The 57671-nt window shown below is 63.7% G+C and carries 49 protein-coding genes (1 of these 49 running past the window's edge); 28 read left to right on the top strand and 21 right to left on the bottom strand.

The window, feature by feature from the left end; translation table 11 throughout:
- From I4X03_RS16300 to lpxC, 13 genes are all read left to right on the top strand, one after another.
- Positions 1-307 carry the final stretch of a UDP-N-acetylmuramoyl-tripeptide--D-alanyl-D-alanine ligase gene (locus I4X03_RS16300; protein WP_223469295.1) on the top strand. The gene continues 1088 nt to the left of window position 1, outside the view, so only the last 307 of its 1395 coding nucleotides appear in the window; the start codon falls outside the window, past its left edge; its stop codon occupies positions 305-307.
- A gap of 1 nt (position 308) precedes the next feature.
- Positions 309-1478: a phospho-N-acetylmuramoyl-pentapeptide-transferase gene (mraY, locus tag I4X03_RS16295; protein ID WP_223469294.1), complete on the top strand. Its 1170-nt coding sequence runs from the start codon at positions 309-311 to the stop codon at positions 1476-1478.
- Positions 1478-2974, top strand: coding sequence for a UDP-N-acetylmuramoyl-L-alanine--D-glutamate ligase (gene murD, locus I4X03_RS16290; RefSeq protein WP_223469293.1), 1497 nt, complete (start codon positions 1478-1480; stop codon positions 2972-2974). The genes mraY and murD overlap by 1 nt, the downstream gene beginning before the upstream one ends.
- A complete protein-coding gene (gene ftsW, locus I4X03_RS16285; protein ID WP_223469292.1) occupies positions 2974-4182 on the top strand; it encodes a putative lipid II flippase FtsW in 1209 nt (402 codons plus the stop codon). The genes murD and ftsW overlap by 1 nt, the downstream gene beginning before the upstream one ends.
- Positions 4179-5264, top strand: coding sequence for an undecaprenyldiphospho-muramoylpentapeptide beta-N-acetylglucosaminyltransferase (murG, locus tag I4X03_RS16280; protein WP_223469291.1), 1086 nt, complete (start codon positions 4179-4181; stop codon positions 5262-5264). Before ftsW ends, murG begins: the two co-directional genes overlap by 4 nt.
- The gene (murC, locus tag I4X03_RS16275) at positions 5261-6658 is read left to right on the top strand and encodes a UDP-N-acetylmuramate--L-alanine ligase (RefSeq protein ID WP_223469290.1); all 1398 of its coding nucleotides are present in this window, start codon (positions 5261-5263) and stop codon (positions 6656-6658) included. The genes murG and murC overlap by 4 nt, the downstream gene beginning before the upstream one ends.
- Entirely contained in the window at positions 6655-7614 is a 960-nt protein-coding gene (locus I4X03_RS16270) for a D-alanine--D-alanine ligase (protein WP_223469289.1), read from the top strand. The genes murC and I4X03_RS16270 overlap by 4 nt, the downstream gene beginning before the upstream one ends.
- Positions 7615-7620: 6 nt before the next feature.
- On the top strand, positions 7621-8445 hold the full coding sequence (locus tag I4X03_RS16265) for a cell division protein FtsQ/DivIB (protein ID WP_223469288.1): 825 nt from the start codon (positions 7621-7623) through the stop codon (positions 8443-8445).
- Between the two features lie 9 nt (positions 8446-8454).
- Positions 8455-9687 carry a cell division protein FtsA gene (gene ftsA / locus I4X03_RS16260; protein WP_223469287.1) on the top strand — a complete coding sequence of 411 codons (1233 nt, stop codon included), beginning with the start codon at positions 8455-8457 and terminating at the stop codon, positions 9685-9687.
- A gap of 137 nt (positions 9688-9824) precedes the next feature.
- Positions 9825-11030 (top strand): cell division protein FtsZ, encoded by a 1206-nt coding sequence (gene ftsZ / locus I4X03_RS16255; RefSeq protein ID WP_223469286.1) that lies wholly within the window; start codon positions 9825-9827, stop codon positions 11028-11030.
- 164 nt (positions 11031-11194) lie between these two features.
- The gene (locus tag I4X03_RS16250) at positions 11195-11701 is read left to right on the top strand and encodes a peroxiredoxin (protein ID WP_223469285.1); all 507 of its coding nucleotides are present in this window, start codon (positions 11195-11197) and stop codon (positions 11699-11701) included.
- 186 nt (positions 11702-11887) lie between these two features.
- Positions 11888-12730, top strand: a complete 843-nt coding sequence (locus I4X03_RS16245) for a DMT family transporter (protein ID WP_223469476.1) — start codon at positions 11888-11890, stop codon at positions 12728-12730.
- Positions 12731-12770: 40 nt separating this feature from the next.
- Positions 12771-13706 (top strand): UDP-3-O-acyl-N-acetylglucosamine deacetylase, encoded by a 936-nt coding sequence (gene lpxC / locus I4X03_RS16240; protein WP_223469284.1) that lies wholly within the window; start codon positions 12771-12773, stop codon positions 13704-13706.
- A gap of 2 nt (positions 13707-13708) precedes the next feature.
- On the opposite strand, the gene I4X03_RS16235 is transcribed toward lpxC, so the two are convergent.
- On the bottom strand, positions 13709-14170 hold the full coding sequence (locus tag I4X03_RS16235) for a DciA family protein (protein WP_223469283.1): 462 nt from the start codon (positions 14168-14170) through the stop codon (positions 13709-13711).
- 214 nt (positions 14171-14384) lie between these two features.
- Here I4X03_RS16235 and secA point away from each other — a divergent pair, with 214 nt between their 5' ends.
- Both secA and I4X03_RS16225 read left to right on the top strand, forming a co-directional pair.
- On the top strand, positions 14385-17144 hold the full coding sequence (gene secA, locus I4X03_RS16230; RefSeq protein WP_223469282.1) for a preprotein translocase subunit SecA: 2760 nt from the start codon (positions 14385-14387) through the stop codon (positions 17142-17144).
- Between the two features lie 216 nt (positions 17145-17360).
- Complete coding sequence (locus I4X03_RS16225; protein ID WP_223469281.1) at positions 17361-17609, top strand: hypothetical protein; 249 nt, start codon at positions 17361-17363, stop codon at positions 17607-17609.
- On the opposite strand, the gene I4X03_RS16220 is transcribed toward I4X03_RS16225, so the two are convergent.
- Entirely contained in the window at positions 17596-19194 is a 1599-nt protein-coding gene (locus I4X03_RS16220; protein WP_223469280.1) for a methyl-accepting chemotaxis protein, read from the bottom strand. The two genes, I4X03_RS16225 and I4X03_RS16220, sit on opposite strands and share 14 nt — an antisense overlap.
- A 214-nt stretch (positions 19195-19408) precedes the next feature.
- On the opposite strand from I4X03_RS16220, the gene argJ reads away from it, so the two are divergent.
- Genes argJ through I4X03_RS16205 form a run of 3 tightly spaced genes read left to right on the top strand, consistent with a single transcriptional unit; the run spans position 19409 to position 21932 of the window.
- The gene (argJ, locus tag I4X03_RS16215) at positions 19409-20647 is read left to right on the top strand and encodes a bifunctional glutamate N-acetyltransferase/amino-acid acetyltransferase ArgJ (protein ID WP_223469279.1); all 1239 of its coding nucleotides are present in this window, start codon (positions 19409-19411) and stop codon (positions 20645-20647) included.
- A 6-nt stretch (positions 20648-20653) separates the two neighbouring features.
- Entirely contained in the window at positions 20654-21532 is an 879-nt protein-coding gene (locus I4X03_RS16210) for an ATP-binding protein (RefSeq protein ID WP_223469278.1), read from the top strand.
- Entirely contained in the window at positions 21525-21932 is a 408-nt protein-coding gene (locus I4X03_RS16205; protein ID WP_267874066.1) for an NUDIX domain-containing protein, read from the top strand. The genes I4X03_RS16210 and I4X03_RS16205 overlap by 8 nt, the downstream gene beginning before the upstream one ends.
- Before the next feature lie 75 nt (positions 21933-22007).
- On the opposite strand, the gene I4X03_RS16200 is transcribed toward I4X03_RS16205, so the two are convergent.
- The 11 genes from I4X03_RS16200 to I4X03_RS16150 form a co-directional block, all read right to left on the bottom strand.
- A complete protein-coding gene (locus I4X03_RS16200) occupies positions 22008-22190 on the bottom strand; it encodes a DNA gyrase inhibitor YacG (RefSeq protein WP_223469277.1) in 183 nt (60 codons plus the stop codon).
- Positions 22191-22205: 15 nt separating this feature from the next.
- A complete protein-coding gene (gene zapD / locus I4X03_RS16195; protein ID WP_223469276.1) occupies positions 22206-22961 on the bottom strand; it encodes a cell division protein ZapD in 756 nt (251 codons plus the stop codon).
- 64 nt (positions 22962-23025) lie between these two features.
- The gene (gene coaE, locus I4X03_RS16190; RefSeq protein WP_223469275.1) at positions 23026-23685 is read right to left on the bottom strand and encodes a dephospho-CoA kinase; all 660 of its coding nucleotides are present in this window, start codon (positions 23683-23685) and stop codon (positions 23026-23028) included.
- A gap of 2 nt (positions 23686-23687) precedes the next feature.
- Entirely contained in the window at positions 23688-24557 is an 870-nt protein-coding gene (locus tag I4X03_RS16185) for a prepilin peptidase (RefSeq protein WP_223469274.1), read from the bottom strand.
- A 154-nt stretch (positions 24558-24711) separates the two neighbouring features.
- Complete coding sequence (locus I4X03_RS16180; protein WP_223469273.1) at positions 24712-25419, bottom strand: hypothetical protein; 708 nt, start codon at positions 25417-25419, stop codon at positions 24712-24714.
- Positions 25419-25859 (bottom strand): putative periplasmic lipoprotein, encoded by a 441-nt coding sequence (locus I4X03_RS16175; RefSeq protein ID WP_223469272.1) that lies wholly within the window; start codon positions 25857-25859, stop codon positions 25419-25421. Before I4X03_RS16175 ends, I4X03_RS16180 begins: the two co-directional genes overlap by 1 nt.
- A gap of 15 nt (positions 25860-25874) precedes the next feature.
- Entirely contained in the window at positions 25875-27029 is a 1155-nt protein-coding gene (locus I4X03_RS16170) for a hypothetical protein (protein ID WP_223469271.1), read from the bottom strand.
- Positions 27010-27645, bottom strand: a complete 636-nt coding sequence (locus I4X03_RS16165; RefSeq protein WP_223469270.1) for an LpoB-related protein — start codon at positions 27643-27645, stop codon at positions 27010-27012. The genes I4X03_RS16170 and I4X03_RS16165 overlap by 20 nt, the downstream gene beginning before the upstream one ends.
- Positions 27646-27657: 12 nt before the next feature.
- Positions 27658-28182: a hypothetical protein gene (locus tag I4X03_RS16160; protein ID WP_223469269.1), complete on the bottom strand. Its 525-nt coding sequence runs from the start codon at positions 28180-28182 to the stop codon at positions 27658-27660.
- Positions 28183-28346: 164 nt separating this feature from the next.
- Positions 28347-30335, bottom strand: a complete 1989-nt coding sequence (locus tag I4X03_RS16155; RefSeq protein ID WP_223469268.1) for an acyltransferase family protein — start codon at positions 30333-30335, stop codon at positions 28347-28349.
- A gap of 77 nt (positions 30336-30412) precedes the next feature.
- Positions 30413-31648, bottom strand: coding sequence for an AMP-binding protein (locus I4X03_RS16150; protein WP_223469267.1), 1236 nt, complete (start codon positions 31646-31648; stop codon positions 30413-30415).
- A gap of 175 nt (positions 31649-31823) precedes the next feature.
- On the opposite strand from I4X03_RS16150, the gene I4X03_RS16145 reads away from it, so the two are divergent.
- The 3 genes from I4X03_RS16145 to I4X03_RS16135 are packed head-to-tail and all read left to right on the top strand — an operon-like array spanning position 31824 to position 35311.
- The gene (locus I4X03_RS16145) at positions 31824-32213 is read left to right on the top strand and encodes a phosphonate transporter (RefSeq protein ID WP_223469266.1); all 390 of its coding nucleotides are present in this window, start codon (positions 31824-31826) and stop codon (positions 32211-32213) included.
- Positions 32213-33553, top strand: coding sequence for a sensor domain-containing diguanylate cyclase (locus tag I4X03_RS16140; protein WP_223469265.1), 1341 nt, complete (start codon positions 32213-32215; stop codon positions 33551-33553). Before I4X03_RS16145 ends, I4X03_RS16140 begins: the two co-directional genes overlap by 1 nt.
- Before the next feature lie 15 nt (positions 33554-33568).
- On the top strand, positions 33569-35311 hold the full coding sequence (locus I4X03_RS16135; protein ID WP_223469264.1) for a putative bifunctional diguanylate cyclase/phosphodiesterase: 1743 nt from the start codon (positions 33569-33571) through the stop codon (positions 35309-35311).
- 159 nt (positions 35312-35470) lie between these two features.
- Here I4X03_RS16135 and I4X03_RS16130 read toward each other — a convergent pair whose 3' ends face one another.
- From I4X03_RS16130 to uraH, 8 genes are all read right to left on the bottom strand, one after another.
- Entirely contained in the window at positions 35471-36697 is a 1227-nt protein-coding gene (locus I4X03_RS16130) for a type II secretion system F family protein (RefSeq protein ID WP_223469263.1), read from the bottom strand.
- A gap of 11 nt (positions 36698-36708) precedes the next feature.
- Entirely contained in the window at positions 36709-38433 is a 1725-nt protein-coding gene (gene pilB, locus I4X03_RS16125; RefSeq protein ID WP_223469262.1) for a type IV-A pilus assembly ATPase PilB, read from the bottom strand.
- Between the two features lie 172 nt (positions 38434-38605).
- Entirely contained in the window at positions 38606-39892 is a 1287-nt protein-coding gene (locus tag I4X03_RS16120; RefSeq protein WP_223469261.1) for an HlyC/CorC family transporter, read from the bottom strand.
- A gap of 179 nt (positions 39893-40071) precedes the next feature.
- Positions 40072-41637: a methyl-accepting chemotaxis protein gene (locus I4X03_RS23210; RefSeq protein ID WP_307735371.1), complete on the bottom strand. Its 1566-nt coding sequence runs from the start codon at positions 41635-41637 to the stop codon at positions 40072-40074.
- A 111-nt stretch (positions 41638-41748) separates the two neighbouring features.
- Positions 41749-42168, bottom strand: a complete 420-nt coding sequence (locus tag I4X03_RS16110) for a type 2 periplasmic-binding domain-containing protein (protein ID WP_223469260.1) — start codon at positions 42166-42168, stop codon at positions 41749-41751.
- Between the two features lie 10 nt (positions 42169-42178).
- A complete protein-coding gene (locus I4X03_RS16105; protein WP_502572553.1) occupies positions 42179-43414 on the bottom strand; it encodes a porin in 1236 nt (411 codons plus the stop codon).
- 218 nt (positions 43415-43632) lie between these two features.
- Positions 43633-44193, bottom strand: a complete 561-nt coding sequence (locus I4X03_RS16100; RefSeq protein ID WP_223469258.1) for a ClpP family protease — start codon at positions 44191-44193, stop codon at positions 43633-43635.
- A 58-nt stretch (positions 44194-44251) separates the two neighbouring features.
- The gene (gene uraH / locus I4X03_RS16095) at positions 44252-44605 is read right to left on the bottom strand and encodes a hydroxyisourate hydrolase (protein WP_223469257.1); all 354 of its coding nucleotides are present in this window, start codon (positions 44603-44605) and stop codon (positions 44252-44254) included.
- Positions 44606-44703: 98 nt separating this feature from the next.
- Between uraH and puuE the strand changes: the two genes are divergently transcribed.
- The 7 genes from puuE (at position 44704) to I4X03_RS16060 (ending at position 57622) form a co-directional block, all read left to right on the top strand.
- Entirely contained in the window at positions 44704-45657 is a 954-nt protein-coding gene (gene puuE / locus I4X03_RS16090; protein WP_223469256.1) for an allantoinase PuuE, read from the top strand.
- Between the two features lie 117 nt (positions 45658-45774).
- Positions 45775-47241, top strand: a complete 1467-nt coding sequence (gene xdhA, locus I4X03_RS16085; RefSeq protein WP_223469255.1) for a xanthine dehydrogenase small subunit — start codon at positions 45775-45777, stop codon at positions 47239-47241.
- A gap of 10 nt (positions 47242-47251) precedes the next feature.
- Complete coding sequence (gene xdhB / locus I4X03_RS16080; protein WP_223469254.1) at positions 47252-49579, top strand: xanthine dehydrogenase molybdopterin binding subunit; 2328 nt, start codon at positions 47252-47254, stop codon at positions 49577-49579.
- The gene (xdhC, locus tag I4X03_RS16075; RefSeq protein WP_223469474.1) at positions 49579-50535 is read left to right on the top strand and encodes a xanthine dehydrogenase accessory protein XdhC; all 957 of its coding nucleotides are present in this window, start codon (positions 49579-49581) and stop codon (positions 50533-50535) included. The genes xdhB and xdhC overlap by 1 nt, the downstream gene beginning before the upstream one ends.
- Positions 50535-51854 carry a guanine deaminase gene (gene guaD, locus I4X03_RS16070; RefSeq protein WP_223469253.1) on the top strand — a complete coding sequence of 440 codons (1320 nt, stop codon included), beginning with the start codon at positions 50535-50537 and terminating at the stop codon, positions 51852-51854. Before xdhC ends, guaD begins: the two co-directional genes overlap by 1 nt.
- A 194-nt stretch (positions 51855-52048) precedes the next feature.
- Positions 52049-53542 carry an amidohydrolase family protein gene (locus tag I4X03_RS16065; RefSeq protein WP_223469252.1) on the top strand — a complete coding sequence of 498 codons (1494 nt, stop codon included), beginning with the start codon at positions 52049-52051 and terminating at the stop codon, positions 53540-53542.
- 654 nt (positions 53543-54196) lie between these two features.
- Complete coding sequence (locus I4X03_RS16060; protein ID WP_223469251.1) at positions 54197-57622, top strand: TonB-dependent receptor; 3426 nt, start codon at positions 54197-54199, stop codon at positions 57620-57622.
- Positions 57623-57671 lie beyond the last annotated feature (49 nt).

Below are 57671 nucleotides of genomic sequence, written 5' to 3'. Positions count from 1 at the left end.
CATCCTGGTGCTCGGCGACATGGGCGAAGTCGGCACGCAGGGACGCGAGTTCCACGAAGAGATCGCAGCATACGCTGCCAGCCGCGGCGTCAAGACCGTGCTGGCGACCGGCGAGCTGGCGCGCCACATGGCGGGCGCTGGCGCACAACATTTTGAGCAGTTTGACGAGTTATTGGCGGCACTGGAACACAAGCTGGGCACCAAATCTGACGCAACTGTGTTGGTGAAGGGCTCGCGTTTCATGAAGATGGAGCGCGTGGTTCAACACCTTCTTGGACAACACACCACTGGCAAGGAAGCCCACTAATATGCTGCTCTGGCTCGCACAATTCTTCCAGGACGAAATCGGTCCGCTGCGCGTTTTCAACTTCATCACCTTCCGTGCGGTGTTCGCCACCATTACGGCGGTATTGATCGGCCTGATCGCAGGTCCGTTCGTCATCCGCATGCTGGTGCGGATGAAGGTCGGCCAGGCAGTGCGCACCAACGGTCCGCAGACCCACCTGAAAAAACACGGCACCCCCACCATGGGCGGTGTGCTGATCCTGATCGCGATCGGCGTGTCGACCCTGCTGTGGGCCGATTTGTCGAACCGCCTGATCTGGCCTGTGCTGGTCGTCACGCTCGGTTATGGCGCGATCGGCTGGGTCGACGACTACCGCAAAGTGGTGCACCAGGACCCGGAAGGCATGCGCTCGGGCGAAAAGTATTTCTGGATGTCCTTGATCGGCATCGCGGCCGCGCTGTACCTGGCGTTCTCGGTGTCCGCCGCGACGCCGGCCAAGGTGTGGGAGCTGTTCTTCGCGTGGGTGCAGTCGGGCTTCTCGATGGACCTGCCGCCGAAGGCCGACCTGATCGTCCCGTTCTTCAAGACCATCAGCTACCCGGTCGGCGTCTGGGGCTTCATCGCGCTGACCTACTGCGTCATCGTCGGCTCGAGCAACGCGGTCAACATCACCGACGGCCTCGATGGCCTGGCCATCATGCCAACCGTGATGGTCGGCTCGGCGCTCGGCCTGTTCGCTTACCTGACCGGCAGCGCGAACTACTCCCGCTACCTGTTCATCCCGCACATTCCCGGCGCCGGCGAACTGCTGATCTTCTGCGGCGCGATGGCTGGCGCGGGCCTGGCCTTCCTGTGGTTTAACGCGCACCCCGCGCAAATGTTCATGGGCGACGTCGGCGCGCTGGCACTGGGCGGCGCGCTGGGCACCATCGCGGTCATCGTGCGCCAGGAAATCGTCCTGTTCATCATGGGCGGCATCTTCGTCGCCGAGACCATCTCCGTGATGATCCAGGTGAGCTGGTTCAAGTACACCAAGAAGCGCTACGGGGTGGGGCGGCGGGTATTCCTGATGGCGCCGCTGCACCACCACTTCGAGCAAAAAGGCTGGAAAGAGACCCAGGTCGTCGTCCGCTTCTGGATTATCACGATGATGCTGGTCCTGATCGGCCTGTCCACACTGAAGCTTCGCTAATGATCTACGAAGGCAAAAAGGCACTGGTGCTGGGGCTCGGGGAATCCGGGCTCGCAATGGCGCAATGGCTGGCACGCTGCGGGGCAACCGTGCGCGTGGCGGACACGCGCGCCGAGCCACAGCGCTTGCCTGCCTTGCGCGAATCCGTGCCCGGCGCCGAGTTCGTCGGCGGTCCGCTGGCCGCCAGCCTGGTCGACGGCGTCGACTTCGTTGCGGTGAGCCCCGGCCTGATGCCGCAGCGCGAGCTGGCCGACATTACGCCAGCCGCTCAGGAAAAGAATATCCCGGTATGGGGCGAGATCGAACTGTTCGCGCAGGCACTCGCGCACCTGAAGCAGGAGCGCGGCTATGCGCCGAAGGTCATCGCCATCACCGGCACCAACGGCAAAACCACCGTCACCAGCCTGACCGGCCAGCTGTGCGAGCGCGCAGGCTTGACGACGCGCGTTGCCGGCAACATCAGCCCGGCGGCGCTCGACGTGCTGCGTGAAGTGCTCGACGCCGGCGAACTGCCACAGGCATGGATCCTTGAGCTGTCCAGCTTCCAGCTGCACGCGACCTTCAGCCTCGACGCCGACGCTGCGACCGTGTTGAACGTCACCCAGGATCACCTGGACTGGCACGGCGACATGGCCTCGTACGCCAACGACAAGGCGCGCATCTTTGGCGCACACACTGTGCGCGTGTTGAACCGCGACGACGCCGCGGTGATGCGCATGGCCGACGCGACCGCCGATGTGGTCACCTTCGGCACCAGCGAGCCGGCACAAGCCGGATCGTTCGGCCTGCAGAACGAACGCGGCGTGCTGTGGCTCGCCTTCGGTGCGCCTGGCGAAGAAAGCGAAAAGAAGCGCCGCAAGAACGAGCCGGTGGAAGAGGTGCCTTGCATCCTCAACCGCCTGATGCCGGCCGACGCGCTGCGCATCCGTGGCATCCACAACGCATCGAACGCGCTGGCCGCGCTGGCCTTGTGCCGCGCCATCGGCCTGCCGTTCGCGCCGCTGCTGCACGGCCTGCGCGAATTCCAGGGCCAGCCGCACCGCGTCGAACTGGTGACGACCATCGACGGCGTCGAATTTTATGACGACAGCAAGGGCACCAATGTCGGCGCGACCGTCGCCGCGCTCAATGGCCTGGGCAAGGCGTTCGGCGGCGATAACCAGAAAATTGTGCTGATCGCCGGCGGCGACGGCAAAGGCCAGGAATTCGATCCATTGGCCGAACCAGTGTCGCGCCATGTGCGCGCGGTGGTGCTGATCGGCCGCGACGCGCCGCTGCTGCGCAGCGCGATCGAGCCTGCCGGCGTCGACATGATCGACTGCGCAACCCTGCCGGAAGCTGTGCAGCGCGCCGCAAAGCTGGCGCAAGGCGGCGATTGCGTGCTGCTGTCGCCCGCATGCGCCAGCATGGACATGTTCACCAACTACGCGCACCGCGCGCAGGTGTTCGTCGACGCGGTGCGCGAGCTGGCGCTGGAAAAAGGACAGGACATCTGATGGCCATCCAGCTTCCATTCAAGTTTTCCGGATCGTCGTCGGACGCGCTGTCGGGTGGACGCAATCCGTCGAAAATGATGGAATATGACCAGCCGCTGGTCTGGGTGACCCTGCTGCTGATGCTGTTCGGGATGGTGATGGTGTACTCCGCCTCCATCGCGCTGCCCGACTCGCCGAAGTTCGCGAACTACAAGAACAACTACTTCGTGCAGCGCCAGGCGATCTTCATCGTGGTCTCGGTGATTGCCGCGCTGTTTGTGTTCCGCATCCGCATCGCGACCTGGCAGCGCTACGCGCCGCTCATGTTCGTCGGTACGCTGGTGCTGCTGACGATCGTGCTCATTCCAGGCATTGGCGTCTCGGTCAACGGTGCGCAGCGCTGGCTGAACCTGAAAATCTTCAACCTGCAGCCGTCCGAAGTGATGAAGATCGCCGCCGTGCTGTACGCGGCCGACTACACGGTGCGCAAGCAGGAATACATGCACAAGCTGACCAAGGGCTTCATGCCGATGGCCGCCGCGATCACCCTGATCGGTGGCCTGCTGCTGCTCGAGCCCGACCTTGGCGCCTTCGGCGTCATCGTCTGTATCGCCATGGGCATCCTGTTCCTGGGCGGGATCAACATCGTCTGGTTCGGCGGCATCGTGATGCTGCTGGTGGCGACGTTTGGCGCGATCATCGCGCTGTCGCCGTTCCGCCGCGCGCGCATGTTCGCCTACCTCGACCCGTGGCAGGAAGACAATGCGCTCGACAAGGCATACCAGCTCACGCATTCCTTGATTGCTTTCGGACGCGGCGAATTCTTTGGCGTGGGCCTGGGCGGCAGCGTCGAGAAACTGCACTACCTGCCGGAAGCCCACACCGACTTCATCATGGCCGTGATCGGCGAAGAACTCGGCCTGGCCGGCGTGCTGATCGTGATCGCGATGTTCTATTGGCTGGTCAAGCGCGCGTTCGACATCGGCCGCCAGGCGATCGCCATCGACCAGGTGTTCGCGGGCCTGACCGCCAAGGGCATCGGCATCTGGATCGGCGTGCAAACCTTCATCAACATGGGCGTCAACCTCGGCCTGCTGCCAACCAAGGGCTTGACCCTGCCGTTGATGAGCTACGGCGGTTCGGGCGTGCTGTTCAATTGCGTTGGCCTGGCGATCCTGCTGCGCATCGATTACGAAAACCGGGTGATGATGCGCGGAGGCCGCACATGAAGCGCCTGATGATCATGGCGGCCGGCACCGGCGGGCATATCTTCCCTGGCATCGCGATCGCGCAGACCATGCGCCAGCGCGGCTGGGAAGTGAGCTGGCTTGGCACCTCGCACGGCATGGAGACCGACCTGGTGCCGAAGAACGGCATCGAGATGGATACCATCGATTTCGCCGGCATGCGCGGCAAGGGCCTCGGCCACACCGTGCGCGGCGCCTTCAAGATGGCGGCCAGCTTCGCCACCTGCATGCGCATCATCCGTTTGCGCAAGCCGGACGTGGTGCTGGGCATGGGCGGCTATGTGTGCGTGCCCGGCGGGATGATGGCGCGCTGCGCCGGCGTGCCGCTGGCACTGGTCAACGCCGATGCGGCGCTGCTGTTGTCGAACAAGACGCTGGCGCCGATCGCGCAGCGCGTGATGTTCGGCTTCCCGGCCGATTTCGGCCGCGCCGCCAGCAAGGCCATCGTCACCGGTAACCCGGTACGCAAGGAGATTCTCGATATGCCGGCGCCGGAGTCGCGTTTCGCGGCCCGCACCGGCGTGCTGCGCATTTTGGTGGTCGGCGGCAGCCTGGGCGCCAAGGTCCTCAACGACAGCGTGCCGGCCGCGCTGGCGATGTTCGCGCCGGACCAGCGTCCGCTGGTGACCCACCAGTCGGGCAAGAAAAACATCGAGGCGCTGCGCGCGTCGTACGCCGCCGCCGGCGTGCAAGCGAACGTGGTGGACTTCATCGACGACATGGCCGCCGCCTACGCTGAAGCCGACATCGTGATCTGCCGCGCCGGCGCGATCACCGTGTCGGAACTGACAGCGGCGGGCGTGGCCAGCGTGCTGGTGCCGTTCATGGCGTCGACCACCGGCCACCAGCGCGACAACGCGGTGTGGATGGCAAAGCAGCATGCGGCGATTCACCTGCCGCAAACCGAATTGAGTGCAAAGAGTATGGCGGCCTTGCTGCAATCGCTGACCCGCAACGACTGCCTGGACATGGCGGCGGCGGCGAAGCTGGTCGGCAAGCGCGACGCGAATGAAGCGATCGCCAACGTGTTGGAACAACTGGCTGGAACGGACAAAAGAGCATGAAACACAAGATCAAGAATATTCATTTCGTCGGTATCGGCGGCAGCGGCATGAGCGGCATCGCCGAAGTGCTGCTCAACCTCGGCTACACCGTGTCGGGCTCGGACCTGGGCTCCAACGCAGCGACCCAGCGCCTTGAGGAACTTGGCGCGACCGTCATGCTGGGCCACTCGGAAGCCAACGTGGCGCAAGCCGATGCGGTGGTCACCTCGACCGCGGTACAGGCGGACAACCCGGAAGTGGTCGCAGCGCGCGCCGCGATGATCCCGATCGTCCCGCGCGCGATCATGCTCGGTGAACTGATGCGCCTCAAGCGCGGCATCGCGATTGCCGGCACCCACGGCAAGACCACCACCACCAGCCTGGTCGCATCGGTGCTGGCGCAGGGCGGCCTTGACCCGACCTTCGTCATTGGCGGGCGCCTGACCAGCGCCGGCGCCAACGCCAAACTGGGCACCGGCGAATATATCGTGGCCGAAGCCGACGAATCGGACGCCTCGTTCCTGAACCTGACGCCGATGCTGGAAGTGATCACCAACATCGATGCCGATCACATGGACACCTACGAGCACGATTTCGAAAAGCTCAAGGCCGCCTTCGTGCACTTTACGCACCGCCTGCCGTTCTATGGCCGCGCGATGCTGTGTATCGACGACGTGCACGTGCGCTCGATCCTGCCGGAAGTGACCAAGCCGATCACCACCTACGGCTTCTCGGAAGATGCCCAGGTTCGCGCCGTGAATGCGCGCGCCGAAGGCCTGCAGATGCACTTCACCGTCATCCAGGATGGCTATCCGGACACCGACTTCGTGCTGAACCAGCCTGGCATGCACAATGTGCAGAACGCCTGCTCGGCGATTGCGATTGCGCGCGAACTCGGTATCGAGGACGAGGCGACCCAGCAGGGACTTGCCGAATTCCGCGGCGTTGGCCGCCGCTTCACCCGCTACGGCGACGTGGCCATTCCTGGCGGCGGCACCTTCGCGCTGGTCGACGACTTCGGCCACCATCCGGTGGAAACCGAAGTCACACTGAAAGCCGCGCGCGCCGCCTACCCGGGCCGCCGCCTGGTGCTGGCGTTCCAGCCGCACCGCTACAGCCGCACGCGCGACCTGTTCGAAGACTTCGTCAAGGTGCTGTCCGCGCCCGACGTGCTGGTGCTGTCCGAGGTGTACGCGGCAGGCGAGCAGCCGATCGTGGCCGCCGATGGCCGCGCGCTGGCGCATGCGCTGCGCGTGGGCGGCAAGGTTGAACCGATCTTCGTTGAAGCGATGGCCGACATGCCGGACACCCTGATGGGCCTGGTGCGCGACGGCGATGTGGTCATCACGATGGGCGCCGGCTCGATCAGCGGCATTCCAAACAAACTGACAACCTACGGAGAAGCCTCGAAGTGAGCGCAACTACCACTACTGAATTCGGCAAGGTCGGCGTGCTGTTCGGCGGACGCTCCGCCGAGCGCGAAGTGTCGCTGATGTCCGGCACCGGCGTGCTGGAAGCCTTGAAAGCCAAGGGCGTGGACGCCCACGCGTTCGACCCGGGCGAGCGCAGCATCGCCGAACTGGCCGCCGAAAAGTTCGACCGCGTATTCATCGCGCTGCACGGCCGCTTCGGCGAAGACGGCAGCCTGCAGGGCGCGCTGGAACAGCTGAACATTCCATACACCGGCAGCGGCGTGATGGCCTGCGCGATCGGCATGGACAAGGTCTATACCAAGATGATCTGGCTGATGAACAAGCTGCCGACGCCGCAATACGCGACGCTGGATGCGAAGTCGGACCTGTCGTCGGTGGTGGCCGAACTGGGCCTGCCGGTGATGATCAAGCCGCCGCTCGAAGGCTCGACCATCGGCATCACCAAGGTGATGGCGGAGTCCGAGCTGCAGGCCGCGGTCGACCTGGCCGCAAGCTTGGGCGACGTGGTGCTGGCCGAGCAGTTCGTGACCGGCCGCGAGTTCACTGTCGCGGTGCTGGGCAAGGGCCGCAGCGCCCGTGCGCTGCCGATCGTCGAGATCGTCGCGCCGGGCGGCAACTACGACTACCAGAACAAGTACTTCACCGACGACACCAAGTATTTCTGCCCGGCCGTGATCGACGAAGCGACCAGCGCCGAAATGCAGCGCCTTGCGGTGCTGGCGTATAACGCGCTTGGCTGCGAAGGCTGGGGGCGCATCGACTTCATGCTGCGCGTATCGGACAACAAGCCGTTCCTGATCGAGGCAAATACTTCGCCAGGCATGACCTCGCACTCGCTGGTGCCGATGGCGGCGCGCGCGCTGGGCATCAGCTACGAAGACCTGTGCGTGGAAATCCTGCGCTCGGCACGCCTGAAGATGGCGAAAGGGCAGGGCTAAGCGCGAATGTGGCAAGACGTAAGGGCCTTGAACGCAACGGCGAACACTTTAATTGCGCTGGTTGTCATCGCATTGCTGGGTTCAGGCGTTTGGTGGATCTCGCAGCGTCCGATGTTCGACCTGCGAACGGTGTATGTGCAGCACATGTACGGGATGGACCTGAAGCATGTGAACAGGCTGACGCTCACGCAGGGCATGCTGGGCAAGGTGAAGGGAAATTTCTTCACCACCGACCTGGAAGAAGTCCGCGGCGCGTTTGAACAGGTGCCCTGGGTACGGCGCGCAACGGTCAGGCGCGAGTGGCCGGACCAGCTGGTGGTGGAAGTGGAAGAACATGAAGCGCTTGGCACCTGGGGCGCGGATGGCAAGCTGCTGTCGGTGAAGGGAGATATCTTCACCGCCAACCTGGCGGAGGCGGACGAAGACCATGAGCTGCCGGCGTTCGATGGCCCGAAGGGCAGCGAGAAGGAAGTGCTGGCACGGTTCCTCAACTTGCGCGACTGGTTCGCGCCGGTGAGTTTGATACCGGCGGAGTTGAACCTGTCGTCGCGCTATGCCTGGACGGTGGTGTTCAGCAACGGCATGCAGGTGGCGCTGGGCAGGGAGCAGGATGCGGCGACGCTCAAGACGCGGGTCGACCGGCTGGTGGGGATTTATCCGCAGTTGTCGAACCTGCTGAAAGAGGGGATCGCGACGGTGGACATGCGGTACCAGAACGGGCTGGCGTTATCGGCTCACGGCTTGTCGGTGCCGAACGACATAACCAAGCCAGTCAAGGCTGTAACAAAAAAAACGACTTCAACGAGCAGCACAAACCGGAATAAACAGTAGGCCAGCAAAATGACAAAAGACGCGAAAAATCTGATCGTCGGACTCGACATCGGCACCTCCAAGGTGGTGGCGGTGGTGGCCGAGGTGATGGCCGACGGACGGCATGAGGTCATCGGACTCGGACAGCACGAGTCGAAAGGCCTGAAGAAAGGCGTCGTCGTCAACATCGAGGCCACCGTCGAGTCGATCCAGCGCGCGCTCGAAGAGGCCGAGCTGATGGCCGACTGCAAGATCCGCAATGTGTATGCCGGTATCGCGGGCAGCCATATCCGCTCGTTCAATTCGAGCGGCATGGTCGCGATCAAGGACAAGGAAGTTACCGCCACCGACGTGGCGCGCGTGATCGAGACCGCCAAGGCCGTCACCATCGCGACCGACCAGCAGCTGCTGCACACGGTGCCGCAGGAATTCATCGTCGACAAGCAGGAAGATGTGCGCGAGCCGATCGGCATGAGCGGCGTGCGCCTGGAAGTGCGCGTGCACATCGTCACCGGCGCGGTATCGGCGGTGCAGAACATCGTCAAGTGCGTGCGCCGCTGCGGGCTGGAAGTGTCGGACCTGATCCTGCAGCCGATGGCTTCGGCCGACGCGGTGCTGACGGCCGACGAAAAAGAACTGGGCGTGGTCCTGATCGACATTGGCGGCGGCACCACCGACATCGCGGTGTTCTCGGACGGCGCGATCCGCCACACCGCGGTCATCCCGATCGCCGGCGACCAGATCACCAACGACATCGCGATGGCGCTGCGCACCCCGACCTCGGAAGCCGAAGAGATCAAGATCCGCTACGGCGTGGCCAAGCAGGTGCTGGCCGATCCGGGCGAGACGCTCGAAGTGCCGGGCCTCGGCGACCGCGGGCCGCGCGCCCTGTCGCGCCAGGCGCTGGCGGCCGTGATCGAGCCGCGCGTCGAAGAACTGTTCGCGATGGTGCACCAGGCGGTGCGCGATTCCGGCTACGAAGGCGTGCTGTCGTCGGGCATCGTGCTGACCGGCGGCACCTCGATCATGCCGGGCATGGCCGAAATGGCCGAAGACATTTTCCTCAAGCCGGCGCGCCTTGGCGTGCCGGACTACCGCGGCCAGCTGGCTGACGTCGTGCGCAGTCCGCGTTATGCGACTGTGCTCGGCCTGCTGCTGGAAGCGAAGAAACAGTATTTGCGGGGCCACATTGTGACGCGTCAGGATGGCTCGGTAAAGGCGGTGTGGCAGCGTATGAAGGAATGGTTCTTGGGTAATTTTTAAGTTGCAGGGCAGGGCGGGCAGCAGGATACGGGATTCTTTTTCAGATTTTTAATAAATAACCGCAGTTTTCAATCTCCAGGTTTCATATTAATAAGAGCCCTGGCGCTTGGAAACGGCAAATTCATCAGGAGTACATCATGGAGTTCGATATGGTTGATAACGCAGCACTCGGAACCGTCATCAAAGTCGTCGGCGTCGGCGGCGCAGGTGGCAATGCGGTTCAGCACATGATCAACAAGGGCGTTTCGGGCGTCGAGTTCATCGCTGCAAATACCGATGCCCAGGCGCTGGCGGCATCGTCGGCCCACAACATCATCCAGATCGGCGAGACCGGCCTGGGCGCCGGCATGAAGCCGTCGGTCGGCCGCCAGCTGGCCGAAGAATCGCGCAACCGCATCGAAGACTCGCTGCGCGGCGCGCACATGGTGTTCATCGCCGCGGGCATGGGCGGCGGCACCGGCACCGGCGCCGCGCCGATCGTGGCGGAAATCGCCAAGTCGATGGGCGCGCTGACCGTGGCCGTGGTATCGAAGCCATTCTCGTACGAAGGCCAGAAGTGCATGGACATCGCTGAAGAAGGCCTCGAAGCCCTGTCGCAGCACGTCGATTCGCTGATCATCATCCTCAACGAAAAGCTGGAAGACATCTACGAAGATGAATCGATGCTCGACTGGATGAAGCACGCCGACGACGTGCTGAACAACGCGGTGGCCGGTATCGCCGAGATCATCAACGTCCCTGGCCATATCAACGTCGACTTCAACGACGTCAAGACCATCATGGGCGAGCAGGGCAAGGCCATGATGGGCACCGCGACCGCCTCCGGCGTGGACCGTGCGCGCATCGCGGCCGAGCAGGCAGTGGCGTCGCCGCTGCTCGACGGTATCGACCTGTCCGGCGCGCGCGGCGTGCTGGTCAACGTCACCGCCAGCCGCGGCCTGAAGGGCAAGGAAATCAAGGAAGTCATGGCGGCGGTGCGCGCGTTCGCGGCGCCGGACGCATCGATCGCGCAAGGTATCGCGTACGACGACGACATGGGCGACGACATCCGCGTCACCGTGGTGGCCACGGGTCTGGGCAAAGCCAAGAAGGCGATGCAGCTGGTCCAGACTCCGATGCTGCGCACCGGTACCCACAACCAGCCGATGATGGCGTCGGGCGGCATGGGCGCGGCGTCGGCCGGCGTGACGATGGGTTCGGCTTCGGCAGGCGGCGCGATGGACGGCATGAAGCAGCCAGCCGTATGGCGCCGCGAGCAGGCCTCCGAGCAGGTCCAGGCGATGCAGCGCAATGGCGTCGAGACCTACGACATTCCAGCGTTCCTGCGCAAGCAAGCTGACTAAATGACGCCATTCCCGCTTGCGCGGGAACGACGTCGAACGGCGGACCGGCAACTTGCCCGTCCGCCGTTTGTTTTTTGGGCGCCATCGAGCAGAAAAATGGCGGATCAGGCATACTATTCAATCAACGACATTACCGTTCCCCAACACACTAGAAGGAGTCATACATGACCATCAACATCGGCGACCGCCTCCCGGAAGGCACCCTGGCTGAATTCGTAGAGACCGAGACCGAAGGTTGCGCGCTCGGCCCGAACACGTTCCAGGTTGCTGACTTGGTTAAAGGCAAGAAGATCGCGATCTTCGGCCTGCCTGGCGCCTACACCCCGACCTGCTCGGCACAGCACGTTCCTGGCTATGTCCAGCACGCAGCCGAGTTCAAGGCCGCCGGCGTCGACGAAATCTGGTGCATCTCGGTCAATGACGCGTTCGTCATGGGCGCGTGGGGCCGTGACCAGAAGGCCACCGGCATCGTCCGCATGATGGCTGACGGCAACGCGGCATTCTCGAAGGCGCTCGGCCTGGATGCCGACTTCTCGAAATTCGGCATGGGCACGCGCTCGCAGCGCTACTCGATGCTGGTCGAAGACGGCGTCGTCAAGCAGCTGAACGTCGAGCAGGGCGGCGGCTTCGAAGTCTCGAATGCCGAAACGATGCTGAAGCAACTGGCTTAAGCTTTAAGCCACTTCGTTGTCCGCTCTGGTAGGGCGGAAGAGCGAAGCGTCATCCGCCATGCATGCGCCAACGCGGCTCATGGCGGATAACGCTCCGCTCTTCCGCCCTACTTTCATTTGAATGCGTGTTTTATGAATCAAACAAGAACAACAGCCGTCAACGGCAACCTGCGCAGCATCTACGCGATGCTGATCGCCGTCGCCATGTTTTCGCTGATGGACACGGCCATGAAGCTGCTGGCCCAGATCTATCCGCCGGTGCAGGTGGCATCGCTGCGCGCGCTGTCGTCGATGCCGCTGCTGCTTGCCTACATGGCATGGCGCGGCGCCTTCCGCAACCTCACCCAGGTGCGCTGGCCGCTGCACGTGCTGCGCGGCGTGCTTGGCATCGCAATGCTTGGCCTGTTCGCCTTCGGCCTCAAAAACCTGTCGCTGGCCGAGGCCTACACGATCTTCTTCATCGCCCCGGCGCTGATCACCGCGCTGTCGGTGGTGTTCCTGAAGGAGACCGTCGACGCGACGCGCTGGATCGCGATCGCGGTCGGCCTGGCCGGCGTGCTGGTGGTGCTGCGTCCGACCGGCGAGGGCATGATGACCCTGGGCGGCCTGGCCATCCTCGGTTCGGCCGTGGCGTATGCGATTTCGGCCATCGCCGCGCGCATCCTGGCGCGCACCGACCGCTCCGAACACGTGATGTTCTGGCTGATCATGCTGATGGGCTTTGGCGCGACCATCGTCGCCGCGCCGAACTGGGTCAACCTGCGCATGGCCGACGCCTGGCTGCTGGTGGGCCTGGCGATCAGCGGCTTCCTCGGCCAGATCGCCATCACCGAAGCGTTCAGCTCGGGCGAGGCGTCGAGCGTGGCGCCGTTTGAATACTCGGCGCTGGCCTGGGGCGTGGCGATCGACTGGCTGCTGTGGCAGACCCTGCCCGACGAGTACACGCTGCTGGGCGCGGCGATCATCATCGGCAGCGGCATTTACCTGATCCGCCACGAACGTGTTCATGCGGAAAGTGAACATCCCTAGGCGTTCAGCAGGGGGATTTCAACCCGGATATAATCTGGGCATGCTTAAACAAAGAACCGTCAAACAAGAGGTCCGCACCACCGGTGTCGGCCTGCACTCCGGCACCAAGGTCGTGCTGACCTTTCGCCCGGCGGCGATCGGTACCGGCATCGTGTTCCGCCGCGTCGACCTCGACCCGATCGTCGAGTTTCCGTCGACCCCATCAATCGTCGGCGACACCCGCATGGCGTCGGTGCTGATCAAGGACGACGCGCGCGTGTCGACCGTCGAACACGTGATGTCGGCGTGCGCCGGCCTTGGCATTGACAATCTGTACATCGACGTGTCGGCCGAAGAAATTCCCATCATGGACGGTTCGGCATCGTCGTTCGTCTACCTGCTGCAGCAGGCCGGCGTGGAAGAGCAGGGCGCGGCCAAGAAGTTCGTCCGTGTGCTCAAGGACGTGGAAGTACGCCAGGGCAGCGGCAACAACGAAAAGTGGGCGCGCCTGTCGCCGCACGACGGGTTCAAGCTCGACTTCTTCATCGAATTCAATCACCCGGCGGTGGATGGCACGATGCAGCGCGCCAAGGTCGATTTTGGCGACGTCTCGTATGTGCATGATGTGGCGCGCGCGCGCACCTTCGGTTTCATGCAGGACGTCGAAAGCCTGCGCGGCATGGGCCTGGCGCGCGGCGGTTCGCTGGAAAACGCGATCGTAATGGATGAATACCGGATCCTCAATTCGGACGGCCTGCGCTACGAAGACGAGTTCGTGCGCCACAAGATCCTCGACGCGATCGGCGACTTGTACCTGGTAGGACATCCGCTGGTGGCCAGCTACCACGCCCACAAGTCGGGCCATGCGCTTAACAACATGCTGCTGCTGGAACTGCTGAAGGACCCAAGCGCCTACGAGATCGTCTCGTTCGATTCGATCGACCAGGCGCCACCGTCGTACCAGCGCCAGATGACCAGCGAGTGGTCGCTGACCTAAGCCTAGCGCCGCTTGGCCGCCATCGACTTGATGGCGGCGATCAGTTTTTCGTTCTGCGGCGTCGCTTCCAGGGCGTCGCCCAGCTCCTCGAAGGCCGTCACCGCGTTATCCGGCATCGACAGCTTGCGGATTTCGACCACCGGTCCGGCCGCGCGGGTCACCTGCACTTTCAGCTTGATCGCATCGACCTGCCAGCCGCGCTTCTGAAGATCGCCCTGCAGTTTCGGCAACTGCTGCTTGAGGCGCGCCGCCAATGCCGAGGTCGGCACTGCCAGCAGCAGCTGGCCCTGCTCGAACGCCATCACGTCGCAGCTGGAAAACAGCGGCGGCAGCGCATCGGCGCAGTCTTTCTGCAAGCGGGCCATGCGCATCGCCGCCGGCATCAGGCTGGCCAGACGGTCGTTCTTGCGCAAGAAGTCGGTGGCGCCGAACGTCTTGAAGGTCTTGGTACCATAAATATGCATAGCGCGAAACATATCACAGCTGCCGCCGCTGCGCGTATGGCCGCGAAATGCGAAGTGTTTATACTCGGCACACCTTGTTATCCAGACCATAAACCCCATTTGCGTCGGGTTCGCATGATAAAATCACCGTCTTTTTGCCACACTCGGCCTCAGGGTGATGTAATTTTGCTATCATCCGGGTTTCTTTTTCGGCGTCTTTTTCAAGAATTCAAGCATGTCATTACTGACTCAGATTTTCGGTAGCCGTAACCAGCGGCTGCTTAAGCAATACCAAAAAACGGTTCGCGAGATCAATGCACTCGAGCCGCAGATCGAAAAGCTGTCGGACGCTGAGCTCCAGGCGAAAACCCCTGAATTCAAGGCGCGCGTCGCCGCGGGTACGTCGCTGGATGACATCCTGCCGGAAGCGTTCGCTGTGTGCCGCGAAGCCGCGCGCCGCGTCCTCAAGATGCGCCACTTCGACGTTCAGATGATCGGCGGCATGGTCTTGCACCATGGCAAAATCGCGGAGATGGGCACGGGCGAGGGCAAGACCCTGATGGCGACCCTGCCGGCTTACCTCAATGCGCTGTCCGGCAAGGGCGTGCACGTGATTACCGTCAACGATTACCTGGCGCAGCGCGACGCCGAGTGGATGGGACGCCTGTACGGCTGGCTGGGCCTGACGACCGGTATCAACCTGTCGCAGATGGACCACGACACCAAGCAGAAGGCCTACGCCTCGGACATCACCTACGGCACCAACAACGAGTTTGGTTTCGACTACTTGCGCGACAACATGGTCTACGAGGCCAGCGAGCGCGTGCAGCGCGGCCTGAACTTCTCGATCGTCGATGAAGTCGACTCGATCCTGATCGATGAGGCGCGCACCCCGCTGATCATTTCCGGCCAGGCCGAGAACCACACCGAGCTGTATCACAAGCTCAACGAACTGCCGGCCATGCTGACCCTGCAGATCGGCGAAGAAACGCCGGACGGCAAGGGCGAGATCAAGGTCCCGGGCGACTACACCAAGGACGAGAAGGCGCACACCGTGCTGCTGACCGAACGCGGTCACGAGCACGCCGAAGAAATCCTGACCAAGATGGGCCTGCTGCCGGAAGGCGCCTCGCTGTACGACGCCGCCAACATCACCCTGATCCACCACCTGTACGCGGCGCTGCGCGCCCACGCGCTGTACCACAAGGACCAGCAGTACGTGGTGCAGAACAATGAAGTGGTGATCGTCGACGAATTCACCGGCCGCCTGATGACGGGCCGCCGCTGGTCGGACGGCCTGCACCAGGCAGTCGAAGCGAAGGAGGGTGTGCGCATCCAGAACGAGAACCAGACGCTGGCCTCGATCACCTTCCAGAACTACTTCCGCATGTACGCCAAGCTGGCCGGCATGACCGGTACCGCCGACACCGAAGCGTACGAATTCCAGGAAATCTACGGCCTCGAAACCGTGGTCATCCCGCCGAACCGTCCTTCGCAGCGCAAGGACCGCCAGGACCAGGTCTACAAATCGTCCGACGAGAAGTACCAGGCGATGCTGGTCGACATCCGCGACTGCTGCGAGCGCGGCCAGCCGGTACTGGTTGGTACCACCTCGATCGAAAACTCGGAACTGCTGTCGGGTATCCTGACCAAGGCCGGCATCGAGCACAACGTCCTGAACGCGAAGCAGCACGCCCGCGAAGCGGAGATCATTGCGCAGGCGGGCCGTCCGAAGATGGTCACCATCGCCACCAACATGGCCGGCCGCGGTACTGACATCGTTTTGGGCGGCAACGTCGAAAAGCAGATCCAGATCATCGAAGCGAACGCCGACCTGCCTGACGCCGACAAAGCCGCGCAATCGGCCAAGCTGCGCGACGAATGGCAATCGCTGCATGACCTGGTGGTCAAGGAAGGAGGCCTGCACATCATCGGCACCGAGCGCCATGAGTCGCGCCGCGTCGACAACCAGCTGCGTGGCCGTTCCGGCCGCCAGGGCGACCCAGGCTCGTCGCGCTTCTACCTGTCGCTCGACGACGCGCTGCTGCGCATCTTCGCCGGCGACCGCGTACGCGCGATCATGGACCGCCTGAAGATGCCGGAAGGCGAACCAATCGAAGCGGGCATCGTGTCGCGCTCGATCGAATCGGCGCAGCGCAAGGTTGAAGCGCGCAACTTCGACATCCGCAAGCAGCTGCTCGAATACGACGACGTCGCCAACGACCAGCGCAAGGTGATCTACACCCAGCGTAACGAACTGCTGGAAGCGACCGACATCTCGGAACTGATCGCATCGCTGCGCGCAGGCGTGTTCACCGAACTGGTGCACGCCCATGTGCCGGCCGAATCGGTCGAAGAGCAGTGGGACGTCGCGGGCCTGCAATCGACCCTGGCCAATGAATGGAACCTGGATATTCCGCTGTCCGACATGCTGGCGGCCGACACCAACCTGAACGACGAAGACATCCTTGAGCGCGTGCTGGCTGCGGCTGAAGAATCGTACGCGGCGAAGGTCGCCATCGTCGGCAAGGAATCGTTCGGCGGCTTCGAGCGCAACGTCATGCTGCAGAGCGTGGACACCCACTGGCGCGAACACCTCGCGGCGCTGGACCACCTGCGCCAGGGTATCCACCTGCGCGGCTATGCGCAGAAGAACCCGAAGCAGGAATACAAGCGCGAAGCGTTCGAGCTGTTTGGCGCGATGCTCGACCTGATCAAGAACGAAGTCGTTCGCACGATCATGACGGTACGCATCCAGTCGCGCGAAGAGATCGATGCGGCCGAAGCGGCGATGGCCCAGTCGCATGTCGAGAACCTCAACTTCCAGCACGCGGACTTCAATCCGGACGCCGGCCCGGAAGAACTGCTGGCCCCGGCCGCGGCGCCAGCGGTGACCGAGGAAGAAGGCTACATGGGCATCAAGGTCGGCCGCAACGACCCATGCCCTTGCGGCAGCGGCAAGAAGTTCAAGCAGTGCCACGGCAAGCTCGCTTAAAGCGAAGCGCCGAATAAAAAGGGAGGAAGAGCGAAAGCTTTTCCTCCCTTTTTTTATCCGCGCGTGTTGCCGGACTTGGGGCGGCGTCTGGACGCGGGACTGGCGTGGCAACCGTGCATGGATTGCTTGCTGGCTGACACGAGGTTGACAAGGCGCAACCCAGTTCCGCCCGCATACTGCAATCTAAGGGCATCGTTCGCTGATTCGGAGGATGCCATGAACTCAGTTCGCACCGCGGGAGTTGTCGTCGCAGGTTTGCTGGTTGCCCTGTGGTGGGGCGTGCAGCCGCCGCGCCACCAGGTCGACGTGGGCGGCAGCCTCAAGGCGCAGGAGCAGGCGCAGTGTCCAGCCAATACCAAACTCGACAACAAGCTGTGCGCCTGCCCTGAAGGCACCAGCTGGACCGATGGCCAGTGCATGCAGGTCTGGTCGAGCGCATCGCGCAGCGAGGTCAGTTCGCTCTGATCGCCAGCGGGGCGGCGCGGCGAGGCATGCCGTCAGTTGCGCCGCTGGCGAGCTTGAACAAGCCAACGGTGGCAGCCAGCGCGGCTGCCTGTCCGCGCATTTCCTGCGCGGCGGCGGCGGCCTGTTCGACCAGCGCGCTGTTTTGCTGGGTCATGGCATCCATTTCGCCAATCGCGCCGCTGACCTGCTCGATGCCGGCGCTTTGCTCGCGGCTGGCACTGCTGATCTCTGCCATGATGCCGGTGACCTTGCCCACGCTGTCGACGACCTTGTTCATTGTGCTGCCTGCTTCCTCGACCAGCCGCGATCCCAGTTCCACCTGGTCGACCGAATCGTCGATCAGTCCCTTGATTTCCTTGGCGGCGGCCGCGGAGCGCTGCGCGAGGTTGCGCACTTCTGCCGCGACCACGGCGAAGCCGCGGCCCTGTTCACCGGCGCGCGCCGCTTCGACAGCGGCATTCAGGGCCAGGATATTGGTCTGGAACGCAATGCCGTCGATGACCGCGATGATATCGACGATCTTGCGCGACGACGCGTTGATCGAACCCATGGTCTCGACCACGCGTTCGACCACCTTGCCCCCTTCGGCCGACACTTCCGACGCCGACTGCGCCAGCGTGTTGGCCGCGTGCGCGTTGTCGGCGTTCTGTCGCACCGTTGCCGTGAGCTGGTCCATCAGCGTTGCCACTTCCGCCAGCGCCGACGCCTGGTGTTCGGTGCGCGCGGAAAGGTCCTGGTTGCCGGAGGCGATTTCTTCCGATGCGGTGGCAATCGCGTCCGTGCCCTTGCGTACACGGCCAACGATCCCGGCCAGGTTGTCGCGCATGGTGCTGATGGCGTAGACCAGGCTTGCCTGGTCGCCAGCGCGGGTCGCAACGCTGACGGACAGTTCACCGTTCGCGATACGGCCCGCCAGTTCCGCCGCATAGGCAGGCTCGCCGCCGAGCTGGCGCAGCAGTCCGCGGGTGATCATGATCGCGATGGCGACGCAGGCCAGCAACGTCAACAAGGTGAGGCCGGAGACCATCATCAGCGACTGGTCGAACACGCCGTGCGCAGTGTTATTGGCAATCGTCACTTCGGCTTGCAGCGACTTGAGCAGCGCGTCGATGTCGGTGACGATCTGGCGGCGCAGCGGGCTGCAGTCGTTGACCAGGAATTCCCCATACTCGGTCATCTGTCCGGCAGCGCGGAAGGCCCGCGGCCGCTCGAGTTCGCGCGCCATCACCAGCAGGCCCTGGCGGACCTTGTCAAATTGCGCATTGCCCGCGAGGCGCGGCCGCAGCTCTTCAATCTTTGCCAGGTAGATGGCTTTCTGCTGGTCGAGGATGGCCAGTTCGGCAGCTGCTTGCTGGGGGTCGGCGAAGATAAACGCGTTGCGCGCCGCCAGGCCAGTCTGCGCGAGCGCCTCTCGCGTGGCAAACAACGGATCGAGCTTTTGCTGCTGGACGACTTCCTGGTTGCTCACGGCGGTGGAAATTGCGGACAGCCGGAACAGGGACATGGCCGCCAGGATCAGCATCAGGAGTACAAGCGCGCCGAATCCCAAGCTTAGCTTGGTGCCGATTTTCATCTGTTGAAACATTGCGAAGGTCACTCCATTGCTGAAAAAAGCGCCAATTCTATCCAAAAAAGTGATCGAAAGTAGTAAATGTTGCGTAAATGGAACGGATGTTATTGTTTAATTTCACATTGAACTCATGTCAGTTGGTCTGAATAGCGGGCAACGTGGTCGAATTCTCATTCTTGCGAGTGAGGCGTACAATAGCGGCTTCATTTCCACTGCTAGAGAACCCGCCATGGCCGTCAATTCCCCACTCCCCGTCGCCGAGAACCTGAAGCCTGTCCAGGGCATCGAAATCGGTTTCGCCGAAGCCGGCATCAAGAAGCCGGGCCGCAAGGACGTGCTGGTAATGAAGCTGGCGCCGACGGCCACCGTGTCGGGCGTGTTCACCAAAAACCGCTTCTGCGCCGCGCCGGTCCAGATCAGCAAGGCAAACCTGGCCACCGCCGGAGCGGGCGGCGACAAGATCGTTGCGCTGCTGGTCAATACCGGCAACGCCAACGCGGGCACCGGGGAATCCGGCCTGGCCAACGCACAAACCACTTGCGCCGCGCTGGCCAAGCTGCTCGACTGCCAGCCGCAGCAGATCCTGCCGTTTTCGACCGGCGTGATCCTCGAGCCGCTGCCAGTGGCGAAGGTCGTCGCCGGCCTGCCTGACGCGGTGGCGAACCTGCAGCCCGATAACTGGTACAACGCGGCCGAAGCCATCATGACCACCGACACGCAGCCGAAGGCCGCGTCGCGCACCGTTACGATTGGCGGGCACACCGTCACCATGACCGGCATCAGCAAGGGCGCCGGCATGATCAAGCCGAACATGGCCACCATGCTGGGCTACCTGGCGTTCGACGCCAAGGTCGCGCAGCCTGTGCTCGACCAGCTGGTACGCCATGCCGCCGACCACTCGTTCAACTGCATCACCATCGACGGCGACACATCGACCAACGATTCGTTCATGCTGATCGCCACCGGCGCCGGCAGCCTGGTCATCGATGCGGCCGGCACGCCGGAATACGAAGCGCTGAAGGAAGCCGTTACCGACATCTCGCGTAACCTCGCCCAGCAGATCATCCGCGATGGCGAAGGCGCCACCAAGTTCATCACCATCACCGTGGAAGAGGGCGGCAGCGTTGAAGAATGCCGCAAGATCGCCTACTCGATCGCCCACTCGCCGCTGGTCAAGACCGCGTTCTTCGCGTCGGACCCTAACCTGGGCCGCATTCTCGCGGCGATCGGCTACGCCGGCGTGGACGACCTCGACGTGACCAAGCTCGACATGTACCTCGACGACGTCTGGGTCGCCAAGAACGGCGGCCGTAATCCTGACTACCAGGAAGCGGACGGCCAGCGCGTGATGAAGCAGAGCGAGATCACGGTGCGCGTCAAGCTGGCGCGCGGCGATGCCGCCGCCACGGTCTGGACCTGCGACCTGTCGCACGACTACGTCACCATCAACGCCGACTACCGCTCGTAAGCCCACATGACGCCGCTCGAACAGTTCCTGCTGCGCGCCGAGGCGCTGCTGCAGCGGGTGGAAGCGGTGCTGCCGCCGTCGTACCCGCGCGAGCCGGACTGGAAGCGCAGCTTTGCCTTCCGCTGGCGCAAGCGCACCAGCGGCGGCGCCAGCTACCTGCAGCCGGTGACGCACGTGTCGTCGATCGGTTTCGATGACCTGCACAACATCGCCAATCAGAAGCGGCAGATCGAGCAGAATACGCGCCAGTTCGTGCAGGGCCGGCCGGCCAATAACGTGCTGCTGACCGGCGCGCGCGGCACCGGCAAGTCATCGCTGATCAAGGCCTGCCTGAACCAGTTCGCGGGCGATGGCTTGCGCCTGATCGAAGTGGACAAGGAAGACCTGGCCGAGCTGGCCGACATCGTCGAGCTGGTGGCCGGGCGTCCCGAGCGCTTCGTGATCTTCTGCGACGACCTGTCGTTCGAAGAAGGCGAGAGCGGCTACAAGGCGCTCAAGGTGGCGCTCGACGGCGGCATCTCCGCGCAGTCGGACAATGTGCTGATTTACGCGACCTCCAACCGCCGCCACCTGATGCCCGAGAAGATGTCCGATAACGCCAGCTACAAGCATGTTGGCGACGGCGACCTGCATCCGGGCGAGACGGTCGAAGAGAAGATCTCGCTGTCGGAGCGCTTCGGACTGTGGTTGTCGTTCTATCCGTTCAAGCAGGATGATTATCTGGACATCGTGGCGCACTGGCTGGGCAGCTTCGGCTGTGATGCGCAGCAGGTCGAGGCGGCGCGCACCGAGGCGCTGCAATGGGCCTTGCAGCGCGGTTCGCGCTCGGGCCGCGTGGCGTGGCAGTTCGCCAAGGATTACGCAGGGAAGCACCCGAATGAGTGAGGCACAGGCACGCCCGATCGACGTGGCCGTTGGAATCTTGATGAAGCCGAATGGCGATGTGCTGCTCGGGCAGCGGCCCGATGGCAAGCCGTATGCGGGCTACTGGGAGTTCCCGGGCGGGAAAGTCGATCCGGGCGAATCGATCCTGCAGGCGCTCAAGCGCGAGTTTGTCGAAGAGCTGGGCATCGAGGTGGTCAGCGCGCAGGAGTGGTGCGGCATCGAGCATGTGTACGAACACGCGCATGTGCGGCTGCATTTCTTCATCAGCCGCGAATGGCGCGGCGAGCCGCAGAGCCTTGAGGGGCAGGCATTCGCATGGCAGGGGACGGTGGGCGTGGAGCCCTTGTTGCCGGCGACGATACCGTTGCTGGCGTGGCTGGATAAGGTCCGTTACCAATAACGTCATTCCCGCGCAGGCGGGAATCCATACCGGGCACGCTCAGCATAGGTTCCCGCTTTCGCGGGAACGATATCATCACCCGTTGTCCTTGTCAGGCAACGGCTCGTCGTCAATCGACGGTCCCGGAATCACGAACTTCTCTTCGGCCCAGGCGCCGAGATCGATCTGTTTGCAGCGCTCTGAACAGAACGGGCGGTACTTGTTGGCTTCGGTCCATTCGACCTTCTTGCCGCAGGTGGGGCAGGCTACTACTGGCATGATTAACTCACAGCGTTAAAAGTTGCAAAGCGTGAGCTCGAACGGCACATCGTCTTCCAGCGGCTTCGGTTTCATATCGCCGCCCTGCGTTGTGAAGCGAACCCACAACATGTATTTGTTGGCGGATATCTCGGGGATCGCGCCGATCGATTCGTCCAGGGTCAGGCGCAGCATCTGATACACCTTCCCCTGCAGCATTTGCTGGTAGCTTCCCGTGAGGGCGATCATTTTGACCGGGCCGCCGGAATCGCGCAACAGGCGCAGCACCAGCGAGAGCGCGTCGAACAACGGCGCCAGCGGTGCGAACCAGTTGGCGATGTCGTCGTAGCGCTGCTGCGCGGGCCGCTGCTGCCAGGCGTAGTACGACGGCAGGTCGAACTCGCAGGCGCCGCCCGGAATGATGGTGCGGCCGCGAATGCTCATCAGCCATTCGTTGTCGCGGATGTTCTGCCCGGTCTTGCCTTGCGCGCCAACCAGCGCGCTGGCGACGGTTTCCAGCTCGTTGAGCACCGCGTCGAGCATCTCGGGGACGACCTTCGGGTTGGATCGGAAACTGAGCAGGCTTTGCTTCTGGCGCTCCAGTTCCTGGAGCAGGTCGGATTTAAGATCGGCGCGGCCGGCAACTTCGAGCATGTCGAAGATGGTGGCCAATGCAACGTGGTGTTGCATCGCGTGTTCCTGGTTCACAAAGAACTTAAACTTCTCGTACAAGTCTTCCAGCCGCAACAATGTGCGAATTCGCTCATTGAAAGGATATTCGTAGACGATCAAAGTGACATCCCTGTAAATGTAGGCTGAACGACAATCACGTGATTCTGAACCAAGCGAGACAAAATTACAAATGCTCCAACGGCAATCGGGACATTCTTTCGGAAAAACCCAGATATTTCGCGTGTAAAGACGCGATTTGCGGCGTCAAAAGGTCTAGTCCATCGTCATTGACGACCACATCGTCCGCTGCCGCCAGTCTTTGCGCACGCGTCACCTGGGTCGCCATGATGGCGCGCACCTGCGCTTCGGGCATGCCGTTACGCGCCATCACGCGTGCGACCTGGACGTCTTCAGGGCAGTCGATGGCCAGTATGCGGTCGACCCGCTCGCGCCACGTGCCCGATTCGATCAGCAGCGGCACCACGAAGATCAGGTAGCTGCCGGTGGCGATCGCCGCGGCCGCATATGCGGCGTCGCGGATGCGCGGATGCAGGATCGCTTCGAGCCGGTGGCGCGCGGTGCTGTCGGAGAAGACCAGCGCGCGCATCGCGGCGCGGTCAAGCGCGCCGTCTGCGGTGGCGAAGGCGGCGCCGAACTCGCCGACAATGGCCGCCATGGCGGCGCCATGCGGCGCGGTCAGGGAGTGGGCAATCTCGTCGGTGTCGATCACCGATGCGCCCAGTGCGGCGAACATGTTCGCCACCGTGGTCTTGCCGCAGCCGATGCCGCCCGTCAGGCCGACGCTGAAACGGCGCTGGGGAGTGGTGGCGGCGCCGCTTGCCATGCTTAAGCCAGCAGGCCCTGGGTGAACCCGGAAATCTGGGTTCCGAACAGCAGGGCGATCAGCCCGGCCGCAGCCAGGTAGGGACCGAAAGGAATCGGCTTGTCGCGGCCATGTTTGGTGAAGACGATCAGGCTGATGCCGACCACCGCGCCGACCACCGAGGACAGCAGGATGATCGTCGGCAGCATGCCCCAGCCGAGCCAGGCGCCGAGCGCGGCTAGCAGCTTGAAGTCGCCGTAGCCCATGCCTTCCTTGCCGGTCACCAGCTTGAACAGCCAGTAGATGCTCCACAAGATCATGTAGCCGGCCGCCGCGCCGATCACCGCCTCATGCAGCGGTACGAACATGCCGTGCAGGTTGACCAGCAGGCCAAGCCACAGCAGCGGATAGGTCAGGTCGTCAGGCAGCAGCTGGGTGTCGAAGTCGATGAAGGTCATCGCGATCAGCAGCCAGGTAAACACCAGGGTGGCCAGGCCGGCTTCGCCGCTGCCGAAGGTCCACACCATCAGCGCCGACAGCACGCCGGTGAGCAGTTCAATGGCTGGATAGCGTGGCGAGATCGGCGCCTTGCAGGCGCGGCATTTGCCGCGCAGGGCCAGCCAGCTGATCACCGGGATGTTTTCCATCGCCGTGATCTGGTGCCCGCAGTGCGGGCAGGCCGAGCGCGGCACCATCAGGTTGAAGCGGTCGGTATGCGGCAGTTCCTTGCCGCTTTCGCTCGCCACGTAGTTGTCGGACTCGCGCTGCATCATTTTCGGAATGCGGTAGATGACAACGTTCAGGAAACTGCCGATCAGCAGGCCGAACAGGGCGGCGGCGAGCGTGGCGCCGATCGAGCCAGCAGGGGCGAACAGAAGTGTTTCCGGTAGCATGGTGCTCCACAGTCGAGTCAACGGGCAGTGCCCTACATCGTTCTATTGTAGGGGTTTCTGGTCGCGTTGGCACCCCTAATGCTTACCTGTGGGCAAATAATTGTGTGCGGGGAGGGGAGAATAGCCACCGGCGAGGCCGGCGGCATCGCATTGCTTAAACTACTTTGAACTGCATCAGGCGTTGCACCAGTGCGCGGCTGATCCGGTCGATCTCGGACGAGTTGTCGAGGGTGCCGATCTTCTGCCTGACCGTGGCCGGAACGTCGCCGTTACGGATGTCCTTCAGATTGGCGACCGCCTCGCACTCGCCGTTCAGGCACACCAGTTCGACTTCCAGTACGAAGCGCGCGGCGCGGCTGAGCGAGTCGTATTCGATGTCGGTGCGCGTGTCGCGGTTCGATGCGGCCAGCTTGCGGTGCAGCACCGTGCTATCGACCAGGTGCACATTTTGCTTTTTCAGCTCGGCGCCGAGCGACTGCTCGAACAGCCTGGCCAGCTGCGACCGTGCGCGCGACTGGCGCTGGGTATTCTGCTGGACGCCGACGCTGATCGTGCGGGCGTCGACTTCCTTGCCGGCGACGATGGTGTCTTCGATCAGCAGGCGGCTGCGGCCTTCCCAGCCGGGCGGCAGCTGGTCAAGTTCACGGTTGAAATAGACCGCCATCGCAGGGCGTTTCTGGCTGGTGTACCACGTGCGGAAGTCGCCGCTGCCGGCGTCTTGCGCCAGCATGGGCGTTTCGGCCGGGTCCATCGCGCTCGGGCCGGTCAGCGGCGCGAGCTTCATTGGTTCCGGCAGCGCCAGGTTCTGGGCCTGCGCCACGCCGGCGCAAGCCAGCAAGGTGGCGAGAATGAGTGATTTCATCAGCGCGCCTCCCTGACCTCGACCAGGTAGTGGGCCACGGCCTGCGCCGCCATCGACGACTCTTCATAGCTCGCGACGCCGTTCGGGTCCATGTGGATGCGGGTCCACGACGACGGCTTTTCGGTCGGCGCGAAGCCATTGTCGAAGTAGCTGGTACGCGCTTCCAGCACTTGCGGGAAGTCGGTGCGGTTGCGCAGCATCGCGATCACTTTGAGGGTGCCGGTGGGATTGCGGCGCGCGCCCTGCTGTTCGACGGCGATCTTGCCGCTTTTACTATTTTGCAGCACCTTGTCGAGAATGACGACCTGGTCGTACTGGATGCGCGCGTTCGGCGCCATTTGGTCGTTGACGCGCAAGCCCATCTGGGCGCCTTCCTGATACGGGGCCTGGCATCCGGCCAGCAGCACGACGGCTGCCACACATGCGGCGACGAGTTTCATAGTGATCCTTTGATGTTAAGTTCTGCTCTTGATCCAGATAAGAACGTTGCCGTTCCGGTCGATCCATTTGTTAATTGCCAGCTTGTCCGACTGCACTGCGTTGCCGCTGTCGTCGAACAGCTTGACGCTGATGTTGGCTGGAAGCCCTGTGTGCGTGAACGCGGTGGCGTGAAGCGTTTCAGGCAGGTTGTTCCAGTAGCGGACGTCGGCGCGCGGCTTGACGTTGGCCGAAATGATCGACGAAATCGCGCCGATGGCGGCCAGGCCACCCATCACGTTGCCGCCGCCCTTGCCGCCGACCGCCGACATCATCAGGCTGCTTTCGGAAGCGAGCGAGGTCAGCGCCATGCCGATTTCGCCGGAGGTCTCCTTGAAGCTGGCCTTGCCCGCGATCAAGCGGTCGATCGGCCGGCCGCCACGCGTCGACGCCTGGAAGAACACATCCTCGATCAGCACCGGCCTGACAGCCTTGCCGTCGATATCGATGCTGACGCTGCGCTCGGGTGTGCGCTTGGGGCCGCGGTAGACGATCTCCTGGTTGTCGATGCCGTCGCCTACCTTGCGTGGACTGCCACCCAGTTCAGCGATGACCAGCACGTTGGCGCCGGCCGGCGGTACCGGCAAACCGGCACGCAGGCGGACCGCTTCCTGGTAAGCCTCGCCAGCCTGGCTTTTTGCGCCGAGCAGCTGGTTGGTCCAGCCTTCGAGCAGCATCAGGCTGGTGAAGTCGGAGCGGTTCTGCTGCTCCTCGGCGAAGGCGTCCTGCATCAAGCCGGAACGGAACGACGCGCGCGCGTTTTCGTAGTCGGCCTCGATCAGGTAAGCCAGGCCGCGGTAATAGAACGCCATCGCGCGTTCGTACGGCTCGCCCTTGAACTCCTTGGCGCCTTCTTCGTACCACAGCGAGCGCGCGTTGGCGGCGGCCTGGGTGTTGGCGAACATCCCTTCGATGACGTCTAGTGCATCGTCGAAATGGCGGCGCGCTTCGGGCAGGCGGTTCTCAGAAAGTGCTGCCAGGCCGGCCTGCAAGGTCACCAGCGTCGCATCCTTCTGCGGCGCCGCCTTCATGCGCGCCAGCTCGGCCGCGTAATCGGCGTGCGCCAGCTGCGGTGCGCACAGCGCCGCAGCCAGCAGAGCGCCGGCCAGCGGTTTAGCGGTAAAGGATGTCATCCCGCGCTTCTTTCTTGAACTCGTAGATGCCCGACCAGACGATCGTGCCGTACTCGAGGTCCACCAGCTCGAACGTGATCTGGTGGTAGCGCGATACGTTGCCGCTGCTAGTCGATGCGGCGTCCATCGAGGTAATGCTGCCGCCGAGACGGAAGTCGCCACCGGCTTGCGCCTTGGTGCTGCGGATGGTGCCCTTGTCGGCTTGTCCGCTGCGCTTGGCTTCGCGTTCGTTCTCGACCATGTTGCCGAAGTGGCGGGCGACAAACACCAGGCGGCCGTTGGACGCACGGTTCAATTCGACACGCAGGCGGTTGGTGATCGCGTTCTTGTTCATCCGCGACGAGCTGTCGTTGGTGAAATACTCGGAATCGACGATCACGCGCGGCGCCGTGGCGCGGCCCGAAATCTGCGGGTTCGACAGGATGTCGCGCACCATCTTGTCGGTCATTGAGACCACGTCCTGCGACTCGACGCCGACGCCGGCCACGGTGGCCGATGTCGATGCAACATCCTGGTACATGACGCGGCGGCCGGGGCTGTTATCGACAGCCGGCGTGGCGCAGCCGGTCAGGAAGGCGGCGCCCAGCACGACAGCTGGAATAAGTTTGCTGATCATCGTCGGTCCCGATTATTTGGCGGCGATGGTCGGCGCGGCGTAGATCGCCGGATAGTACGCAGTCTTCAGCTCCGGGTAGATTTCCTGGGTCAGTTTGAGCGCTTCCGCAAAATCCTTGTGCGCCGAGTTCTTGGCGTACATGTAGACGGCCAGGTCTTGCACGGTGTTGAACGACAGGTCCGAGTTGGCGCGGATGAATTCTTCGCCGCCAACCATCTGCAGTGCCACCGCGCGGCCGGCCTTTTCGCCGACGGCCTGGCCGATGATGCCGCCGAAGAATGGGATTTGTTCAGCCATTTTCTGGCCAGCCTGGGCGCCCAGGAAACCACCAACGGCCGAACCGGCGCTCGCACTACGGCCTTTTTCCACCCAAACCGCGACGGTGCCGTCTTCGGTGTACGGCGACATGTATTTGCCGCCGTTGCCCAGGATTGGCTTTGGCGCGAGGATCGCGGTTGGCGCCGCCATCTGCGGTGCTTGATAAGTGGCGCATCCGGTGACGGCCAGGGCGAGTGCGAGTACAAGTGCGGTTTTCATTTTCAGGGTTTCCCTATAATTGTTGATATGGCAAATTATAGACAAACCAATTTCAAGCCCGCAACATAAATTGGGTTTCTGGCAATGCGTGTGTAGGATTTTGCCTACAATTAGGTTCAGTATTCGTTATGACAAACCGAGCGAAGTCAGTTGCAAATCGGCGCCTAGCGCGGCCCGTCCATGCGCGATTGGCGCAGCGCATCCCAGGCGGCGAACTTGCCGCCGATGTAGAGATCGCCTTCGTAGCTCAGGTGGTTATTGTCGCGGTACAGCAGGTTGCCATCCTTCATCGCCCAGCACAGCGTGACGTCGCACAGCAGGTCCCTGGTACGGAACAGGGCAGTGCCGGGGAACTCTTGCAGCAGGCCGGCGACCAGTGCCTCGTTCTGGGGTGAGCGCTTCTCGACTTCGCTGCGCGGCAGTGCGCATGGCGCGCGCGTCGCCGACGAGACGATCCCGGCCCGCTTGATGCACGCGCGCGGATCAAAACTCAGCAACGGCACGTCTTCCATCATGATCACCGCCTTGCCCGCTTCGGTAAACCGGCGGATCGTGTCGCGCGCCGCGTTGTACATGACGCGCCCGTCGGGCGAGCTGGTGTCGAACTGGATGTGGGTCGAGATGACCAGGGTCTTGATGCTCGGGATGCCCAGCGCCAGTTCCAGCATCGGCTGGGTGGCCTGCTGGTACGGGTCGTCGCCAGGCTTCACGCCCCAGTAAGGGTGGCGGGTGCCGAACATCACCAGGTTCTCGCCGCGGCTCGCGTAGTACTTGGTCAGGCCGGCCACCACATGGTAGGCGTGGCTGTCGCCCACCAGCGCCACGGTCGGCTCGCGGGTGACATCGCCGATCAGGCAGTATTCGTACAGCGAATCGAAACCATAGCGCTTCTTGCAGGCGGCCGCGTTCTGCACGTCCTCCACCAGCACCAGCGATTTCTGGTGCCGTGCATTTTCAAGCACCGCTGCGCGTTGCGGCATGCCGCCCTGCCTGGCGATCCATGCGCCGCCCGCCCCCAGCGCCACCATCAGGCCGGCCAGCACCGCGACCTTATAGCGGCCCTCGCCAAAGCGCAGCGGCCGCTCAATGAGCCGGTACGTCAGCCAGGCCAGCACCACCGCCAGCACCATCAGTGCCGCGCGCAGTTGCGGCGCGGGGGTGCCGGTTTCAATGATATGCGCATACGACAGCAGCGGCCAGTGCCACAGGTACAGCGGGTAGCTGATCAGGCCGACCCAGACCAGCAGCCGGTTCGACAGCACCACACGGTTGAACCAGGCACGCGGTCCGGCGCCGATCAGCATGACCGCGCCGGCAACCGGCAGCAGCGCATACCAGCCCGGAAAGCGGTGCTTCGCGGTGATCAGTGCGAAGCCGAGGGTCAGGAACAGCGCGCCGAGCGCCGACCACGCGTTGGGCGGCAGCAGCGCCACCGCCCGCGTCAGCGACGGAACCGGGCGCAGCAAGGCGCACGCGAGCATCGCCCCGGCCAGCAGTTCCCATGCGCGGCTCGCCGGTGAATAGAATGTCGCGCTCGGGAAGGCATGGATGCCGCCGACATTGACCGCGAACGACAGCGCGGCCAGGACCGCGGCGGCGGCCAGCAGCGACACGCGGCGCTTCCAGGCCAGCAGCAGGACCACCGGCCAGAGAATGTAGAACTGCTCCTCGATCGCCAGCGACCACAGGTGCAGCAAAGGTTTGGTGTCGGCGCCGCGGTCGAAGTAGCCAACCTCGTTCCACAGGACCAGGTTGGACAGGAAGCCGGCCCCGCCGGTGATGTGGCGCGCCAGTTGCGCAAGTTCGTCGGGGAACAGCGCAACCCAGCCAAACGCCAGCGTCGCCGCCATGACCGCCAGCAGCGCCGGGAAGATGCGCTTGATGCGGCGCGCGTAGAACCCGGCGAAGCTGAAGCTGCCGTGCGCCAGCGATTTGGCCAGGATGGTCGAGATCAGGAAGCCCGAAATGACAAAGAAGATGTCGACCCCGGTGAAGCCGCCGGGAATCAGCGCGGGGAAGGCGTGAAACACCACCACCGCCAGGACGGCGATGGCGCGCAGGCCATCGATGTCGCTGCGGTAGACAGGGTGCGCGGAGAGGGCGACGCTGCTGGCGGCGGGCGCCAGCGCGGTCATGTCGTGGTCGATTTTCATAGGGGCCGTAAATTGCTTGAGGCGAAGTATACCCCTAGTGGCATGCGGAAACTTAATTCTTTATCTATGTCCGTTCGTCAGGCCGCATCGATGATCCAGTCGGCCAGCTTGCCGCTGGCGCTGCGCGGCAGCTCGGCGCCGATCGCGATCGCGGCCGGCAGTTCCGGGCCGGACAGGCGCGCCGCGGCCCACTGGCGCAGTTCTGCGCCAAGCAGTTGCGGCGACTGCGCGCCAGCATGCGGCACCACGAAGGCTTTCAGGCGGCTGCCCTCGTCGCTGCGCATCAGGCGTACCGACGCCGCCGCTACGGCGGGGTGCGCGCGCAGCACTTGCGCCACCCGTTCGGGGAACACATTGATGCCACCCACCTGCACCGCCTGGTCGATGCGCCCGGCCGGCAGGAACTGGCGTTCGCCCTGCCACGCCAGAACGTCCTGCAGCGGGTAGCTGCCGGCCCCGGCGCCGCTGCGCAGCAGCACGGCCGCGTCGTCGGGATCGCGGCGCCAGTACGGCAAGGCGGTAAATGGTTGCGCGTGGCTGTCGCGCCAGCCGACGCCGCCGGTTTCCGAGCTGCCGTACACCTGCAGCAGCCGCGCCAGGCCATGCGCTTCCAGATCCTGCGCCAGTCCGGGCGGGCACGGTGCGGTCGAAGTGACGCCGGTGACGCCGGGCGCGAATGGCCCTGCCGCCAGCGCGGCGCGCCAGTAGTCCGGATAGGCGACGACCAGGTCGCCCGCGCGCGCCTCGCGCGCCAGCATGCCTGGCGAGGCGGCGCGTACATCGCGCACCGCGTCAGGGTGCAGGCCGAGGGCGCGCGGCAGCAGTATCGAGAACAGGAAGCCGTAAATATGATGGCACGGCACCGCGCACAGGATGCGCGCGTGGCCAGGCAGCAGCGCCGCCAGTTCGCCGACTTCGGCCCACAGCGAGGCCAGCGTATGCGGGCAAGGCTTGGGCTGGCCGGCGCTGCCCGAGGTACGGAAGGTGATCTCGTGCGAATGCAGGGCCAGGCCGGCGCTGGCGGCGTCCGCCCACGCGCCGATGGTCTGTCCGGCGGCCAGCGCGTCGCCGGCCCCGGCGCGGTGCAACTGCAGCGCCGCCGACAATGCGCTGGCCAGCGCCATGCGTTCCAGCGAATCGACGCCCAGGTCGCGCGCCAGGTCGCAGCTGCGCGGCCATGGCAACGCGGGCAACGCCGTGCCGGGCCGCAGGCGGGCCAGTTCGGCCGCCACCAGGTCGGCGACAAAGCGGACCGCGGCGCCGTCGTCCCACCAGCGGGGCACGGCGCCATTGATGCTCGTTACTGGCTGCATGGCTGTCTTCCAGGAGGCGCGATAGGGGAAGCGATTGTATCAAGCGCGCAACGGCTTGGACGATTGTGTGACGCGATCAGTCCGCTCGTTTGACACTGCGACACGTCCTATGTCACGATCAGTTTCTAGGCTGCAACATAGTATTTGTAGTTCTCAAGATCACCCGGAGTTATGTATGTCTGAGCGCGAATTGCCCGTCTTTTCTTCCCCTGATGTGATTTCGGCGCTCGGCGCGATGACGGACGCCGAGCGTGACCAGCTCGGCTTTGGCGTGATTGGATTCGACGCCGATACCGTGGTATGCCAGTACAACCAGTTCGAGTCCGATGCGGCCGGCCTGGGCATGGCTCGGGTGCTTGGCCAGCCGCTGTTTACGGTGGTGGCGCCGTGCATGAACAATTTCATGGTGGCGCAGCGTTTCGACGACGCGCTCGACGCCGGCGAGGCGCTCGATGCGACGATCGACTACGTGCTGACCTTGCGCATGCGGCCGGTGAAGGTTGCGCTGCGCCTGCTGGCGGCTCCCGGCGCGGCGATCCGCTACGTGCTCGTGCAGCGTCATTAATGAACGATCCCATGCCAGGCATGAGCCTCGAGCACGAAGCGCTGATCCAGTTCCTGTACCTTGCGCCAGTGGGCCTGGTGCAAGCCGACATCGACGGCGCCATCAGCATGATCAATCCGATCTCGGCGCAGCTGTTGATGCCACTGGCGCGCGGCGGCGACCTGTCGAACCTGTTCGCGGCGCTCGAATCGGTGGCCCCCGACCTGCGCCCGATGTGCGCCGGCTACGCGCCGCCTAGCGGCACCATCTGCGACGCGCTGCAGATTCCGGTCAACGCCGCGCCACATGGCAAGGCGCAGCCGATGATCCTGTCGCTGACCATCGTCAAGCTCGATCACCTGCGCATCATGGCGGTGCTCAGCGACGTGACGCAGCAGGTGCAGCGCGAACGCCAGCTGCGCCAGAGCGACGCCTGGCTCAACGCGATCCTGACCAATATCACCGACTACGCCCTGATCGGGCTCGATGCCGCCGGCTGCGTGCGCGGCTGGAACGACAGCATCGGGCGGGTCACAGGCTTTAGCGCCGCCGACGTCATCGGCAAGCCGTTCTCGATGTTCTCGGCGCCTGACGCGACTACCGAGGCCGGGCTGCTCGACCGCCTGCACGAGGCCGACCGCAACGGCTGGTGCATGGAAGAGGGAACGCGCCAGCGCGCCGACGGCAGCCGGTTCTGGGGCAGCGCGCTGCTGGCGCCGCTGCCGGACCGCGACGCGGCCGCGCCGCTGGTTGACGCCGAAGGACTGAAGGACGCGGCGTACTGCCTGATCATCCGCGATATCACCGACAAGCGCGAAGCGACGCAAGCGCGCCAGCGCGCGGTATTTTGCGACTTCCTGACCGGCATCGGCAACCGCCGCGCCTTCTTCGAGCAGGCCGAGCTCGAACTCAAACGCTCCGAACGGGTGCCGCGCCCGACCGCCCTGGTCATGTTCGACCTAGACCACTTCAAGTCGGTCAACGACAGCCATGGCCACGCCGGCGGCGACCAGGTGCTGTGCCATTTCGCCGCGGTGCTGACCGCGGCCTTCCGCGAGGTCGATATCGTCGCGCGCACCGGCGGCGAGGAATTCGGCGTGCTGATGCCCTCGACCGACCAGGCCGGCGCGCTGGCCGGCGCCGAGCGGGTGCTGGCACTGGTGGCGGCGCAGCCGGCGATGGTTGACGGCGTCGCCGTGGCCTACACGGTCAGCGCCGGCATCGCCATCCTCGATGGCGCCGACGACAGCCTCGATCCCTTGATGAAGCGCGCCGACCAGGCGCTGTACCGCGCCAAGAACGGCGGCCGCAATCGCACCAGCTGCTGGTCGGCAGACCCAGACGCGCAACACCCACGATAACAACAGCACATGACCATGAATGACCATGCCGACGCATACGAGGCATTGATGCAGTTCCTGTACCGGGCCCCGATCGGCCTGGTGCAGATCGCCCTCGACGGGACGATCGAAATGCTCAACCCGATGTCGTCCAATCTCCTGATGCCGCTCGCACCCGACGGTAACCTGGACAACCTGTTTGACGTCTTGTCCGGCGTGGCGCCCACGCTGCAGCCGATGGCGGCGGCCTTTCCCGCCAGTTCCGGCGTGATCTGCGAAGCGCTGCGGGTCGACCTGCGCCACCTGCGTTCGGCCGCCAGCGGCACCGAGGTGCTGTCGGTCAGCTTGCTGAAGGTCGACGGCGGCCGCATCATGGCGTCGCTGTCGGATGTCACGCAAGAAGTGCGGCGCGAGCAGGAAACGCTGGCGCGCCGTCTCGACAGTGCGGCGCGCATCGACGCGCTGACCCAGATGCCGAACCGCCGCGCGGTGCAGGAACAACTGCAGCGCATCCTGGAGCGCGGCAGCGTGGACCAGCAGGCCGGTTTCGCCGTCCTGTTCATCAATTGCGACCGCTTCAAGCAGATCAACGACGCCTTCGGCCATGGCGCCGCCGACCAGGTGCTGATGATGGTCGCCGAACGCATCCGCACCACGCTGCGCCCGCCCACCGACCAGATCTTCACCGTATCCGGTCCGGCCCAGATGGCGGCGCGCATCGGCGGCGATGAATTTGTCGTGGTGCTCGACGGGATGCGCAGCGCCGACGACGTCCACAGTGTCGCGCTGCGCCTGCTCAAGGCGCTTGGCAATCCCTACCGCGTCGATGGCCACAGCATCAGCTGCCCGGTCAGCATGGGCATCGTGCTGGCCGATGCGGCCGCCGCCGAGGCCGACGAGATCCTGCGCGACGCCAGCATCGCGATGGCCGACGCCAAGCGCGATGGCGGCAGCCGCGCGCTGGTATTCGAACCGGCAATGCGCGAACGCAGCGCGCGCCGTGGCGACATCGAATCCGATTTGCGCGTGGCCTTGCTGCAGGAGCAGCTGTTCGTTGTGTACCAGCCGGTGGTTGGCCTGCGCGGCGATCACGGTCCGGATTATTCGGCCGGCGTTGAAGCGCTGGTGCGCTGGCAGCATCCGGTGCGTGGGCTGGTGTCGCCGATCGAATTTATCGACATCGCCGAGCAGAGCGGCCTGATTGGCGCGCTGGGCGACTTTGTGCTGGAGCGCGCCTGCCGCGATTTCATGCGCTGGCAGGCCGAACTCGGTGCACGGGCGCCTCGCCTGATCGCCGTCAACCTGTCGCGCGCCCAGCTGGCGAAACCGGGATGGGCCGACACGGTCAAGGAGATTCTCGCGGCGTACGGCATGAGCGCCGGGGCGCTGCAGCTGGAAGTGACGGAAAGCCTGGCCGCACAGGATGAATCGGTGACCAGCGGCTTGCATGCGCTCAGGGCGCTCGGGGTGACGCTGGCGCTGGATGACTTCGGCACCGGCTATTCATCGCTGTCAAGCCTGCACCTGCTGCCGGTGAACACAGTCAAAATCGACCGCAGCTTTGTCAGCCAGGTCGACACCAGCCCGCACCACCGCACGCTGGTGGAAGCGACCGTCATGGTGGCGCGCAGCCTGGGCATGTCGACTGTGGCGGAGGGCATCGAAACCGCGGAGCAGGCCGCCGTGGTGCGCGAACTTGGCTGCGATAAAGGGCAGGGCTACCTGTTCAGCCGTCCCCTGACGACCGAGGCGTTGGTGGCCTGGCTGGTCGAAAGATAGCCGCGCTCCCCCGCGAATACGGACTGGGTATGGGTTCCCGCTTCCGCGGGAACGACGAGTGGCGGTGGATCGCCATTCCACACGTAACGGTGCTGTAGCCAAAGAAAATGGGGCCGACGTGCCGGCCCCATTGCCGCTGCCGCGGCGCGACCGACCGCCCTAGACCACCGAGCCGAGCTTGAAGATAGGCAGGTACATCGCAATTACCAAACCGCCGATCAGCACGCCAAGAATCACCATGATCAGCGGTTCCATCAGCGACGACAGCGCGCCGACGGCTTCGTCGACTTCTTCTTCGTAAAAGTCGGCCACCTTGCCGAGCATCGCGTCGAGCGAGCCGGATTCTTCGCCGATCTGCACCATCTGGGTCACCATGTTCGGGAACACGTTGGCGTTCTGCATGGCCGAGGTCAGGCTGGTGCCGGTCGAGACTTCATTCTGGATCTTGCGGGTGGCGTCGAGGTAGACCGCGTTGCCGGCCGCGCCGCCGACCGAGTCGAGCGCTTCGACCAGCGGCACGCCAGCGGCGAACATGGTTGCCAGGGTGCGGGTCCAGCGCGCGATCGTCGCCTTGCGGATCACCGAGCCGAAGATCGGCGCTTTCAGCAGCGTGATGTCCATGAAGCGCTGCACTTTGAGCGAGCGCTGCCAGGCCTGGAAGAAGAAGTACACCGCGCCGAAGATGCCGCCGAAGATCAGCCACCACCATTGCACGAAGAATTCGGAAATCGCCATCACCATCAGGGTTGGCGCCGGCAGGTTGGCGCCGAAGCTCTGGAACACCGATTTGAACGCCGGCACCACCCAGATCATGATGACCGCAGTCACCACGAAGGCGATCGCCAGGATCGAGATCGGATACATCAGCGCCGACTTGATCTTGGCCTTGATGGCGATGGTTTTTTCCTTGTAGATCGCCAGGCGGGTCAGCAGGTCTTCCAGGATACCGGCCTGTTCGCCGGCGCCGACCAGGTTGCAGAACAGCGGGTCGAAGTAGAGCGGGTATTTGCGGAATGCGTTGTTGAGGCTGGTACCGGTCTCGATGTCGCTGCGCAGGTCCATGATCAGCTTGGCCATCGACGGGTTGGCGTGGCCCTTGCCGACGATGTCGAACGATTGCAGCAGCGGTACGCCGGCCTTCATCATCGTCGCGAGCTGGCGCGTGAACATCGAGATGTCCTTGTCGGTAATCTTCTTGCCGCTGCGCTGGACCTTTTTCTTGACCTTGGTCACCATCACGCCCTGGCGGCGCAAGGTGACGTTGACGATGGCTTCGCCGCCGGCGCGCAGTTCGCCGCGCACGGTCTTGCCGGATTTGTCCTTGCCTTCCCAGACGTAGACGCTTTCCTTGACCGCGCCGGCCGCTTTCGTTTGTGACGTTGCCATGGTTCTGTTTCCTATTCGTTGGTGCAGCCGAGCACTTCTTCCAGGCTGGTCAATCCCTGCTTGACCTTCATCAGGCCTGAACGACGCAAGGACTTGACGCCTTCCGCTTCCGACTGCGCCGCGATTTCCATCGAATTGCCGTGCGCAAGAATAATTTTTTCAATCGCCGGAGTGATCGGCATGATCTGATAGATGCCGACCCGGCCCTTGTAGCCGCTGCCCAGGCAGCGCTCGCAGCCAACCGGCTTGTACGGCTTCCAGTCGCCTTCCAGCTCGTGGTCGCGGAAGCCCGCCGCCAGCATCACTTCGCGGCTGGTGTCGGCCGGCTGCTTGCAGGTGCACAGGCGGCGCGCCAGGCGCTGGGCGGTAATCATGATCACCGACGAGGCGATGTTGAATGGCGCCACGCCCATGTTCATCAGGCGCGTCAGCGTCGACGGCGCGTCGTTGGTGTGCAGCGTCGAGAACACCATGTGGCCGGTTTGGGCGGCCTTGATCGCGATGTCGGCCGTTTCCAGGTCGCGGATCTCGCCGACCATGATGATGTCAGGATCCTGGCGCAGGAACGATTTCAGCGCGACAGGGAAGGTCAGGCCGGCCTTGTCGTTGACGTTGACCTGGTTGACCCCCGGCAGGTTGATCTCGGCCGGGTCTTCCGCGGTCGAGATGTTGATGCCCGGCTTGTTGATGACGTTCAGGCAGGTGTACAGCGACACCGTCTTGCCCGAGCCGGTCGGACCGGTCACCAGCACCATGCCGTAAGGGCGCTGGATGGCGTCGAGCAGCAGTTCCTTCTGGTCCGGGTCGTAGCCGAGCGCGTCGATGCCCATCTGGGCCTGGGTCGCGTCCAGGATACGCATGACGGTCTTTTCGCCGAACAGGGTCGGCAGGGTACTGACGCGGAAATCGATCGCCTTGACCGGCGACAGGATCAGGCGCATGCGGCCGTCCTGCGGCACGCGCTTTTCGGAAATGTCGAGCTTGGCCAGCACCTTGATGCGCGAGACCAGCTTGTCGCGGATCGTGATCGGCGGCTGGGCATGCTCGCGCAGCACGCCGTCGACGCGCAGGCGGATGCGGTAAAACTTTTCGAACGGCTCGAAGTGGATGTCGGACGCGCCCATGTTGACCGCGTCCATCAGGATCTTGTTCAAAAACTTGACGATCGGCGCATCTTCGATGTCGTTCGCTTCGGGCGCGGGCGCGGCCTGGGTGTCTTCCTCGGCGAACTGGATGTCTTGCTCGTCGCCGACCATTTCGTTGAGCGTCTGCTCGGCGCTCTTCATCAGTTTGGCGAGCAGGGCGATCAGGACGTCGTGGGCGACGATCACCGGCTCGACCGACGCTTCGCTCTGGAACTTGATCTGGTCGAGGGCCTGGATGTTGGTCGGGTCCGAGATGGCGACCGACAGCTTGTTGCCGCGCTTGGCCAGCGCGACGACGCGTTGCGCCTGCATCAGCTTGTTGTCGATGGCCTTCGGCGGCAGCGCGTCGATGCTCAGCGTCTGCAGGTCCATCAGCGGGTAGCCGAAGGTTTCAGAACAGAAGGCGGCCAGGTCGCGCGCGTCGATCTGGCCGCTGGCCACCAGCGTGTCGATGAAGGGAACCTTGTCCGTGGCAGCCTGTTTTTGCAGCGCGTCCGCCTGCGCGGCGGGCAGGCGGCCGGCCTGGACCAGCGCACGCGCCAGTCCCGACATCGGTGTGCCTGAAGCCGTGTTCGGTAGGACTGATGCCATAGACGCGCGTGGTTAAATGATCAAGAGACGACAAGGGCGCCGTGCCAGGTGTGGCCCGATGCGGCGTGTTGCCGTAGATCATGCCTCTGAGCATCACATTTGTAAAGCCTTGTCTCCCTGCCAGAGGCGCTAATACCACGTAGACGAAATGGCACGGCGACACAAACTTGACTTATATGTATTGTTTGGGCGCCAGTCGCTGCAGGCGGGCCACTTTGATGGCCTGGTTTTGCACGTGCAGCACCTCCACCACGCAGTTGCCCATCTTGATCGCGATCGGGGCGTCGGGAATTTCCTGCAGCTGTTCGAGCAGCATGCCGTTGAGCGTCTTGGGGCCGTCGAGCGAGAAACCCAGGCCGAGCTGCTTGTTGATGTCGCGCAGCGGCGTGGCGCCGTCCAGCAGGCACTCGCCTTTCGCATCCCAGCCGAAGGTCTCGCTGCGCGAGGCGCCCGGCACCGAGGTGGTGAACTCGCCGATCAGTTCCTCGATGATGTCGTCGAGGGTCACCAGGCCCTGCACTTCGCCGTATTCGTCGACGATGATGCCAAGGCGTTCTCGGTTTTCCTGAAAGTATTGCAGCTGGGCCAGCGCGCTGGTGTCTTCCGGGATGAAGTAGGGCGTGCTGAGCAGCTTGCGGAAGTGCGCCACCGTCAATTCGTCTTCCTCGTTGAGCAGGGCGACGGCGTGACGCACGTGCAGGATGCCGACGATCTGGTTGATCTCGCCTTCATACACCGGCAACTTGTTGTGGTAGCAGGTGGTCAGCTGGTGCTTGATGTCGGCCACCGGCACCGCCAGGTTGAGCGCTTCGACCTGGGCGCGCGGGGTCATGATGTCTTCGACCGAGATGTTTTCCAGGTCGAGCAGGTTGAGCAGGATGCTCTTGTGCTTTGGCGGTATGACGTTGCCGCCTTCCATCACGATCGCGCGCAGCTCATCGGGCGACACGCGCTGCGGCTCGGGATTGCCGGGGCGGATGCGCAGCAGCGCCATCATGGCCGAGACGAACAGGTTGACGAACCAGATCAGCGGCTTAGACAGGGCCATCAGGGGGCGCAGCACCGTGGCGGCCGACAGTGAGATGTTTTCCGGGTAGCGCGCGCCGATGCGCTTGGGCGTGATCTCGGCGAACACCACCAGCAGGAACACCAGCGCGGCGATGGCAATCGCGATCATCGCCTCGTCGTAGCCGAAGAACAAGATGGCGATGCCGGTAACCAGCGCGGTGGCGGCGGCGTTGACGACGGTATTGGCGATCAGGATCAGCGACAGCAGCTTGTCGGTACGGTCGAGCAGCCACAAGGTCGAGCGCGCGCCGCGGTGGCCACGCTTGGCCATCGAACGAAGGCGGAACTTATTGGCCGACATCAGCGCCGTTTCCGCCATTGCGAAAAAGGCCGAGAACAGGATCAGGAAGCCAAGTGCGACGAGGAGCACCCACAGCGGCACGGTATCCAAGGGTCACCGTAAGAAAACTTGCATGTCAAACTGGCCGGCGCCAGGCGGAGCGGGCCGTCTGGCTACCGCTGAGCTTTGGATTCTAGAGGAAGGGGAGGGTTGATGCAAGTTTGTCCACAAGCGGGACGGGGGATGCAACTCGGCGGATGCGCGCTGGGCGCTTATCCGCCGAGTTGTCTTTAGTTACCGATCGCCAGCATGTCACGCCTGGTAACCGCCGGCTGCCCACCCGGCGCCAGCTTGAATATCGCCAGTGCGCTGCTGAGCTGAACGGTCTGCTCGGTCAGCGATTCGGCTGCTGCCGCCGCCTCTTCCACCAGTGCCGAGTTTTGCTGCGTCATTTCATCCATGCTGACAATCGCGCGCCCGATGTCATCGATGCCGGCCGACTGCTCCTGGCTCGAGGCGTTGATCTCGACCATGATGGCCGCGACCTTGCGCACCGATTCGACGATCTGCCCCATCGTCACGCCAGCCTGGTCGACCAGCTGCGAGCCGGCATCGACCTTGGCGACCGAGTCGCCGATCAATTCCTTGATTTCCTTGGCCGCCGCGGCGCTGCGCTGGGCCAGGTTGCGCACTTCCGAGGCCACCACGGCGAAGCCGCGGCCTTGCTCGCCTGCGCGCGCCGCCTCGACCGCCGCGTTCAGCGCCAGGATGTTGGTCTGGAATGCGATGCCATCGATCACGGCGATAATATCGACAATCTTTTTTGCAGATGCATTGATGTCGCCCATCGTCGTCACCACGCCGCTGACGACCTGGCCGCCGCGGGTCGCTTCGTCGGATGCGGACAGCACCAGTGCGTTGGCTTCGGTGGCGTTGCCGGCGTTCTTGCGCACGGTGGTGGTCAGACCATGCATCGCCTGCGTGGTGCGGTCAAGGCTGGCGGCCTGCGATTCGGTGCGCGCTGCCAGGTCGGCGTTGCCGCTGGCAATTTCCGCGCTGGCGACATTGATCGTTTCGGCCGAGGTCTTGATCTCTGCGACCATGCTGCCGAGCTTGGCGCGCATGTCGCGCAGCGCTGCCAGCACGCTGGTGCTGTCGTTCTTTTCGGTGACGATATCCATCGACAGGTCGCCGTCGGCCACCGAGCGCGCAATGGTGCGCGCGTATTCCGGCTCGCCACCGAGCTGTTGCCAGATCGCCTTGACGACGAACCACGACACCAGCGCCAGGCTGGCAACCACGACCAGCGCGGCGGCAATGATGGCCCACAGCACGTTGCGCACTTTGGTTTCGCTGGCATCGATGCCAGCCTTGAACTGCTCCTGTGCCGCGGTATTGGTTTTCTGCAGGTCGGCGGTCAGGGTGGCGAGGGCGCTTTGCATGCGCGTCACGGTCGCGCCCGGATCGCCTTGTTCCATTTCCAGCATGATGCGCGCGGCCGACAGCGCCGGCGCGTAGTACGCATCGAATTCTTTGCCCAGGCGCGCGCCGGTGGCGGCTTGTCCGGGGATTTGTGCCAGCTTGTTGATGTTGGCTTTGACTTTGCCGGCCTGTTCCGCGATCTGGTCAAGGCGGGCCTTGTCGCCTTCGGCCACGGCGTCGCGCAGGCCGTCGGTGATGGCGATGACTTCCAGCGACAGCGACTTGGCGCTGTCCAGTACCGGATAGTCGACATTGCCGGTGGTGCGGATTGAATTGAGTGCGCCGGTGGCGATGTACGCACTGGCCCCGACGCCAACACTGAAGATGAGGGTCGAGATCGCGGGCAGTGCCCAGATCTTACGTTTGATACTCATTCTACGGACTCCAAAAAAACATAACACGCCGCCCGTGAAGGCGGCATGCCGTTGGCGCCTGTCACGAAGGACAGGCGCAGGATGGGGGGCGACGGGGACAATGCCGGGCGCTTAAGGCACGCTCAGGACTGCCTTGACTGAACCGTCAAGCGCGCTCTTGTCGATGTAGCCGATGGCTTTCGGATCGGCTGCGACCGCTTTCTTGACTTCGGCGGCGCCAGGATATTCCTTCGGCAGCGAGGCCTTGCCGGTAAATACCAGCTTCGACCACAAGGCCTTGGCCTGGGCGGCGTCCTTGCCGGCGACTTTCTTGTAGAACTCGCCGCGGATCGCTTCCGATTCAGGCTGGTCGACCGGGGTCATCGAGGTCGACTTGCCGAGGAAAACCTGGGCGACCTGCTCGCTGGTCATGTTGGCGGCCGGGCTTTTAGCGCCGACCACGACAACGACCTCGGCGTGTGCCGGTGCTGCCAGTACTGCCAGGGAAAGCGCCGCTGCCACGGTCGCCAGTTGGTGACGAAGTTGTTTCATGCGTGGCTCCTTAGAAAACGAAATCGACGGCAACTGCGCCGACGGTGACCGGACCGGTGAAGCCGGCCGCTGGCTGCAGCAGCAGGCCCTGGCCGTTCTTCGGCTTGATGCGGTCGATCTGCACCTTCAGCGCGGCCGACGTATGGAAGTCCCAGCGCAGGCCGATGGTGTCGGTGCTTTGCTGGCCCTGGGTGCCGGTGGTGGTCAGGCGGGTAACGCCGGCCGACAGTGCGCGCAGGGTCGGGGTGCAGGCGGCTGGATAGCCGGCCGGGCACGACGCTGGCACGGTGTTGGCGACGATGTTGTCCGCCTTCAGCTTCGAGTGGCTGATGTACGGCAGGAATTTGCCGAAGCGGTAGCCGCCCATCACGTACCACGCGGTGGTGTCGTTGATATAGCTGTCGGTCTTGCGCTTGCCGATTTCGGTCTGGACCAGGACGTTGTTCCAGTCGAGGATCGCGCCGGCGGAGGTGAACGAGACTTTCTTGTCGTCGACCGACAGTTCATTGGCCAGCGGGGCCAGCTGGCTGAAGCCATAGCCGGCGCCGGTGGCGCGCAGGCCGCCTACCAGGGTGTTGAGCGATACCGAGTCGGCAATGGTCGCCTTGGCGTCGGCACGGCCGATACGCACGATCAGCGGGCCGTGTTCGGCTACCAGGTTCAGCGCCAGCAGGTCCTTGGCATCCAGCGTGACCAGTACGCCGCTGCCTGCGGCGAGGGTCGCCTCGGTCTTGCCGTAAGCAAGCTGGGCGGTAAGGGTGGTGTCGCCGAACGAGTGCTGGAAGCTGCCGTCGACGCCATCGATATTGTCAAATGGAACTTGCGAGTACATGTCCGATGGCGGGCGCAGCATGGTGTTGGCGTAACCCACGTTGCGGTAGTCGGAAATCATGAAGACCGGCAGGCCGACGCGGCCCACGCGGATGCTGACGTTGTCCGATACCTTGGCTTTGACAAAGGCCCACGCCAGTTCGGCGCCAAAGCCCTCTTCGCCATCCTTGCGCACCAGCCCCTGGGCGGTGGCCGACAGCCAGGAATTGATATCGGTGCTGGCCTGCAGGCCGAGGTTCGAATCGATGCCGGTACGCGGGCTCTTCTTGGCGCCGGTTGCCTGGTTCGGACGGGCGAACTGGGCCTGGTCGGTGTCGGTGAAGGTAAGGGCGCCGGTGCCGAAACCGCTGATCTTGACCGAAGGCGCGGTGTCCGCGGCAAATGCGGCAGACATAGCGAATGGCAACGCAAGCATGCTTGCAAGTAAACGTTTGTTCATTTTGATTGTCTTGGTAAGGTTGGAACGGAAGATTCAACGCGCGGAGGTTTTCAGGCGGGGGTGTGGCCGAACGCTCTTGCTGTATTGATTCTATCCTTGCCGAGCGACAATTTATTACAAATACGCGAATATACGCGGAAGTGTTGCGCGAAAGCATCAAACAGTCATTCCAACTGTTGATGCGGATGAATGATTTATGCGTTCCACCAGTGCGATGTCGCTCCGGCCCCCGGTAGGCGGGCTTGCACTGCCTGGTGGATGATGCCGGCGGCGAGCGCCTGTTCGGCGTCGAACAGGCGGGCGTTGCCGAACAGGTTGGGGCGGATATCGACGCAGCCGGCGCAGTCTTGGGTCGCCTCGTCGAATGCGCGCGCGTAGCGCTCGGCGTCGAAATCGAGGCAGTCGCGCCATTCCGAAACCCGCGAATGGTCGGCGGCAACCAGGTTGCCGAAGCCCCAGTGCAGCGGATGAACCAGGAAGCGCGTGCCTGGGCAAGCGTAGCGCTTGCCGCCAGCGAGGAAAATCACCACGCCGACCGACTCGATACTACCCACGTTGTGCGTGGTCAGCGGCAGCGGCAGCGATTTCAGGAAGAAGTACAGGGCAAAGCCGGCGGTCATGTTGCCGCCTTCGGTGGACATATGCAGCTCGATCTCGGTGGCGCCGCTCTGCAGCGCCTGGAGGCATAAGTTGCGGATGGTGCACGCGGTGTGGTGATTGATGGGGCCGATAAAGTGAACGATGTGCAAGGCCATTGTTTCTCCCGAGCGAGCCCCAAGCATAACAAAGTTTAGCCCGGATGCATTGTTCGGCTCAGCTGCCCCGGTAGGTCGAGTACGACCAGGGCGTAACCACCAGCGGCACGTGGTAGTTCTGGCTGGCGTCGGCGATGCCGAAAGCGATCGTCACGCGGTCGATGAAACGCGGCGAAGGCAGGTCCACGCCCTGGGCGGCGAAATAGTCGCCGGCGGCGAACACCAGCTCGTACTGGCCGGGCTTAACGGCATCGCCTTCCAGCAAGGGAGAGTCGCAGCGGCCATCCTGGTTGGTGGTTTCCTGTCTGAGCAGCCTGCGCTGGCCCTCGGTGACCGAGTACAGTTCTACCTTGACGCCCGCACCGGGCTTGCCTTGCGTCGTATCGAGCACATGGGTACTGAGTTTGCCCATCTTCGCTGCCTATATATAGTGTGTGTGGATGAGATCATATACCCTCGCCGGTCAGGCAATATATGATGGTGCTTATAACCCACATCCCAGCGACACCAATGAACGCCCACGACAACTACCCGCGCGACATGCTCGGCTACGGCCGCAACCCGCCCCATCCTCACTGGCCGGGGCAGGGGAGGATCGCACTTCAATTCGTACTCAACTATGAAGAGGGCGGCGAGAACTGCGTGCTGCACGGCGATGCGGGATCGGAGACTTTCCTCTCCGAGATCATCGGAGCGCAGGCGTTCCCGATGCGCCACATGAGCATGGAATCGCTCTACGAATACGGTTCGCGCGCCGGCCTGTGGCGCCTGCTGCGCCTGTTCGAGGAGCGCAAGCTGCCGCTGACGGTGTTTGGCGTATCGACGGCCCTCCAGCGCAATCCGGAAGCGGTGGCCGCCTTCCGCGAGCTGGGCCATGAAATCGCCTGCCACGGCCTGAAGTGGATTTCGTACCAGAACATCGACGAGGCGACCGAGCGCGCCCACATGCAGGAAGCGGTGCAGATCATCCGCGACCTGACCGGCGCGGCGCCGCAGGGCTGGTACACCGGGCGCGATTCGCCGGCCACGCGCCGCCTGGTGGTGGAGCACGGCGGCTTCGTCTACGACGCCGACCATTACGGCGACGACCTGCCGTTCTGGCAGCAGGTCAGTGTCACCGGCGCCGATGGCGTTGCCGCCGTCAAGCCGCACCTGGTGGTTCCTTACACCCTCGACACCAACGACATGCGCTTCGCGGCGATGCAGGGCTTTAACTCGGGCACCCAGTTCTTCGATTATTTGAAAGACGCGTTCGACGTGCTGTACGCGGAAGGCGACCCGGACGGACTGAACGCGCCGAAGATGCTGTCGATCGGCCTGCATTGCCGGCTGGTGGGGCGTCCGGGCAGGGCGGCGGCGTTGGCGCGCTTCCTCGACTACGTGCAGCGGCACGACAAGGTGTGGATCACGCGCCGGATCGACATTGCGCGCCACTGGCAATCGACGCATCCGTGCATGGAATGAATCAGGCGATCGGTGCGGGCTTCATGCGATTTCGCTGATATTAAACATCAGAATAGCCATATACTTGTCCAGGTAGCCGATGTTAGCCTTGCAAGCTGGGATAAAGCCGAGGCAAGAATGTCACAACCGATCCGTTTCTTCTATCAGGGCGCTGTACGCGAAGTCAGCAATGCGTCGCCGACGCAGACTGTCTTGCAGCATCTGCGCGAGGAACTTCATTGCACCGGCACCAAGGAAGGTTGTGCCGAAGGGGACTGCGGCGCCTGCACGGTGGTCATCGGTTCGCTTGAAAACGGCGCGCTTCAGATGAAGGCGGTTAATTCCTGCATCCAGCTGGTGCCGACCCTGGATGGCAAAGCGCTGTTTACCGTGGAAGACCTGCAACTGGCCGATGGCACTTTGCATCCGGTTCAACAGGCGATGGTCGAATGCCACGGATCGCAATGCGGCTTCTGCACGCCGGGTTTCGTGATGTCCCTGTGGGGTATGTACCTGAAGCAGGAGGGCACGCGCCCGACCCGCTGCCAGGTGGACGACGCGCTGTCGGGCAACTTGTGCCGCTGTACCGGCTACCGCCCGATCATTGACGCCGCCATGCGCATGGGCGACCTGCCGCAGGTGCCGTTCGACCGCGATGCGCTGGCCGGCCGGCTGGCGTCGCTGCGGCGCGACAGCACGGCGACCTACAGCGTTGGCGGCCAGGCGTTCCATGCGCCGCGCACCATCGACGAGCTGGTACAACTGCGCGCCCAGCATCCTTCCGCGCTGCTGCTGGCAGGGTCCACCGACGTCGGCCTGTGGGTGACCAAGCAGCTGCGCGAGCTGGGCGACATCATCTACCTCGGACACGTCGACGAACTGAAAACCATCAGCGACGGCGCCGGCACGATCGAGATTGGCGCGGGCGTCACGCTGGAAGAAGCTTACAAGGCGCTGTGCCGCCATTACCCGGACGAGTTGTCGGAGATGTGGCAGCGCTTCGCATCGCTCCCGATCCGCAACGCCGGCACGCTGGGCGGCAACGTGGCGAATGGCTCGCCGATTGGCGACTCGATGCCCTGGCTGATCGCGGCCGGCGCCCAGCTGGTCCTGCGCGGCCCGCGTGGCGAGCGCGTGATGCCGCTTGAAGACTTCTACCTCGGCTACCAGCAGAAGGATCTGCAGGCGGGCGAATTCGTGCAGGCGCTGCGCGTGCCGATGCCGCGCGACGGCGTGCGCCTGCGCACCTACAAGCTGGCCAAGCGCTTCGACCAGGATATCTCGGCCGTGTGCGCGGCCTTTGCGTTCAGGTTCGACGGCGACGTGGTCACCGACGCGCGCATCGCCTTCGGCGGCATGGCGGCCACGCCAAAGCGGGCCACCGCCGCCGAGGACACAGTGCGCGGACGGCAGTGGACCGAAACCACCCTGAGCGCGGCGATGGCGGCGATGGCGCAGGATTACCAGCCGCTGTCGGACATGCGCGCCTCGGGCGAGTACCGCATGAAGGCAGCCCAGAACCTGCTCAAGCGCTATTGGTTCGAGACGCGCCAGGATGCGCCGCTGGGCAACGCCGAAGTCAACGCCTTCGCCGTGCGAGCATAAGGAGGACAAGATGAATGACGCAGGTTCCCCCAGCTTGAAGAGCGCCGCATGGAGCGTGGTCGGAAAGCCGAGCGCGCACGAATCGGCCGAGCTGCACGTGCTCGGCCAGGCCACCTACACCGACGATATCCCGGAAGTGCAGGGTACGCTGCACGGCGCGCTTGGCTTGTCGGCGAAGCCGCATGCGATGGTCCAGGCAATGGACCTGGCGCCAGTTCGCGCCAGCCGCGGGGTGGTTGCCGTCTACACCGCCAAAGACATCCCGGGTACCAACGACTGCGGCCCGATCATCCATGACGACCCGATCTTCGCCGACGGTATCGTGATGTACGTCGGCCAGCCGCTGTTCATCGTGGTCGCCGACACGCACGACAACGCCCGCCGGGCAGCCCGCCTCGCCAAGGTGACCTACGACGAGCTGCCGGCCATCCTGACGCCGCAGGCGGCCAAGGCGGCGCAGTCGTATGTGCTGCCGCCGATGCATTTGGCACGCGGCGACTACCAGGCCGCTTTCGAGCGCGCGCCGCACTCGGTCAAGGGCGAACTGTATGTGGGCGGCCAGGAGCAGTTCTACCTCGAAGGCCAGATCGCCTACGCGATCCCGAAGGAGAACAAGGGCATGCTGGTGCAGTGCTCGACCCAGCACCCGAGCGAGATGCAGCACGTGGTCGCGCATGCACTGGGCGTTCACTCGCATAACATCGTGGTTGAGTGCCGGCGCATGGGCGGCGGCTTCGGCGGCAAGGAGTCGCAATCGGCGCTGTGGTGCGCGGCATCGGCCATCGCGGCGAACCACCTGAAGCGGCCGGTCAAGCTGCGCGCCGACCGCGATGACGACATGCTCGTCACCGGCAAGCGCCACTGTTTCCATTACGAATACGAAGTGGGCTATGGCATTGATGGCAAGATCGTCGCCGCCAGGGTCGACATGGTCAGCCGCGCCGGCTATTCGGCCGACCTGTCGGGGCCTGTCGCCACCCGCGCTGTCTGCCACTTCGACAATACCTACTACTTGTCCGACGTCGATATCCGCGCCGCCTGCGGCAAGACCAACACCCAGTCGAATACCGCCTTCCGCGGCTTCGGCGGCCCGCAGGGCGCCATCGCCATCGAATACGTGATCGACGAAATCGCCCGCAACCTGGGTCGCGATCCGCTCGACATCCGGCGCGCTAACTTCTACGGCAAGACCGATAGCAACGTGACGCCTTACGGGCAGGTCGTCGTCGACAACGTGATCCATGAGCTGGTGGCGGAGCTGGAAGAAAGCAGCGAATACCGTGCGCGCCGCAGCGCGATCGCGGCGTTCAATGCATCCAGCCCGGTGCTGAAAAAAGGCCTGGCGCTCACGCCGGTCAAATTCGGCATCGCCTTCAATGTCACCCACCTGAACCAGGCCGGCGCGCTAGTGCACGTGTATGTCGACGGTTCGATCATCGTCAACCACGGCGGCACCGAGATGGGTCAGGGCATCAACACCAAGGTCAACCAGGTGGTCGCGCACGAACTGGGTGTCGACCTGTCGCGGGTGCGCGCCACCGCCACCGACACCAGCAAGGTCTCCAACACCTCAGCCACGGCCGCATCGACCGGCGCCGACCTGAACGGCAAGGCCGCGCAGGATGCCGCGCGCCAGATCCGCGAACGGCTGGCAGCCCACGCGGTCAAGCTGTACGGCGGCGACGTGGCCGACGTGCGCTTTGCCGCCGACACCGTGTTCGTCAACGGACACGAGGAACCGTTCCCGATCCTGGTCCAGAAAGCTTACCTGGCGCGGGTGCAGCTCTGGTCCGACGGCTTCTACGCTACGCCCGGCCTGCACTGGGACCCGAAAACCATGAGCGGCAACCCGTTCTCGTACTTCGCGTACGGTGCGGCGGTGGCGGAAGTAGTGGTCGACACCCTGACCGGCGAATGGAAGCTGCTGCGCGCCGACGCGCTGTACGATGCGGGCCGTTCGCTGAACCCGGCCATCGACATCGGCCAGGTCGAAGGCGCCTTCATCCAGGGCATGGGCTGGCTCACTACCGAGCAGTTATGGTGGAACGACGGCGGCAAGCTGATGACGCACGCGCCGTCGACGTACAAGATTCCCGGCGTGTCGGACTGCCCGGAAGACTTCCGCGTGCGCCTGTTCGACAACGGTAACGTACAAGACAGCATTCACCGCTCCAAGGCTGTCGGCGAGCCGCCGCTGCTGCTGCCGTTCTCGGTGTTCTTTGCGATCCGCGACGCGGTATCGAGCGTGGGTGGCCACCGGGTCAATCCGCCGTTGAACGCGCCGGCTACCAGCGAAGAAATCCTGCGTGCCATCGCCGCGGTCGAAGCGGCAGCGTGATGAGCGTGCTGGTGACGGTTGCGATTGCCGAAGGCTCGGTGCCGCGCGCGCCGGGCACCAAGATGTCGGTGGATGCTGGCAAGGTGACAGGCACCATCGGCGGCGGCCATCTGGAACTGCGCGCCATCGAGATCGCGCGCACGATGCTGGCGGACGGACGCGAACGCCACTTTGAACGCTTCGCGCTCGGGCCCGGCCTCGGCCAGTGCTGCGGCGGCGTGGCCCATTTGCTGTTCGAGCGTGCCGATGCGGCGCAGGCGGCGCGGCTGTGCGACCGCGCCCGCGAAGACAGCTGGCGCATGGTGTCGATAGACGGCGCACCCGAGGCGGCGCTGTTCGATGGGGCGGGCAGGCAGATCGCCGGCGACCCGGCCCCGGTGTTTGCACGCGGCCTTGGGACGCACGTGATGCGGGATCTGGCTGGCCGCCGCTGGCTGGTTGACGCGATTTGCGCGCCACGTGCGCACCTGCTGCTGTTTGGCGCAGGTCATGTCGGCGCCGCGATCGTGCGCGCGCTGGCCGACTTGCCATGTACAGTCACCTGGGTGGACGAACGCGACGCCATGTTCCCGGCGATCGTGCCGGCCAACGTGACGGTGGAAGCGACCGATACGCCGGAGGCCGAGGTGGCGGCGGCGCCAGGCGGCGCCAGCTATCTCGTCATGACCCACAGCCACGCGCTCGACCAGCGCTTGACCGAAGCAATCATGGCGCGGCCTGGCGTGGGCTGGTTTGGCCTGATCGGCTCGCACACCAAGCGCAAGCAGTTCGAGCACCGCCTGCGCGACAAAGGGGTGGATGCGGCGCGGATCGCGGCGATGGTATGCCCGATCGGGCTGCCCGGGATAAGCAACAAGGCGCCAGCGGTGATCGCGGCGTCGGTATGCGCCCAGCTGCTGGGCGTATGGGAAGCGCAGGATGCTGCCCTGAACACGATTGAACAAGAAAGAAACTGATGTCGAGAGCACCAACAGACAAGCTGCAAGCCTACCGCGCGAGCGTGCTGCACTTCCACGCCGATCCGGCCTTCAACGACGACGCATTCCACTGGCACGAAGACGGGCTGTTGATCGTCGACGGCGACAAGATCCATGCTGCGGGCGACTACGCCGCGCTGGCGCCGGCGCTTCCAGAAGGCGTGACGGTGCACGACTACCGCGGCAAGCTGATCATGCCCGGCTTTATCGACACGCACCTGCACTTCCCGCAGACCGACATGATCGCCTCGCCGGCGCCAGGCCTGCTGCCATGGCTGGAGACCTACACCTTCCCGACCGAGCGCCAGTTCGGCGACCAGGCCCACGCGCGCGAAGTGGCCGAGTTCTTCCTCGACCAGCTGCTGCGCTGCGGTACCACCACCGCGATGGTGTACTGCACCGTGCACAAGGAATCGGTCGACGCGTTTTTCGAGGCCAGCGAGGCGCGCAAGCTGCGCATGGTGGCTGGCAAAATCCTGATGGACCGCCACTGCCCGGACTTCCTGTGCGATACCGCCGAAGCCGGCGCGCGCGACAGCGAAGACCTGATCCAGAAGTGGCACAAGCGCGGGCGCTCGCTGTACGCGATCACGCCGCGCTTCGCGCCGACGTCGAGCGAGGCCCAGCTGCAGCTGGCCGGCGAGCTGGCGGCCGCCTATCCGGATACCTTCATCCAGACCCACGTATCGGAAAACCACGCCGAATGCGCGTGGGTACGCGAGCTGTATCCGAAGTCGCGCAGCTACCTCGACGTGTACGACAGCCATGGCCTGATGCGCGAGCGCGCGATGTTCGGCCACTGCATCTGGCTCGACGACGCCGACTTCGCGCGCATGGCCGCCACCGGCGCGGCCGCCGCGATCTGCCCGACCTCCAACTTCTTTCTCGGTAGTGGATTGTTCGATTTCGAGAGGGCCGACGCGGCCAGGGTCAAGCTGTCGCTGGCGACGGACGTGGGCGCCGGCACCTCGTTCTCGATGTTGCAAACCATGAATGAAGCCTATAAAGTAGCGCGCTTGAAGGGCAGTTACCTGCCGGCGGCGCGCATGTTCTACCTCGCCACGCTCGGTGCTGCACGCAGCATGCAACTTGATGGCTGCATCGGCAGTTTCGCGCCGGGGACCGAGGCGGACTTTATCGTGCTTGATCCGGCCTGTACGCCGTTGCTGGCGCGGCGCGCCGAGCGCTGCGCCAATCTCGAAGAGCTGCTGTTTGTGCTGGCGCTGCTGGGCGACGACCGCGCGATCCTGGCGACCTACGCCGCCGGGCGCAAGGTCCATGAGCGCCTGCCTGCATAATTTTTGGCTTGTCACCATAAAGTGTCGATTTCAGTGCCGTCGTTTCCAGCATCGCCAGGAACGGCTTCCCCGACGTGAGCAGCGCTTGCGGTTGATGGATTCCCGCCTTCGCGGGAATGACGTGTCGGGGGAAGGTCGTACACTTGAACGTGACATAGCCTGTTTTGGCAGTTTCACACATCGAGAGAACAACAATGCACATCAAATTGAGCAGCCTGGCGGTCGTCCTGGCGTTCGCCGCCGCCCAGCCGGCCGTCCACGCCCGCGCGCCGTCGGCCAAGGCCAACGAGGTTCTCACCGCGCGCCACTACGCTTCGCTGATCGCGGGCGAGGCGCCGAAGACGTCGGAACTGACGCTGTTCTTCACCCGCATGCCGAAGGGCGCCGACCTGCACCACCACTACTCTGGCTCGATCTATGCCGAGCAGTATCTCGACTGGATCGACAAGCAGGGATGGTGCGTCGACAAGGCAAGCTACCAGATCGAAACCAAGCCGGAAAATGTGGCTGCCCAGCGCGCGCTGCCGGCTGACAAGCGCAGCTGCCTGTCGACCGGCGAAGTGATCGCCAACGACGTCCTGTACCGCGAACTGCTGCAGCGCTGGTCGACCAAGGACTTCGACAACCACGGTGCGGTCCAGCCGCCGCCAGACCAGCGCTTCTTCCAGACCTTTAACTACTTCTACTCCGTCTCGAACACCAACTTCGCCGAAGGCCTGCAGACGCTGAAGAAGCGCGCGCTCGACGAGAATGTGGCCTACATCGAGACCATGTTCAAGTCGGCGCCAACATCCGACAGCGCCGATTTCGACGCTCAGGTACGCCAGGCCGGCGCCAGTGACGCCGCGCTGGACGCGGCCATGTCCACCTGGCTGGCGGCGCTCGACACCGACGCGACCTTCAACAAGAACCTGTCCGACTACACCCGCAACATCGCCGAATCGCACGCCGGCATCGACGACGCCAACTTCACGATGCGCTACCAGTCGTACGTGTTCCGCCTGCAGTCGCCATCGCGGGTGTTCTCGTCGATGGCCGGCGGCTTCAAGGCTGCGGCGCAGGGCGCCCTGGTGGTCGGCCTGAACATCGTCGGCCAGGAAAGCTCGCACATCGCCATGCGCGACTACACGCTGCACATGAAGATGTTCCGCTTCCTCAAAACGCGCTATCCGGGCGTGAAGCTGGCGCTGCACGCGGGCGAGCTGGCGCTGGGCGACGTGCCGCCGGAGGGGCTGAAGTTCCACATCGACGAGGCGCTGAACATCGCCGGCGCCGACCGTATCGGCCACGGCATCGACCTGGCGCACGAAGCGAACGCGCTGGCGATCATGAAGTCGATGCGCGAGAAGGATGTGCCGGTCGAAATCAACCTGACCAGCAATGCCTTCATCAGCGGCATCAAGGGCGATAACCATCCGCTGACCTTGTACCGTAAATACGGCGTGCCGTACGTGATCTCGACCGACGACGCGGGCGTCACGCGCCACACGCTGTCGAACGAGTACGTGTTGTTCGCCAGCCGTTACAAGCCCAATTACAGCGAAATCAAGAAGGCCTCTTACAACAGCCTGCGCTACGCTTTCCTGCCGGCGCAAGAGAAGAAGCGCCTGACCGCGCAGCTCGACGCGCGCTACGCGAAGTTTGAAGCCGAGATCGCTTCGCTGGCGTCTAAAGCAATCAAGCGCTAACCGCAGCACGCGCTGACCGTCGTTTCCTATTCGGGGTCCGCCCCCGGAGACAGGCCCTTTTCGCATTCGGGGCTGGCTCCGGGGGCGGGCCCCGAATTGATTTGGATTTGAATGCAGTAAATACAACACTTTTTACCGCACCAAAACGGACACTGTGTGGCCTTCCTGCGACAGATTTTCACCCTGATCGAGCGGTTTTCCCGTTTTCCCGCCGAAAGAATTTCAGGCTAGAACTGGTCATTTATAATTCCGGCACTGGGCAAGGATGCTCGAAAACCAAGGGTTTTCCGCAAGTGCTGTGCATTAAGTTGGCCAATTTATATTTATAAAATATAAATTATGAAGGGAAAACGTATTTGTCTCGTGATCATTTCTTCATGCATAGTTCTTCGATGGTCGTTCCAAAACCCCGATTTTCTCGTCGGGACCTTGTCACGAAGATGCAATATCAGTTCGCTACACTAGCGCGTTTTGCATGTCGGTAAGGCAAGTTGTTGCCGTGAGTTGGCAGAATTTCTTCGAACGGAAGAGGGTAGCTCTTCCGGATAGGTGTGGCGACCGGTGGATTGGTCGCGTAGCGGTTGCAGCAAAGTAAAGAGGGAAGGGTCTGGCCGACCTTCCAATATAACTATTAGTTCTTTTTGGGGTTATACAATGATCATTCAGAAACGGTTGCGGCTTACTAAGCTCGCTTTCGCCCTGTCCATGGCGCTGGCAGTATCGGCGCCGGCCATGGCGCAGAACACGACTTCGGCAATCGGAGGCCGCGTCTCGAGCAGCGACGGTAAGCCAGCCGCTGGCGCACAGGTAACGATCGTGCACACCGAATCGGGTTCCGTCAGCAAGGTGAACGCCGACGCCGAAGGCCGTTACTCGGCCCGCGGCCTGCGCGTCGGTGGTCCTTACACCGTCACCATCACCAAGGATGGCGTGTCGGAAAAGTTCGACAACGTCTTCCTGCAGCTGGCTGAAACCGCAACCGTTGACGCCCAGCTGGGCGCATCCGCCATCCAGACCGTGACCATTACCGGCCAGGCAAACAACGCCAACTTCAACAGCGGCAAGATGGGCGCCGGCACCAACGTCAACCGCGCGACGATCGACGCGCTGGCGTCGGTCAACCGCAGCCTGGCCGACTATGCCCGTACCGATCCGCGCCTGGCGCAGACCGACAAGGACCGCGGCGAAATCTCGGCCGGCGGCCAGAACTCGCGCTTCAACTCGATCACCATCGACGGCGTGTCGATCAGCGACACCTTCGGCCTCGAAGGCAACGGCCTGCCAACCAACAAGCAGCCGATCTCGATCGACGCGATCCAGTCGGTACAGGTCAACATCTCGAACTACGATGTGACCCAGAAGGGCTACACCGGCGCCAACATCAACGCCATCACCAAGTCGGGTACCAATGACTGGAAAGGCAGCGTCTACCACGTCTACCGTGACGAGCGCATGGTTGGCGATCGCTACAACGCCACCGACGACACCTACACCGAAGTTGCGCCTTTCAAGGAACGCACCAGCGGCATCACCCTGGGCGGCCCGATCATCCAGGACAAGCTGTTCTTCTTCGTTTCGGCTGAAAATTCGGACAGCTCGCGTACCACGCCAGCGTTTGGCCCATTGGGCAGCCCGCTGACCAACGTCGGCATTACCCCGAGCGCCATTTCGAGCCTGCAGTCGATCGCCAAGAGCCGTTACGGCATCGATGTCGGTACCGCTGAAGGCGCTGCCGGCGCCGAACAAACCGTTGAAGACCGCCTGGTCAAGCTCGACTGGAACATCAACGACGACCACCGCGCCAGCGTGCGCTGGCAGAAGACCGACCAGCTCGAGCCTATCTTCTCGGGTTTCTCGGCGAGCGGTATCGCGCTGAGCTCGTATCTGTACTCGGAAGTGAAGAACAACGAGTCGACCGTCGTTCAGTGGTTCGGCGACTGGACCCCAACCTTCTCGACCGAAGTCAAGCTGTCGCAGCGCGAGTATGGCAAGGACCACGCCAACAACGCCTACCTGCCAGCGATGGCGCTGTCGTTCCCTGGCCCGTTGCCAGCAGGCACCCCGGCGTCGGTTCGTACCGGCAACCGTTTCATCAACTTCGGTACCGAGCGTAGCCGCCAGTTCAACCGTCTCGAAACCGAGACCTACGATGCGTACGTCGGCGCCACCTGGCTGCAGGGCGACCATGAGATTAAGTTCGGTGCTGACTACAGCGAGAACCAGATCTTCAACGCCTTCCTGCAAGACGTTAACGGCAACTACACCTTCGGTTGCACCAACAGCAGCGCCACCTACACCTACACCTTCGGTCAGGTAAACTGCTCGACCTCGCCTGCTGCGCTGATCGAACAGGCTGTGCTGGAAAACTTCAGCCGCGGCCGTCCAACGTCGTACACTGCGCAGCTGCCAGTTGCCGGCGTGACGCTGCAAGACACCGCTGCGAACTGGAAACTGGTTAACACCGGCCTGTTCCTGCAGGACACCTGGACCGTCTCGCCACGCCTGAGCATGACGATGGGCTTGCGTTACGACAAGGCTACCACCGATGACCGTCCACGCCGCAACGCGGCCGTGGCACTGGCGCCGATCGCTGGCAGCTACGCCACCATCCCTGGCCAGATCGTCCGTAACACCGGCGGCTTTGGCATGGATAACACCAACACCATCGACGGCGACGACCTGATCCAGCCACGCTTCGGCTTCAACTACCGCCTGGACACGGCTCGCGCCACCCAGGTACGCGGCGGCTTCGGCCTGTTCGGCGGTTCGGCCCTGAACGTCTGGCTCGGCAACCCATTCGCCAACCCTGGCGTCAACACCTACAACGTCGGTTGCGGCGGTTCGTTCGCTGCCTGCTCGGCTGACGGTGGCGTCTTCAGCGCCGATCCACTGGCGCAGCGCGCCATCAACGGCAGCAACCCGGCAGCCAACGTCGACCTGCTCGACCCGGGCCTGAGCCAGCCGTCGGTATGGAAAGCCAACATTGGTGTTGAGCACGAACTGCCATGGTTCGGCCTCGTTGCCAGCCTGGAGTACATGTACACCAAGACCAACACCGGCCTGTACTTCCGCAACCTGAACCTGGGCGGCGCAACCCGCATCGGTTCGGACGGCCGTGAACTGTACTGGACCGAGCCAGGCTACACCCCGTCGTGCGCCAACGGTACCGGCGGCTTCAGCGCCACCGGCCCGTGCGCAGGCTTCCGTGCCCGCGCGCTGTCCAACGCCTCGTTCGGCAACGTGATCACGATCTCGGAAACCGACAAAGGCGGCGGCAACCTGGCCACCATCGCGCTCAACAACGGCCGTGCAAAAGGTCCGAAGTGGTCGCTGGCGTACACCTACACCGACGCGACCGAAGTGAGCAACCTGAGCTCGTCGACGTCCGGTTCGAACTGGGGCGCACGTGCCATCTTCAATCCGAACGAAGAAGTCGATGCCAACTCGTCGTACCTGGTCAAGGACCGTATCAACGCGTCGCTGACCTGGGACAAGCGTTTCTTCGGCGAGTACAAGACCACCTTCGGCGCGTTCTATGAAGGCCGCAGCGGCAAGCCATACAGCTGGACCTTCAACAACGACATGAACGGCGATAACGTTCAGTCGAACGACCTGATGTACATCCCGTCGGCCTTCGGTTCGGGTGAAGTCGTGTTCCGCGGCGACACCGCAACGAACAAGGCCAACGAGACCAAGTTCTGGGATATCGTCAACTCGAACCCTGAACTGGCCCGTGCAGCCGGCCGCGTGACCAACCGTCATGACTCGTTCGCGCCTTGGACCAACAGCATCGACGTTCGCGTCAGCCAGGAAGTGCCGGGCCTGTTCGCTGGTCACAAGGGTGTGTTCACCCTCGACATCATGAACTTCGGTAACATGCTGAACAAGAAATGGGGCCGTATCAATGAAGTCGGCTTCGCCAGCGCCGGCGGTAACTCGCGCAGCTTCGTGGACTACGCTGGTATTCAAGACGGCAAGTATGTCTACCAGGTGCGTGACCAGGTCGAAGACTACGTCACCAAGCAGTTCCGCGGCGAGTCGCAGTGGGCCCTGCAGGTAACCGCACGTTACGAGTTCTAATCCTTTAGAACGCGGGTAACGACAGAACGGCTGGTGGCAACACCAGCCG

It is taken from the genome of Massilia soli, from assembly GCF_016809835.1.
GTDB lineage: Bacteria > Pseudomonadota > Gammaproteobacteria > Burkholderiales > Burkholderiaceae_D > Telluria_A > Telluria_A soli.
The sequence above is the reverse complement of the archived record's forward strand: the minus strand, read 5'-3'. Positions and strand labels throughout refer to the sequence as shown.

Excerpts from the sequence above, each read along its gene's own strand:
- murD (WP_223469293.1), top strand. The coding sequence starts at position 1,478 with ATGATCTACGAAGGCAAAAAGGCACTGGTGCTGGGGCTCGGGGAATCC.
- I4X03_RS16155 (WP_223469268.1), bottom strand. The coding sequence starts at position 30,335 with ATGAAAATCGACCACGACATGACCGCGCTGGCGCCCGCCGCCAGCAGC.
- I4X03_RS16060 (WP_223469251.1), top strand. The coding sequence starts at position 54,197 with ATGATCATTCAGAAACGGTTGCGGCTTACTAAGCTCGCTTTCGCCCTG.
- I4X03_RS16160 (WP_223469269.1), bottom strand. The coding sequence starts at position 28,182 with ATGAAAACCGCACTTGTACTCGCACTCGCCCTGGCCGTCACCGGATGC.
- I4X03_RS16105 (WP_502572553.1), bottom strand. The coding sequence starts at position 43,414 with ATGCTTGCGTTGCCATTCGCTATGTCTGCCGCATTTGCCGCGGACACC.
- xdhA (WP_223469255.1), top strand. The coding sequence starts at position 45,775 with ATGTCACAACCGATCCGTTTCTTCTATCAGGGCGCTGTACGCGAAGTC.
- I4X03_RS16245 (WP_223469476.1), top strand. The coding sequence starts at position 11,888 with ATGCTGATCGCCGTCGCCATGTTTTCGCTGATGGACACGGCCATGAAG.
- I4X03_RS16140 (WP_223469265.1), top strand. The coding sequence starts at position 32,213 with ATGAACGATCCCATGCCAGGCATGAGCCTCGAGCACGAAGCGCTGATC.
- xdhB (WP_223469254.1), top strand. The coding sequence starts at position 47,252 with ATGAATGACGCAGGTTCCCCCAGCTTGAAGAGCGCCGCATGGAGCGTG.
- lpxC (WP_223469284.1), top strand. The coding sequence starts at position 12,771 with ATGCTTAAACAAAGAACCGTCAAACAAGAGGTCCGCACCACCGGTGTC.
- puuE (WP_223469256.1), top strand. The coding sequence starts at position 44,704 with ATGAACGCCCACGACAACTACCCGCGCGACATGCTCGGCTACGGCCGC.
- I4X03_RS16135 (WP_223469264.1), top strand. The coding sequence starts at position 33,569 with ATGAATGACCATGCCGACGCATACGAGGCATTGATGCAGTTCCTGTAC.
- xdhC (WP_223469474.1), top strand. The coding sequence starts at position 49,579 with ATGAGCGTGCTGGTGACGGTTGCGATTGCCGAAGGCTCGGTGCCGCGC.
- I4X03_RS16165 (WP_223469270.1), bottom strand. The coding sequence starts at position 27,645 with ATGATCAGCAAACTTATTCCAGCTGTCGTGCTGGGCGCCGCCTTCCTG.
- I4X03_RS16225 (WP_223469281.1), top strand. The coding sequence starts at position 17,361 with ATGAACTCAGTTCGCACCGCGGGAGTTGTCGTCGCAGGTTTGCTGGTT.
- murC (WP_223469290.1), top strand. The coding sequence starts at position 5,261 with ATGAAACACAAGATCAAGAATATTCATTTCGTCGGTATCGGCGGCAGC.
- uraH (WP_223469257.1), bottom strand. The coding sequence starts at position 44,605 with ATGGGCAAACTCAGTACCCATGTGCTCGATACGACGCAAGGCAAGCCC.
- ftsW (WP_223469292.1), top strand. The coding sequence starts at position 2,974 with ATGGCCATCCAGCTTCCATTCAAGTTTTCCGGATCGTCGTCGGACGCG.
- I4X03_RS16145 (WP_223469266.1), top strand. The coding sequence starts at position 31,824 with ATGTCTGAGCGCGAATTGCCCGTCTTTTCTTCCCCTGATGTGATTTCG.
- ftsA (WP_223469287.1), top strand. The coding sequence starts at position 8,455 with ATGACAAAAGACGCGAAAAATCTGATCGTCGGACTCGACATCGGCACC.
- guaD (WP_223469253.1), top strand. The coding sequence starts at position 50,535 with ATGTCGAGAGCACCAACAGACAAGCTGCAAGCCTACCGCGCGAGCGTG.
- ftsZ (WP_223469286.1), top strand. The coding sequence starts at position 9,825 with ATGGAGTTCGATATGGTTGATAACGCAGCACTCGGAACCGTCATCAAA.
- coaE (WP_223469275.1), bottom strand. The coding sequence starts at position 23,685 with ATGGCAAGCGGCGCCGCCACCACTCCCCAGCGCCGTTTCAGCGTCGGC.
- I4X03_RS23210 (WP_307735371.1), bottom strand. The coding sequence starts at position 41,637 with ATGAGTATCAAACGTAAGATCTGGGCACTGCCCGCGATCTCGACCCTC.
- pilB (WP_223469262.1), bottom strand. The coding sequence starts at position 38,433 with ATGGCATCAGTCCTACCGAACACGGCTTCAGGCACACCGATGTCGGGA.
- I4X03_RS16130 (WP_223469263.1), bottom strand. The coding sequence starts at position 36,697 with ATGGCAACGTCACAAACGAAAGCGGCCGGCGCGGTCAAGGAAAGCGTC.
- I4X03_RS16180 (WP_223469273.1), bottom strand. The coding sequence starts at position 25,419 with ATGAAATCACTCATTCTCGCCACCTTGCTGGCTTGCGCCGGCGTGGCG.
- I4X03_RS16210 (WP_223469278.1), top strand. The coding sequence starts at position 20,654 with ATGACGCCGCTCGAACAGTTCCTGCTGCGCGCCGAGGCGCTGCTGCAG.
- I4X03_RS16100 (WP_223469258.1), bottom strand. The coding sequence starts at position 44,193 with ATGGCCTTGCACATCGTTCACTTTATCGGCCCCATCAATCACCACACC.
- I4X03_RS16200 (WP_223469277.1), bottom strand. The coding sequence starts at position 22,190 with ATGCCAGTAGTAGCCTGCCCCACCTGCGGCAAGAAGGTCGAATGGACC.
- I4X03_RS16220 (WP_223469280.1), bottom strand. The coding sequence starts at position 19,194 with ATGTTTCAACAGATGAAAATCGGCACCAAGCTAAGCTTGGGATTCGGC.
- murG (WP_223469291.1), top strand. The coding sequence starts at position 4,179 with ATGAAGCGCCTGATGATCATGGCGGCCGGCACCGGCGGGCATATCTTC.
- I4X03_RS16175 (WP_223469272.1), bottom strand. The coding sequence starts at position 25,859 with ATGAAACTCGTCGCCGCATGTGTGGCAGCCGTCGTGCTGCTGGCCGGA.
- I4X03_RS16205 (WP_267874066.1), top strand. The coding sequence starts at position 21,525 with ATGAGTGAGGCACAGGCACGCCCGATCGACGTGGCCGTTGGAATCTTG.
- I4X03_RS16150 (WP_223469267.1), bottom strand. The coding sequence starts at position 31,648 with ATGCAGCCAGTAACGAGCATCAATGGCGCCGTGCCCCGCTGGTGGGAC.
- I4X03_RS16110 (WP_223469260.1), bottom strand. The coding sequence starts at position 42,168 with ATGAAACAACTTCGTCACCAACTGGCGACCGTGGCAGCGGCGCTTTCC.
- secA (WP_223469282.1), top strand. The coding sequence starts at position 14,385 with ATGTCATTACTGACTCAGATTTTCGGTAGCCGTAACCAGCGGCTGCTT.
- I4X03_RS16065 (WP_223469252.1), top strand. The coding sequence starts at position 52,049 with ATGCACATCAAATTGAGCAGCCTGGCGGTCGTCCTGGCGTTCGCCGCC.
- argJ (WP_223469279.1), top strand. The coding sequence starts at position 19,409 with ATGGCCGTCAATTCCCCACTCCCCGTCGCCGAGAACCTGAAGCCTGTC.
- I4X03_RS16185 (WP_223469274.1), bottom strand. The coding sequence starts at position 24,557 with ATGCTACCGGAAACACTTCTGTTCGCCCCTGCTGGCTCGATCGGCGCC.
- mraY (WP_223469294.1), top strand. The coding sequence starts at position 309 with ATGCTGCTCTGGCTCGCACAATTCTTCCAGGACGAAATCGGTCCGCTG.
- I4X03_RS16250 (WP_223469285.1), top strand. The coding sequence starts at position 11,195 with ATGACCATCAACATCGGCGACCGCCTCCCGGAAGGCACCCTGGCTGAA.
- I4X03_RS16265 (WP_223469288.1), top strand. The coding sequence starts at position 7,621 with ATGTGGCAAGACGTAAGGGCCTTGAACGCAACGGCGAACACTTTAATT.
- I4X03_RS16170 (WP_223469271.1), bottom strand. The coding sequence starts at position 27,029 with ATGACATCCTTTACCGCTAAACCGCTGGCCGGCGCTCTGCTGGCTGCG.
- I4X03_RS16235 (WP_223469283.1), bottom strand. The coding sequence starts at position 14,170 with ATGCATATTTATGGTACCAAGACCTTCAAGACGTTCGGCGCCACCGAC.